Origin of the sequence: Streptomyces sp. NPDC090442 (genome assembly GCF_044769405.1) — a bacterium.
In the GTDB taxonomy this organism is placed as follows: domain Bacteria; phylum Actinomycetota; class Actinomycetes; order Streptomycetales; family Streptomycetaceae; genus Streptomyces.
The window spans coordinates 47,287-104,957 of the sequence record NZ_JBIVXW010000029.1; the positions used below are offsets into that span (position 1 = coordinate 47,287).

Consider the following 57,671-nt stretch of genomic DNA (forward strand, 5'->3'; position numbering starts at 1 on the left):
CAAGAACACCGCGGTGGAGACGGCGTACGCGATCGCCGTCGATCCGTTGGAGCCGCCGCGCAGCGCCGGCCAGTTGACCGCCCTGATCGAGGCGCTGCTCGCCAAGGAGCCGGCCGAGCGGCCCACCGCCGAGGTCGTCGAGCAGGCGCTGCGGGCCGCCGAGGCCGAGGTGGACACGGCGCTGATGGGGTGGCCCACGCTGGCCCTGGGGACGGTGGGCCGCGGCCGGCGTCCCGAGGGCGAGCCCCCCGAGGCACCCACCCGTCCGGTCACGCACACCGGCACCGGCCCCGGCAGTACCCAAAGCCCCACCAGCCCCACCGGGAGCCGTGCGGACACCGGCTCGACCACCGGGAGCGCTGCGGGGGCCAGCGCGACGACCACGACGGGCCAAGGGGCGGAGCCAGTAGTCGAATCCCGCACCGAGGCCGTTCCCCGGTCTGCTTCCGGGGGCCGCCGTCGTGCCGTCGTCTGGGGTGTCGTGGGCGCCCTCGCCGCCATGGCTATCGGGGGCGGCGTGCTGTACACGGCCGGATATCTCGGTCCGTCGAAGAATCAGGAATCGGGAGATGCGCAGGCCACGTCGCCTGCCGCAAAGCCGAAGCCGAGCCCGACCAAACTGCCACCTACTCCGGACGGATATCGCCGGGTCACGGAAAAGGATTTCGGCATTTCCTTTCCGATTCCCGACGACTGGACACGTATCGCCAAGCCGCAGCTCAATGAGGTTGACTACATCGACTCGACTCGGAAAGTCAACCTCAAGATCAGCGTGCTAGGTTTTGCGAGCGCAGACCAGGTCCGGCACTTTGAGCAGGTTGAACAGCAGGTGAAGGAACGCCAGGCGGAGGAAGGCCTTAGCTACTCGCGGCTGCGACTGCAGGACACTATATACCGGGGGCAGCCGGCGGCCATCTGGGAGTATCAGTTTATGGGTTCGGTCAGAATGTACCGCGCTATCGACCTGGGATTTGGGCGTGAGGGTGGCAACGAGTACGCGATTTATTTGTCCGCGCCCGATGCTCTATGGTCGCAGTACGCGCCAGTATTCAATGCGGTGCGCGATGGTTTCAGTTACAAGTAGCGGCAGTCGCCAGAAGGGACTGTCCGGTTGTTTGTGTCTGTCGCCGCGGCAAACCGTTCCCACAAAATTCGTCTCATGCGGCGAGCCTGTGTTAGGAGGAGAGGGGCCCCACGCCGGGGTGCAGAGGCGTTATGCGCAGTAGGCTCCCGGGGCTTATTCCCGGGAGCCTACTGTTCGGCGACGACCGTCGAGGCTGATAAGTCTTCTCAGGGTTGTCGTCCTGCTCAGGCCGGAGCGCCGTGCTCCGCTGAGGTCACCGCCGTCCGTTCTTCGCTGCACCCCTGCCGAGGCCGGGGGGCTGTGGTGCCACGTCGGCTATGGCGCTGATCAGCGCTTCTTACGCTAGTTTGCAGGCATTGCTTGCGTCGCCGTGCTTGACCCCGAGGTCTGTCAGCTGTATTACGCAGTCGCCGAAGCCTATCTCGGTCCCCCCCATGAGACACGCCTGCCTCACTCCCGAGCCGACCGAGTAGCCCTTGTCGGCCAGGTAACCCGTACAATCTCCGGGCCGCGCCGAGGCGGGCGTCGCGAGGGCCACAGGCAGAGCCGCCGCGATCAGGGTCAGAGATGCGGCAGCAGCTGTACGACGCAGTGCTTCGCCTCGGTGCTTCGTGCGAATCTTGTCCTGCATGGAACTTCCCCTCTTGTCATGCATGGAGCTTCCCCAGTTGACTCTTCCCGGCGCGGTTACCTGAGTTCGCACCGGCCATGCGCGCACTCGGCAACGTTGGCTGGATTGGCGCCGGAGTCCGAGAATGCTCACCAGAACACGCCGCATTGACGATACGGATTCATCGTGTTCCAGCCAGGTCTCTCGCGCCTCGCCGACGTGCCAACGCGCCGACAGCGAAGGGAATTTACTATATCAGTGCGTTCTCAGAGACCGCCCGGATCGGCCGGGGCATGATTTCCGCGTTGCGGGCCGCGCACTCCGCCGGTGTGTTGCACCGTGACGTCAAGCCGGGCAACGTGCTGCTCGGCGAGGACGGTCGGGTGGTCCTCACCGACTTCGGCATCGCCGTCGCCACCGGCACCTCCACGCTCACCAAGACCGGCGAACTCGTCGGCTCCATCGACTACCTGGCGCCCGAGCGGGTCAAGGGCGGTACGCCGGGGCCGGCTTCGGACCTGTGGGCGCTGGGGGCGACGCTCTATCAGGCGGTCGAGGGGAAGCCGCCGTTCCGCAAGAACACCGCGGTGGAGACGGCGTACGCGATCGCCGTCGATCCGTTGGAGCCGCCGCGCAGCGCCGGCCAGTTGACCGCCCTGATCGAGGCGCCCACCCGACCTGTGGCGCACGGCGGTCAACGGGGACAGCACCAAGAACGCCAAGTCGGACGTCAAGGCCCGGTACTCCCGCTACAAGCGCCTCCGGCTCCAGGACACCATCTACCAGGGCGACGCGGCCGCCATTTGGGAGTTCACCTTCCAGGGCCGGGCCCGCGAGTACCGCGGCATCGACCTGGGCTTCGGTCGCGAGGGCTCGAAGGAGTACGCGATCTACGTCTCCGCGCCGTCGGCGAACTGGTCCCAGTTCGAGGACGTCTTCTCGAACGTGAAGGACGGATTCCGGAAAGCCACGGCCGCGGGCTGAGCGACCCGCAACGAATCCCCGAGCAAGCTCAGGGACCGGTCAGGGTCGACCCTGATGTCCCCGGCCCGGCCGGCGTGTGACGATCTGAGGCATGACCACAGCGCCACCGCGCGCCGAGACGGGCTACGCCCCGGCGCCGGACCCCGACGAACCACCCATGCGCAAGCTCTACCGCAGCGCAGAGGGGCGGCTGCTCGGCGGTGTCGCGCGCGGACTCGCCGGGCACCTCGGGCTGCCGGTCACCTGGGTGCGGATCGTCTTCGTCGCGCTCTTCATGGCAGACGGCATGGGCGCGCTGCTCTACGCCGCGTTCTGGTTCTTCGTGCCCCTGGGCGTCGGCGGCGTCGAGACCCGGCAGCCCGCGGCGGCGGAGGGGCGGCGGCTGCTGGGCCGCAGGCCCGACAAGGGGCAGCTCCTCGCCCTGATCGCGCTCCTGGCGGGGGCCTCGATCGTGGCCTCCCGTTTCCAGCCGGGCCGGGCCAACGTCTACCTCTGGCCGGTGCTGCTCATCGGGGCAGGCGTCGCCCTGGTCTGGCGCCAGGCGGACAACTCCCGCCGCGCCCAGTGGCTGGAGCTCGGGCGCCGCAAGGGCCTGCTGCCGGTGGCGCGCGGCGCGGCCGGCGTGCTGCTGGTCGGCGTCGGGGTCACCGGCATCGTCGTGCTCCAGGGCTCCGTGCAGAACCTCGGCTCGGTGCTCCAGGCCGCGCTCGCCGTCGTCGTCGGCATCGCCCTGCTGGCCGGCCCCTATCTCGTCCGGATCACCCAGGACCTCTCCGAGGAGCGGCTGATGCGCATCCGGGCCCAGGAGCGCGCCGAGGTCGCCGCCCACGTCCACGACTCCGTCCTGCACACCCTCACCCTGATCCAGCGCAACGCCGACGACCCCCGGGAGGTGGCGAGACTGGCCCGCGCCCAGGAACGCGAGCTGCGTGCCTGGCTCTACAAGCCCGAGGGCCGCGGCAAGGACGAGGACGAGGAGCCGGCGACGCTGGCCGAGGCGGTGCGGGCGGCCGCCGCCGAGGTCGAGGACCACCACGGCGTGCCCATCGAGGTCGTGGTGGTCGGCGACTGCCCGTTGGACGAGGCGCTCGGCGCGCAGATGCAGGCCGCGCGCGAGGCCATGGTCAATGCCGCCAAGTACGGTGGCGAGGGCGGCGCGGTGCAGGTGTTCGCCGAGGTGGAGGGCCGCACGGTCTTCGTCTCGGTGCGCGACCACGGCCCCGGTTTCGACCTGGACGCGGTGCCCGCGGACCGGATGGGGGTACGGGAGTCCATCATCGGCCGTATGGAGCGCAACGGCGGCACCGCCCGGCTGCGTGCCGCCCCCGACGGCGGCACGGTCGTCGAGTTGGAGATGGAGCGCGGCGAGGAGCGCGGGCGCACCGATCGCCGCGCAGGCGCGGAGGGGGAGCCGCAATGAGCGCGACGGCATCCCCGGGCGTTCCCGGGGACGACGGCGTCGACCGGCGGGCCCGCGGCGGCACCGCGGACGGAGCGGGGGATCATGACGGGGCAGCGAGCGAAGGACGGACGGACGAGATGAGCAGCGACGGCGCACAGCAGGGCGAGACCGGCGGCGAGGGCCAGGACCGCACCGTCCGGGTCGTGCTGGTCGACGACCACCGGATGTTCCGGACGGGCGTCCAGGCCGAGATCGGCCGGACCGAGCAGACCGGCGTCGAGGTGGTCGGCGAGGCCGCCGACGTCGACCAGGCGATCACGGTCATCACCGCCACCCGCCCCGAGGTCGTCCTCCTGGACGTGCACCTCCCCGGGGGCGGCGGCGTCGAGGTGCTGCGCCGCTGCGCCGGGCTGATGGCCGACCCCGAGCAGCCGGTGCGGTTCCTGGCGCTCTCGGTCTCCGACGCGGCCGAGGACGTCATCGGGGTCATCCGCGGCGGCGCCCGCGGCTACGTCACCAAGACGATCACCGGCACGGACCTGGTCAACGCGATCTTCCGGGTCGCCGACGGCGACGCGGTCTTCTCGCCTCGCCTGGCCGGCTTCGTGCTGGACGCCTTCGCCTCGACGGACGCCCCGCCGGTGGACGAGGACATGGACCGCCTCACCCAGCGTGAGCGCGAGGTGCTCCGACTCATCGCCCGCGGGTACGCGTACAAGGAGATCGCCAAGCAGTTGTTCATCTCCGTCAAGACGGTTGAGTCACATGTCTCCGCCGTGCTGCGCAAGTTGCAGCTCTCCAACCGTCACGAGCTGACCCGTTGGGCGGCCGCCCGTCGCCTGGTCTGACCTGCGGTTTCGCGAGAGCGTGGGGGCGCGGGGGCGGATGATCGGGATCCGCCCCCGTGACGAGGGGCACGCAGGGGGCGCGTAAAGAAGCGCTCAAGGCGGGCAACCAGGATCGCGCGGTTCACCATCTAAGGGCGCGGAGAGGCTCGCTGCCCGTAGGCGGGGCCGGAACCAAGCCCACGCCCCACGCGCTACCTCCTGGAAACGAGATCCCGATGAGCCTGACGGGTACGCCCTTCTTCCTCTTCTCGATCCTGCTGTTGATCGTCGCCCTCGTGCTGCCGTTCACCGTGTGGGGCCGCGTCGCCGGGCCGCCGCTGGTGCGTGGCCTGGCACGGCTGTTGATGTTGCTGTTCGCCCAGGCCACCGCGATCACGGTGGTCTTCCTGATGGTCAACAACGCCAACAACCTCTACGACAACTGGGGCGACCTGCTCGGCACCGGCAACCACATCGACGCGGCCCGGAACCTCGGGCCGGACGGGCTGGGCGGCAAGAACCTCAAGGACGAGCCCAAGGTGCTCCAGCACTTCCGGCCGGCGGACGACCCGGTGGTGGGCCCCGGCGTCCAGATGACCGACCTCAAGGGCCAGATCTCGGGCGTCAACGGCGAGGTGTACGTCTGGCTGCCGCCGCAGTACAACGACCCCGCCTACAAGGACAAGAAGTTCCCGGTGGTCGAGCTGCTGCCCGGCTACCCCGGGTCCTCCAAGTCCTGGTTCGGGTCGCTGAAGGCCAACGAGCAGCTCGCGCCGCTGATGCAGAGCGGGGCGGTCAAGCCGTTCATCCTGGTGGCGCCGCGGACCAACGTGCTGCCCAACGCCGACACCGGGTGCGTCAACCTCCCCGGCAAGGTCAACGCCGACAGTTGGCTGACCGTCGACGTCCGCCAGATGGTGATCGACAACTTCCGGGCCGGCAACAAGCCGGACTCCTGGGCACTGGCCGGCTACTCGGCGGGCGCGCACTGCGCGACCAAGCTGGCGCTGGCCCACCCGGACCGGTACCGCGCCGCGGTCGGCATGTCCGGTTACAACGACCCGGCCATAGAACGGGATTCGCTCGCCGGCAAGGACCCCAAGCTGCGCGTGGAGACCAACCCGCTGCACATCCTGAAGGCCGCCAACGAGGCCGGGCGGCCGCCGCGTACCGCGCTGTACATCTCCGGCGCGAACGGCGACGGCTACCAGGCCGGCATGGGCCTCAAGCAGCTCGCGAAGCAGCCGACGACGGTCACCGTCCAGCAGATCTCGGCGAGTGCGGGCGGCCACACCGTGCCGGTGTGGAAGCGCCAAGTGCCGGAGATCTTCCGGTGGTTCGGGCTGTACCTCAAGGGCTAGCGCCGACGGCGCGCCGGCGTGGTCCGCCCTAACGGCCGCCGCAGCAGGCGGAGTTCATCGTTCGGGTGAAACTCCGCCGGAGTTGCCGGAACCGGGCACATCGCCGCGCCGCGGTGCGTTGTACGACGTGACAGGGTTCGGCGTGCGAGTGACGTACGGGGGCGGTGCGGATGTGGGGCCGCGGCGGTGACGGGGAGCGGCCAGGAGGGCGACCGCGAGGGCGAGCAGGGCTGGCGTCCGGCGCGCAGCGGCCACGGGAACGACCGGGGGTGCGGCCGGGGGAGCGGTCGTACGGTGACGGGCGGGCCGGTGGTGGGCGTCTGCGCGTGGCCGGGTGGGTGGCCCAACGGGCGGCGATATCCGGGCGGTTGGGCGGCAACGCCGCGAGCGTGCGTGCCAGACGCCGCGACGCCGCGGAGATCCGTCAGAAGCGCCCTAGGCCGGGCGGGTCGCGCCGGCGAAGGGCATCCGGTCGATCGGGGTGATCTGGACGGGCTCGCCCGGGTGCGGGGCGTGGATCATCTCGCCGCCACCGATGTAGAGGCCGACGTGGCTGATGCCGGAGTAGAAGAACACCAGGTCGCCAGGGGCGAGTTGGGGCCAGTCGATGCGGGTGCCGGAGGCGATCTGGGTGTAGGTCGTCCGGGGCAGGGCGACCCCGCCGGCCTTCCAGGCGGCCTGGACCAGCCCCGAGCAGTCGTACGCGGCCGGGCCGGTCGCGCCCCAGGCGTAGGGCTTGCCGAGCGCTCCGTGGGCGAAGGAGACGGCGCGGGCGGCGCGTTCGCCCGGTGCCGGGGTGCGCGGGGCGGCGACGGGTCCGGGTTCCGGGGGGCGTTCCTCGGCGGTGGCGGGGCGGGTGCCGAGCCGGCGGATGCTGCCCAGGCGGCGGGCCCAGCCGGCCACTGCGGTGGCCTGGTGGCCGCCCGTGCGCTCCAGCACCGTGGCGCCGTCCAGGCAGCGCTGTGGGTCCGCGGCGAGCAGCAGCCCTTGGTGGGTGGCGCGGGCCCGGGCCGGCTGTGGTGCGAGCTGCGGTCGCTCGACGGTGGTGTGGTGCGAGGCCATGGCGGCCGTCACTTCCTTCCCTGCGGGACGGGGCGACCGGAGGGGGCGGGCCCGGTCGCGTGCAGGAGGAAGCTAAGCCCGGGGTCACGGTGGCGAACCTCCTTGCCCGGCATTGCCCTTATCCGACCGGTCATGGTGCGGGGATGACCGCCCGGGCGGTCGGGGCGGGTCGGGACCGGCGGGCCCTGACCGAAGCGGGCATCGCGGACGCCCTGCCGGAAAGGACGTGCTATGGGGCGGATACGATCCAGCACTATGGACGTAGTAATCAATGTCTTCGTCGCCCTGCACATCATCGGCATCGCCTCCCTCCTCGGCGGGTTCCTGACCCAGATGAAGGCGATGAGCGCGGGCACCGCCCGCTTCGTGCCGGCCATGCTGCACGGCGCGCTGACGATGCTGGTCACCGGCATCGTGCTGGTCGGCCTGAACCAGATGCAGGGCGCCTCGCTCAACAACATCAAGTTCGGCATCAAGTTGGCCGTCCTGGTGGTGATCCTGGCGCTGGTCTACGTCAAGCGGGACGAGGAGAAGATCGCCAAGCCGCTGTTCGGCGCGGTCGGCGGCCTCACCATGCTCAACATCTTCATCGCGGTGCTCTGGACCTGAGCCCGCCCGGCGCTCCGGCGGCCCCGCCCGGCACGAACCCGGCGGCCCGGCCCCGGCGCCGCAGCGCCCGGCCCGAAACGGCACACCGCGCGGTCGTCCCGCTCCGTACCCCGGAGCCGGCGGATGGCCGCGCGGTGGCGTGTGGGGGGTGGTTCAGTGGGGCGCGGCGCGCGCCCGTGTGCCGGTTAACCGGGCCGGACGCTCCCGTAGATCGGCATGTAGTAGATCGACTCGACCCGGACGTTGGCCCCCGGGTGCGGGGCGTGGATCATCTTGCCGTCGCCGATGTACATCCCGACGTGGCTGATGTCGTTGTAGAAGAACACCAGGTCACCGGGTTGCAGGTTGTCGGTGGAGACCCGGGTGCCGGTCTTGACCTGGTCCCAGGTCGTGCGCGGCAGATCGACCCCGGCCGCCTTCCACGCGGCCTGCGTCAGGCCCGAGCAGTCGTAGGAGTTGGGCCCGGTGGCGCCCCAGACGTAGGGCTTGCCCATCTGGGAGCGGGCGAAGGCGAGTGCCTTCTGGGCCTTGGTGCTGGACGAGCCGCCGTCCGAGGCGCCGCCGCCGGACGAGGTGCCGCCGCCGGTGTTCTGGTCGGAGCCGCCGGGATGCTGCCGCCGCTTCTCGGCCTCCTTGCGGGCCTGCTCCTCGGCCTTGCGCTCGGCCGCGGCCTCCTTCTGGCGCTCCAGTTCGGCCAGCCGCGCCTTCTCCTGCGCGGTCAGCCGGGAGAGCAGTTGCCGCGCCTCGGCCAGCTTGGCCTGGACGTTGCGCTTGGTCTCCTTCAGGGACGTCTGCGCGTGCTGGAGGTCCGTGAGGCTCTGCGTGGCCTCGGCCCGTTGGCGGGTGGCCGCCGCGGCCTGCTCCTGGTAGTCGGTGACCACCTGCTTCTGCCGGCCGGTCAGTTGCTGCATCAGGTGGTTGCGGTCGACGAACTGCTGCGGGTCCTTGGCGAGCATCAGTTGGGCGGTCGGGTTGATCCCGCCGCTCTGGTACTGCGCCGACGCGAACGAACCCAGCCGCCGCCGGGACTCGTTCATCTGCTCCGCGCGCCGGGCCGCCTCGTCGATCAGGCGGTTCACCGTGCGCTGCCCGCTGTCGGCCTTCTCCTTGGCGGCGTTGTACTTCTGGGTGGCGACCTCGGCCTGCTGGTACAGGTCGTCGACCTGCTGCTTGACCTCTTCGACGGTCGGCTGGGGCGCCTTCGGGGCGGCGTTCGCGGTCTGCGAGAGCAGGGTGACCGAGGCCAGTGCGGCCGTGGTCAGCCCGGTGGCCGTACGACGGCCGCCGGGCGTGGCAAGTATGGGGGTGCGCGGCTTGCGATGGGACGCCAAGGCCGGCGACTCCTTCCGTGGACCGCCTACCGGGTTAGCTGTCGGGTTCGGGCGGTCTGCTGACGGAAGGCTTGCCCTACGGCCGGTGCGTCCGCCTGGCGACGGCCGCCCCGGTCGATTCACCCCGGTGTTGCTTGTGGGTCCCCGGCTCCGGATTGCCTTCGCGGCAGGCCGGACTCGGCGGAGGCGGCCCGTGCGGACGCTGTCGTCCGCGGGGACGGCGGGCTGCCTTGAGCGAGACCGTAGCCAACTCGTGTGGCTCCTGTGAAGGCAGGTGTTCGATATGCCCGAAACCTTTTCGTGACCTGAACGCGGAGGGCCCACGAGGCGTCCCCGGCCGCGCAGATGACGCCCCGACCAAGGCGGTACCGGGCAATCCGCCGCTTCGGGACCGGTTGTCAGTGCGGCGGCCTAGACTCGGTGGGCGATGAGCAGCCTCTTTGACGACAGCTTCCTGGCGGACCTCGGCCCCCCGGACGAGGAACCCCCGCCGCCGCCCGAGGACGAGCACGGCCCGGTCCCGGACGAGATGCCCGCCGACCTCTTCGGCGGGAAGTTCGACGCGCCCGCGCCCCGGCAGCCGTACTACCGCGACGGTGCCGCCCGCCCGGCCATCGACCCGGCGGCGCTCCTGGAGGGCCTCAACGACCAGCAGAAGGCCGCCGTGGTGCACAGCGGCAGCCCGCTGCTGATCGTCGCCGGCGCCGGCTCCGGCAAGACCCGGGTGCTCACCCACCGCATCGCCCACCTGCTCGCCGAGCGCCACGTCCACCCCGGCCAGATCCTCGCGATCACCTTCACCAACAAGGCCGCGGGCGAGATGAAGGAGCGCGTCGAGGACCTGGTCGGTCCGCGGGCCAACGCCATGTGGGTCTCCACCTTCCACAGCGCCTGCGTGCGGATACTGCGCCGGGAGTCCAAGCGGCTCGGCTTCACGTCGTCCTTCTCGATCTACGACGCGGCCGACTCCAAGCGCCTGATGGCCCTGGTCTGCCGCGATCTGGACCTGGACCCCAAGCGCTTCCCGCCCAAGTCCTTCAGCGCCAAGATCTCCAACCTCAAGAACGAGCTCATCGACGAGGAGACCTTCGCCGGGACGGCGGCCGACGGGTTCGAGAAGACCCTGGCCCAGGCGTACGCGATGTACCAGGCGCGGCTGCGCGAGGCCAACGCCCTGGACTTCGACGACATCATCATGACGACGGTCCACCTGCTCCAGGCGTTCCCCGACGTCGCCGAGCACTACCGCCGCCGCTTCCGCCACGTCCTCGTCGACGAGTACCAGGACACCAACCACGCCCAGTACACCCTCGTCCGCGAGCTGGTGGGCCCGGGCACGGTCGAGATCCCCGCCGCCGAGCTGTGCGTGGTCGGCGACGCCGACCAGTCCATCTACGCCTTCCGCGGCGCCACGATCCGCAACATCCTCCAGTTCGAGGAGGACTATCCGAACGCCACCACGATCCTGCTGGAGCAGAACTACCGCTCCTCGCAGACGATCCTCTCGGCCGCCAATGCCGTCATCGAGCGCAACGAGAACCGCCGCCCCAAGAACCTCTGGACGGACGCCGGCGCCGGCGCCAAGATCACCGGCTATGTCGCCGACACCGAGCACGACGAGGCCCAGTTCGTCGCCGACGAGATCGACCGGCTCACCGACGCCGGCGACGCCAAGGCCGGCGACGTCGCGATCTTCTACCGCACCAACGCCCAGTCCCGCGTCTTCGAAGAGATCTTCATCCGGGTCGGGCTGCCCTACAAGGTCGTCGGCGGCGTGCGCTTCTACGAGCGCAAGGAGGTCCGCGACATCCTCGCCTACCTCCGGGTGCTCGCCAACCCCGAGGACGCCGTCCCGCTGCGCCGGATCCTCAACGTCCCCAAGCGCGGCATCGGCGACCGCGCCGAGGCGATGATCGAGGCCCTCGCCCAGCGCGAGAAGATCACCTTCCCGCAGGCGCTGCGCCGGGTCGACGAGGCGTACGGCATGGCCGCCCGCTCCGCCAACGCCGTCAAGCGGTTCAACGTCCTGATGGAGGAGTTGCGCACCGTCGTGGAGTCCGGGGCCGGCCCCGCCACGATCCTGGAGGCGGTCCTGGAGCGCACCGGCTACCTCGCCGAACTCCAGTCGTCCACCGACCCCCAGGACGAGACCCGCGTCGAGAACCTCCAGGAACTCGCCTCCGTGGCCCTGGAGTTCGAGCAGGACCACGGCGAGGCCCAAGAGGACGACGAGACCCAGGAGGCCGAGGAGGCGGAGGCCGCCGCTCCCGGCCCCGGGACGCTCGCCGAGTTCCTGGAGCGGGTCGCCCTGGTCGCCGACTCCGACCAGATCCCCGACGCGCCCGCGGAATCCGCCGAAGGCGCGGAGGGCGCCGAGGACCCCGGCGTCATCACGCTGATGACCCTGCACACCGCCAAGGGCCTGGAGTTCCCGGTGGTCTTCCTGACCGGCCTGGAGGACGGCGTCTTCCCGCACATGCGGGCGCTCGGCCAGACCAAGGAGCTGGAGGAGGAGCGCCGGCTCGCCTACGTCGGCATCACCCGCGCCCGCGAGCGGCTCTACGTCACCCGCGCCACGATGCGCAGTGCCTGGGGCCAGCCGTCGTACAACCCGCCCTCGCGCTTCCTGGAGGAGGTCCCGGACACCTTCCTGGACTGGCGGCGCACCGGCTCCGCCACGCCGTCCGCGTCCATGGGCGGCCTGTCGTCGGGCAGTTCCTCGGGCGGGGGACTCGGCGGGGGCGGCATCGGCGCCTCGCTCTCCTCGACGCGCGCCAAGGGGCCGAGCGGCTTCGCCACCCGGCGGACCAAGGACCGCCCGGTGGTCTCGCTGGCCGTCGGCGACCGCGTCACCCACGACAGCTTCGGGCTCGGCACCGTCGTCGGCGTCAAGGGCAGCGGGGACAACGCCGAGGCGACCATCGACTTCGGCGGCGAGAAGCCCAAGCGGCTGCTGCTGCGCTACGCACCGGTGGAGAAGCTCTAGCCGCCGGCGGGTCGGCTGGCCGGGAGACGTGTGAGGGGCCTGCCGCGGTGTGCGGCGGGCCCCTCAAGTGTCCGATGGCTTCCGGCCGTTCAGTTCGGGTTGAGGCCGTGGGTGCGCAGCCACGGGAGCGGGTCGACGGCCGCGCCGCCGGCCGGCCGGACCTCGAAGTGCAGGTGCGGTCCGGTGGAGTTCCCGGAGCTGCCGGAGTAGGCGATGGTGTCGCCGGCCTTGACCGTCCCGGAGCGGACCTTGGTGCTGCTGAGGTGGCAGTACCAGGTCTCGGTGCCGTCCGGCGCGGTCAGGATCGCCATGTTGCCGTAGGCGGAGTTCCACTGGGTGTGCATGGTGCCGTCGGTGGCCGCCATGACGGGGGTGCCGTAGCCGACCGGGAAGTCGATGCCGGTGTGCACCGACATCCAGTTGACCCCGGCCTGGCCGAAGAGCGCGCTCAGCCCGCGCTGGGTGACCGGCAGCACGAACTTGGGGCGCTCCGCCTCCTTGCGGGCCGCCTCCGCCTCCTTGCGCTTGCGCTCCTGCGCCTGCCGCTCCTTGAGGTCCAGCCGCTCCTGGGTGCGGCTGGCCCGCTCGCGGAAGTCCTGGGCGCTGGCGCTGAGTCCGGCGAGCTGGTTGTCCAGCTTCTTGTTGGCCGCGGTGGCCCGCGTCGTGGTGCCGGCGTCCGGCGCGGACCGGGTGGTCGCCTCGTCCTTGGACTCCCCGCCGAACTGGCTGACCGAGGCCGCGGCCGCCGCGCAGACACCCATCGCGGCCACCGAGGGCACCGCGACGGTCAGCAGCGCCGACCGCTTGGCCTGGCGGCGGCGGCCGCGGCCACGGGTCGCCCGACCCTCCGCGGGAGCGCTGCCGCGCCGACCGGTGGCGGGTGCTTCCGGGGACTCCGGTGAATCAGAGGACTCCGCGGCGTCCGGGACGGCGGTGACGGGCATCGCCTGCGTCATTGCCTCGGCGATCGACGCCTCGTCCGGCGCGGGGGCGGTGACGTCGATGTCACCTGCGTCGGCGAACTCCGCGAGCGGCTGGTCCCATACGACGGTGTCGTCGGCGGGCGGGCCGGCCTGGGCCGGGATGCCGGGGGCCTGGTCGTGCGGGTGGGCGTCCAGGTCGGCGTAGTCCGCGGTCGACCAGACCGCGGTGGCCTCGTAGCCGATCGGTTCCTGGACGGCGGTGGCGGCGGCCGCGAACGAGGCGGTGTCGTAGGCCGCGTTGTGGTGGGCGGTGGAGCCGTAGGTGGTGCCGCCGTAGGCGCCGGTGTCGTAGCCGGATTCGGGGTAACTGCCGGTGGGGTAGCCGTCGGTGAGGACGTCGCCGGTGCCGTACGGGGTGGTGCCGTACGCCGTGCCGTCGAAGCCGTTGGTCGGGTAGCCGCCGGTGTCGTAGGAGCCGCCGTGGGCCGTCGCGTCGTGGCCGCCGGGGTACCCGTAGGCGGCGCTGTCGTACCCGGTGGCGTACGCGTCGGTGCCGTAGCCGGTGGCGTCGTAGCCGGCGTGCGGGTACGGGTCGTAGCCGGTGCTGCCGTAGGCGCCGGTGTCGTAGCCGGTTCCGGGGTAACTGCCGGTCGGGTAGGCGCCGGTGAGGTGCCCGGCCGGGTCGTAGGCGCCCGTGTCGTAGGTGCCGGGGTGCGAGCCGAAGAGGGGGTCACCGTCGCCGTATGCCAACTGTGCACCGGAGGCGTCGGAAGCGGGGGCGTGAGGAAGCTGAGCCCCTGACGGGTGACGGTCGTCCACCAACTTCTCTTTCGCCTCGGCTGCAGGAGAATTAGCGGCGACTGTACCCGGCGGTACGCGACGGCCACAATCTTCCCGAAGTTTCGGGCTCGGCGGGACAGGGCATTTGGGCGCCTTCCGACGGCGCACATGCGCGTTCTTGGCGACCCGTTCGACGCTCGTTCGACGCGGCGGCCGGGAAATGACGGGGGCGGGGCGGCCGGGCGTCGACGAGGTGACCGATCACGCCGTTGATCACGTCGTCGATCACGCCACCGGCGTTGCCCGCGACGGCTATTGGACCGGCTGACCGCGCCCGTCATCGAGCCGGGCCATCGGGATCGCGTCGATCAGGCCACCGATATCGCGTCCGAGTCCGGCCGGGCGGCCGCCGAGGCGGCCAGCGCCTCCCTGATCCCGGCCGCCACCGTCGCGTTGACCGGCAGCGCGAGGTGCCCGACGTCGTCGACGTGGACGTTCTCGGCCCGCAGGTCCGGGTGGACGATCCGGGCCGTGGTGGCCGGCACCATCACCTGGTCCGCCTCACTCCAGAACGCCACGCACCGCGTCCGGCAGCGCGGCGCCGGAAGCGCCAACTCCGCTATCACGTCGGAGTCCGGGCGCATCTGCCGGACGATCGGATGCGCCGACATCAGGGGTGCGACCCGGGTGCCGGCGTGCGGGGTGCCGAGCGTGATCAGCGTGCGGACGCGGGCGTCGCCGCCGCGCCGCTGCACGTAATAGCGGGCGATCAGGCCGCCGAGGCTGTGGCCGACGATGTCCACTCGGCGGTGGCCGGTCCGGGCGCAGAACTCCTCGACATGGCGGCCCAACAACTCGGCGGCGCGGCGCAGATCGCAGGTCAGCGGGGAGTAGTTGAGCGCCTCGACGTGGCGCCAGCCGTGGCGGTGCAGGGAGCGGCGCAGCAGGACGAAGACCGAGCGGTTGTCGACGAAGCCGTGGAGCAGCAGGACCGGCGGGTGGGCGCGGCCCTCGGTCGGCAGCCGGGCCGCGGAACCGGTCGCCGACGGTACGGGCAGGGGGCGTTCTTGGGTGATACCGGTCGGATAGAGGATCAAGTGGGCGGCGAGCACCGCCGCGTCCACCAGCGTGGCGCGGAGCGAAGCGGTGGTGGAGAGAACAGTCAGGGCCCCCATGGCCGACCTCCCGAACGGCACGCGGCAGGCGGCGATGACCCCCGAATGCCCTTGTGGGAAGCCGCGCGCGGCGATGGCGAGGCGGTGGGGCCGGGCGTACCGGCCCGACTGCGGCTCCCCGGGCGCCCGACCCGCGCGTGCGTCGCCGGCCGTCCCTGGCGGCGGTGCGACACGCGGAACGCGACGCGTAACGGATGTGTCCCGTGTGTGATTTCCCCCTCGCCGGATGTCACGAAACGGCTGGGTACGGGATGCTGTAGATAACGTTCGTTCACGCTCGTGGCCGCCGGATCGCGGTGGCGCGACCGAATGTCGGCTCGGCGGCACCGCCCTGGCGGTGCCGCGCATGTCTTGGAGGCAGTGATGAGTGTGGCGCGGCAGGACGGGGCGCAGGCGGAGGGCCAGGGCGCGGCGGGCCGGTCGGGGCCGATCCGGGTCGTCGTCGCCAAGCCGGGGCTGGACGGGCACGACCGGGGGGCCAAGGTCATCGCCCGGGCGCTGCGGGACGCCGGTATGGAGGTGATCTACACCGGGCTGCACCAGACGCCGGAGCAGATCGTGGACACCGCCATCCAGGAGGACGCCGATGCGATCGGACTGTCCATCCTCTCCGGTGCGCACAACACCCTCTTCGCGAAGGTGTTGGCCCTGCTGGCGGAGCGGGACGCGGCGGACATCAAGGTCTTCGGCGGCGGCATCATCCCGGAGGCGGACATCGCCCCGCTGAAGGAGCAGGGCGTCGCGGAGATCTTCACGCCGGGCGCGACCACCGCCTCGATCGTGGAGTGGGTCACGGCGAACGTCCGCCCGTTGGCGGTGTGAGCCGGCCGGGACGGGTGGCGCGTACGTGGTGGACGGCCCGTACGCGCCGGATGGTCCGCATGTGTCGCATGGCCCGGGCGACGTGGACGGACTTGGGGGTCCGGACGGCACGGAGGGCGCGAGTGGCCCGGGCGGCCCGGGTGGTGTGAACGTGTCGGGCGGTTTGTGTGCGTCGGGCGCCTCGTACGCATCACGGGGTCCGTGCGCATCGGGTGGTCCGTAGGTCGTGGACGGGCCCGATCGTGGGCGCGGGAACGGGCGTTGGCGGAACGGGACCGGTGCGTTCCGGGGGCGGGGAGGGGGCAGGGCGGACGCGGGGGTCATGACGGCCCTCCGGAGAGTTCGGCGTGCATGGTGGCGCGCAGCCGGAGGGTGCCCACCAACCGCTGGAACGCCTCGGCCCAGTAGCCGCCGGAGCCCGGGGAGGCGCCCTCCGGCTCGTCCGTGAGCGCCGTGAGCACCTCCAGCCGGTCGGCCGCCGCCGGGTCCAGGCAGCGCTCGGCCAGGCCCATCACCCCGCTGAAGCTCCATGGGTAACTGCCCGCGTCCCGGGCGATGTCCAGCGCGTCGACCACCGCCCGACCCAGCGGCTCGCTCCATGGCACCGCGCAGACGCCCAGCATCCGGAAGGCGTCCGCGAGTCCGTGCCCGGCGATGAACTCGGCTACCCACCGGGCCCGTTCGTCCTCAGGGAGCACCGTCAGTAGCTTCGTCAGGTCCCGGGAGGAGCCGGCCGGCGCCAGCTCGGCGGCGGCCTGTCCGGGGTCGCCGGGCGCGCCCAGCAGCGCCCGCGCCCAGCCGGCGTGCCGCTGGCGGACCGCGGCGCGGCACCAGGCGTCGTGCAGCTCCGTCCGCCAGTCGCCGGCGACCGGGAGCGCGACGATCTCCGCCGGGGTGCGGTCGCCGAGGTGGGTGGTCCAGCGGTCCAACGGGGTCGCCTCCACCAACTGCCCGAGCCACCAGGCGCGTTCCCCTCTGCCGGACGGCGGCTGGCGGGTGACGCCGTCCCGCTCCATCCCGGCGTCGCAGCTCCGCGGCGGATCGACGGTCAGGACCTCGGCGCTGCTCGGGGCCTCGGGAGCCGGGCGGGACCGTCGTACGCAGGTCAGGCCGCGCTCGGCCATCCGGGCCGCGAGCGCGGAACCGGGCAGCGCGGAGAGCAGCTCCGCGGCGATCGCGCGGACAGTGCGGCTGCGGTCGGACAACGCCTGTTCCAGGAACGGCTCGTCGGTCGGGGTGAGGGCCTCGCCCAGGGAGTCGAGGAACATCAGGCGGTCCTCGGCGCGCTCGGTCGCCCAGGTGGTGGCGAGCAGCTGACGGCCGGCCTCCGGGTCGCGGCGGCGCACCGCGGTCAGCAGTGCCACCCGCTCCGCGAACAACCCCTCCTCCCACAGCCGTTGGACCGCCTCCGGGGTGTCCGTCCCCGGCAGGGACAGTGCGCCGCCGATGCCGCGGAGCGCGAACCGCCAGGCGTCGTTGAGGCGCGCCAGCCACAGGCCGCGGGGGCCCGCCAGGGCGAGCGCGGCGGGCCGCAGGTCCATACGGGCCCGGGCGGCGTCCAACAGGGCGGGCAACAGCGCCTCCGGGGCGCGGTAGCCGTGCTCGCCCGCGGCGGCCAACCACTGGGGCAGCAGCTCGGTGAGGTCGGGGGTCGTGCCGCGCCGGCCTCCGGAGCCGGGGCCCCGGTCGGCGAGCAGGAACGCCAACCGGCGGCGCGCGGCCGGCGGCAGTGGCGGGCGCGGGTCGACGGGCGCCGGGGCGAGTCGTTCGCCGGCCGGAGCGGGGCGCAGTGCGGCGCGCCGCCGCACGGTGCTCAGCGCCGCCGCGTCCAACAGCGCGGCCGCGGCGCTCTGTCCGGCCCGTACGACCACCGGCGGGGTGCGCCGCTCGGTCCCCAGCAGCGCGGCACTGACCAGGTCGGGCCACGGGGCGGGGAGGGGAGCGGGGGGGTGGAGGTGGGGGCGCGTTGGGGGAGAGGGGCGTGGTGGGCATGTGGTGCCTCCCGAGGGGGAGTTGGGTTGCCTGAGAGCCGGGAAAGGGGAAGCGGGGGTGCGAAGTGGGGAGTTGGGACAGGGAGTCGCCGGGCGGGTCGGTCAGACCGGCAGCGGTACCGGGGTCGGGTCCCACGCCGTCAGGGGCAGGAAGCCGCGGTGGCCGCATTCGCCGAAGACCGTGAGCGGCGCTCCGCCCGATATGGACACCAGTGACCACAGGGCCGGGTGGCCCAGACCGCGTGGGTCCAGTGGTAGGGCGGACTCGCCGTCGGCATCGGCCAGTTGCCAGCCGTCGCCGTCCCCGGCCGGTAGCGGGACGACGTCGGCGAGCACCACCGGCCAGGCGGCCAGCCAGGGGTCGGCGCGCAGTGCGTGCCCGTACGCGGCGAGGGCGGCGTCGACGCCGCAGCCGGACGGGGCCGGGCCCGGGACCGCGGGGGCGTGCCGCTCGCCGAGGGCGGCGCGCAGCGGGCGGGCGCCCGGGTAGTAGGCCAGATCGGCGTCGAGCAGCAGGCCGGGCGGCAGGGTCACGTCCAGGGGGCGGTGCGGGCCGCCGAAGGAGAGGTGCAGCGCCATCCGGCCGGTCCGCTCGCCGCGGAGGAAGATGCGTCGACTGGTCAACGGACCTTCGCGGGCGTCCTGTTGGGCCAGGACGAGCCAGCGGTCCCGGACCGTCACCGCATCCGGGGCGGCGAGTACGTCCGCGGCGTCCGTGGTCAGCCCGACGCGGGACCGGACCGTCGCCGCGAGCGGGGCCGGCAGCCGCCCCATGCCCAGGAAGCCCTGGTCGAGGAGGTGCAGCAGGGCGCACTCCTCCAGGAGGCGGGACGGCCAGTCCGGTCCCGATGCCGGGAGGGCGCCCAACTCCCGGACGCGGGCCGCGAGCCCGGGAGCCTGGGCGTCGACCATCCGGGCGGCGGTCTCGTCCCAGGAGTCGCGTCCGCTGACCGTGCCGTCCTCGTGTGCGGCGCTCCCGCCGCCGCGACCGGCCGTCGTGAGGCCGGAGTGCAGCAGATCCTCCAGCCGTCGCTCCAACTCGGTGGCCCCGGCGGCGATTCGCTGCCGGCGGCGCTCCGCCCGCTGCCGGGCCGCCTCCGGATCCGCGGGCGTACGGCACGGGGCGCCGGCCTCCGTGGTGCCCGCGGCCGCGCCCACGCCCGCATGCGTCCTCGTGCTCGTGCTCGTCTGCGACCATCGGCCTGGCGTCGCGAGCCGTTCGGCCGCCGTGCGCGAAGCCTCGTCAGGCGTCAGTGGCGCGAGCACCTGTTCCGTCGTCCAGCGTTCCCCGTGCGCACTCATCTCCGACCCCCAGTGGATGTTTCGTCGATCGCCGTCGACCTTCTGCGACCTCCTGCGGATGTGCTGTCCTCGACGCTACGACCGACCACTGACAACGCCCGCCGGACACCCTGAACTCCGCAGGTCAGAAAGGGTTTTGGGGTCGTTGTCAGTGGTCGGGTGCAGGCTTGGAACCGCAAGCGGTCGGCGGGGTCGGTGCGGGTGCCGATCGCGCATCGTGCGACGAGGGGGAGAGATGACCGAGAACGAGATCACGACGGCAGGCGATGCGGCGCGCGAGGCGCGTGAGGCGGTGGGTGCGGGTCGGGGTGAGGCGGGGGAAGCGGTGTGGCCGGCGTCCGTGGGGGAAGTGCTGCGGCCGCACGCCAAAGTCGCCTTCGCCGAGGAGTTGTCGGCGCTCGCGGCGGTCGACGACCGGCCCCGGCCGGAGCGTTGGCGGCTCTCGCCGTGGGCGGTCGCGACGTATCTGCTCGGCGGCACGCTCGCCGACGGCAGGGTCATCACCCCCAAGTATGTCGGCCCGCGACGGATCATCGAGGTCGCGGTCGCCACCCTCGCCACCGACCGCGCCCTGCTGCTCCTCGGCGTGCCCGGCACGGCAAAGACCTGGGTGTCGGAGCATCTGGCGGCGGCGGTCAGCGGCGACTCCACCTTGCTGGTGCAGGGCACCGCCGGCACCCCCGAGGAGGCCGTCCGCTACGGCTGGAACTACGCCCACCTGCTCGCCCACGGGCCCAGCCGGGACGCCCTGGTGCCCAGCCCCGTCATGCGGGCGATGACGCAGGGGATGACCGCGCGCGTCGAGGAGCTGACCCGGATCCCCGCCGACGTCCAGGACACCCTCATCACCATCCTGTCGGAGAAGACCCTGCCGATACCGGAGTTGGGACAGGAGGTGCAGGCCGTCCACGGCTTCAACCTGATCGCCACTGCCAACGACCGCGACCGCGGGGTCAACGACCTCTCCAGCGCGCTGCGCCGCCGCTTCAACACCGTCGTCCTGCCGCTGCCCGCCACCGCGGACGACGAGGTGGACATCGTCGCGCGACGGGTCGAGCAGATCGGCCGCTCGCTCCGCCTCCCGCCCGCACCCGAGGGGATGGACGAGATCCGGCGGGTGGTGACGGTCTTCCGCGAGCTGCGCGAAGGCGTCTCGGCCGACGGCCGCACCAAGATCAAGTCCCCGTCCGGGACGCTCTCCACGGCCGAGGCCATCTCGGTCGTCACCAACGGACTGGCGCTGGCCGCCCACTTCGGGGACGGCGTGCTGCGCCCCGGGGACATGGCGGCCGGCCTCCTCGGCGCGGTGGTCCGCGATCCGGCCGCGGACCGCGTCGTCTGGCAGGAGTACCTGGAGACCGTGGTGCGCGAGCGCGACGGCTGGAAGGACTTCTACCGCGCCTGCCGGGAGGTGAGCGCATGACCAGCGGGAGCGGGACGGGGCGTGGGCGGGCATCCGGGGGCGGGGACGAACCGGTGGTGCTCGGGGTGCGGCACCACGGGCCCGGTTCGGCGCGGGCGGTGCGCGCCGCGCTGGAACAGTGCGCGCCCCGCGCGGTGTTGATCGAGGGGCCTCCGGAGGCGGACGACCTGGTGCCGTTCGCCGCCCGAGCGGAGATGCGGCCGCCGGTCGCGCTGCTCGCGCACGCCGTGGACGACCCGGGGCGGGCGGCGTTCTGGCCGCTGGCCGCCTTCTCCCCGGAGTGGGTGGCGTTGCAGTGGGCCCTGGAGCGTGAGGTTCCGGTGCGCTTCGTCGATCTTCCGGCGGTGCATGCCCTGGCCCTGGCGGACGAGGAAGAGGGAGGCGAGGAGGGGGAGGCGGGTTCCCCGGGCGGCTCGGGTGGCGCGACGGCCGAGGGGTTGCGGTTGGACCCCCTCCGGGTGCTCGCCGAGGTCGCCGGGCACGACGATCCCGAGCGCTGGTGGGAGGACGTGGTCGAGCACCGCGGGGCGGACGGGCCGGGGGCGGACGCGTTGGCTCCGTTCGCCGCGCTCGCCGAGGCCATGGCGGAGCTGCGCGCCGCCTACGGCGATGGCGGGCACCGTCGCGATCTGGTGCGGGAGGCCCAGATGCGGCTCCGACTGCGGGCCGCCCGGCGGGAGTTCGGCGACCCCGTAGCCGTGGTGTGCGGGGCCTGGCACGTGCCCGCACTGGCCCCGCGGCCGCGCTCGGGCGATCGACGGACACGCCCCACGGTGGCCGCCGACCGGCAGCTCCTCAAGGGCCTGCCGAAGGTGAGGACGGCGGTGACCTGGGTCCCCTGGACCCACCGCCGGCTGGCCCGACGCAGCGGCTACGGCGCCGGGATCGCCTCCCCCGGTTGGTACGGGCATCTCTTCGACGCCCCCGACCACCCCGTGGAGCGCTGGCTGACCAGGGTCGCCCGGCTGCTGCGCGAGGAGGACCACGCCGTCTCGTCGGCCCACGTCATCGAGGCGGTGCGGCTCGCCGAAGGGCTCGCGGCGATGCGCGGCCGCCCGCTGGCCGGGCTCGCCGAACTGGACGACGCGGTCCGGGCCGTGATGGGCAACGGTTCCGACGCACCCTCCGCGCTGATCCATGACCGGCTGGTGGTCGGCGACGTACTGGGCCAGGTGCCCGAGGACGCCCCGGCGGTGCCGCTCCAGCGGGACCTCGACCGCTGCCGGCGCATCCTGCGGCTCAAACCCGAGCCGGCGGAACGGGAGTTGGACCTCGACCTCCGCAAGGAGACCGACGCCGGCCGCAGCAGGCTGCTGCACCGCCTGCGGCTGCTCGGCGTCCCCTGGGGCGAGCCCACCCGCTCCCGGGGTAGCACCGGCACCTTCCGGGAGACCTGGCGGCTGCGCTGGGAGCCGGAGTTGTCGGTGCGGGTCGCGGAGGCCGGCGTATGGGGCACCACGGTGCTCGCCGCCGCCACCGCCAAGGCCGCCGCGGACGCCCCGCAGGCCGCCGCCCTCGCCGAGGTCACCGCGCTCGCCGAGCGCTGCCTGCTCGCCGAACTACCCGATGCGCTCGCGGTGGTGATGCGGGCGCTGGCCGACCGCGCGGCCCTCGACGCGGACGTCGGCCATCTCGCCCAGGCCCTGCCCGCCCTGGTCCGGTCGGTGCGCTACGGGGACGTCCGGGGCACCGACGCGGCAGCGCTCCGCGGGGTGGCACTGGGGCTGGCCGAGCGGATCTTCGTCGGCCTGCCACCGGCCTGCTCGGGCCTGGACGTGGACGGCGCGGACGAGATGCGCGGCCACCTGGACGCCACCCACCGGGCCGTCGGCCTCCTCGGACAGCGGGAGGAGCCGCCGGAGACGGCGGGCATGGCGGAGACGGCAGACCCGGCGGATACGGGGGAGACCACGCCGGTAGGGGGAGTCGCGGGGAGGGGGCGAGCGGGAGCGCCCTCGACCCCGTCGTCCGGTGTGGCCCAGGAGACGGCGCCCCTACGGGAGCGCTGGGCCGCCGTGCTCCGGTTGCTCGCCGAGCGGGACGGCATCCCCGGGCTGCTCCGCGGGCGGGCCACCCGGCTCCTGTTGGACGACGGACGGTTGGCCGCCGACGGTGCGGATCGGCTGATGGCGCTCTCCCTCTCGCCCGGCGCCCCGCCCGCCGATGCCGCGGGATGGATCGAGGGCTTCGTCGGCGGCCCGGACGGGGGCCTGCTGCTGGTGCACGACGTACGGCTGTTGGCGCTGGTCGACGGCTGGCTGACGGGCGTGCCGGACAGCGCGTTCCGCCATGTACTGCCGCTGTTGCGGCGCACGTTCGCGGAGTACGACACCGGGGTCCGGCGCAGCCTCGGCGAGCTGGTCCGGCGTGGTCCGTCCGACGGCCCCCGCCACCCGGCGGCCGGCCCGGAAGACGCGGCGGCGCCCGGCTTCGGCCCCGGCCTGGACCGCGACCGCGCCGCCGCCGTCCTCCCGACCCTCCGACTCCTGCTGTCCCTACCCCAACGCGGGGCGGCAGACGAGGACATGGCGGAGAGCGGGGCCGCAGCGGCAGCCGCAGTCACGGCTGAGGGGCGTGGCGGCACGGACACCGACGACTGCGGAGACACCGGCGGATGCACGAGCGCACGGTGACCACACATCCCAACAGCCTGACGGGGGCGGAAAGATGACCATCGAGACGAACCGGGAGCCGGACCGACAGCCGGACCGGAAGGCGGGTCAGGAGGCCGAGCGGCTGCGTCGCTGGCGGCTGGTGTTGGGCGGCGCCGGCGCGGACGGCACCGGTTGCGTGCCGCGCGGCGCGGACGCCGCGAGGGACGGGGCGTTGGAGGCGCTCTACGGGCAGCGTCCGCAACCGCGGTCGGGCCGCGGGGCGCGCGACGGCGGCGGTACGCGGGCGGCCGGCCTCGGTGCGTCGGCGCCCCAAGTGGCCCGCTGGCTGGGCGACATCCGGCGGTACTTCCCGTCCGCCGTGGTGCAGATGATGCAGCGGGACGCCATCGACCGCCTGGGGCTGGCCACCCTGCTGTTGGAGCCGGAGATGCTGGAGGCCGTCGAGGCCGACGTCCACCTGGTCGGCACCCTGCTCTCGCTGAACAAGGTGATGCCCGAGGCCACCAAGGAGACGGCACGAGCTGTCGTCCGCAAGGTCGTTGGGCAACTGGAGGAGCGACTGGCCGCCCGCACCAGGGCCACGCTCGGCGGGGCCCTGGACCGCGCCGCGCGGACCGCCCGCCCCCGGCACCGCGCCATCGACTGGGACCGCACCATCCGGGCCAACCTCCAGCACTACCTCCCGGAACACCGCACCGTCGTCCCCGAGCGGCTGATCGGATACGGGCGCGCCGCCCGGTCGGTGCGGAAGGAGGTGGTGCTCTGCGTCGACCAGTCCGGTTCGATGGCGGCGTCGGTGGTGTTCGCGTCGGTGTTCGGGGCGGTGCTGGCCTCGATGCGGGCGGTCGACACCCGGCTCGTCGTCTTCGACACCGCCGTGGTGGACCTGACGGACCATCTGGACGACCCGGTCGAGGTGCTGTTCGGGACCCAACTCGGCGGCGGTACGGACATCAACCGGGCGCTGGCGTACTGCCAGTCGCGGATCCGACGCCCCGCCGACACCGTCGTCGTCCTCATCAGCGACCTCTACGAGGGCGGCATCCGCGACGAGATGCTCAGGCGGGTCGCCGCGATGAGGGCGTCCGGCGTGGAGTTCGTGACCCTGCTCGCGCTCTCCGACGAGGGCACGCCCGCCTACGACCGGGAGCACGCGGCGGCCCTGGCGGCCATGGGGGCACCGGCGTTCGCCTGTACGCCGGACCACTTCCCGGAGGTGATGGCGGCAGCGCTGGAGAAAAGGCCGTTGCCCATACCGGACATGGCGGAGCAACGGTGACAGGACGGCGACAGGAAGTCCGGGGGGACTTGCGTGGCACCTGGCGGGTCATGCAAGGATCAGGGCATCGCTCGATCACCCGTGACGGGTGCGACACCGAGGCATCGCGCGCGGCTGTCCCCGTCCACTTGGGAAGGTCCCCTCCTTGTCCGCTGTGTTCGCCTTGCCTGCCGCCGTGCGCCCGCCGCGCACCGTGGTCGTGCGGCGCGCACTGCTGGCGGGGCTCTTCCTGATCGGCTTCGTCCTCCTCGGCGTCGCCTTCGGCACCGGCGCGCACGCCGCCGACCGGACGCCCGCTGACCGCCATCCGGCCGCGCCGGCCCTGACCGGTGCCCAGGCCCCGGGCGGCGCCGACGCGCCGCTGCAGACCGGCCGACTGCCGCAGTCCGGGGCCGCGTTGGCGCGGCAGGGGGCCGCCGAGGGCACCGGGCTCACCGGGCGTGCGGACACCGCGGCGACGACGGTCGTGGGCGCGGTGCGCCCCGCCGAGCGGGCCGCCGCACCCGTCACCGGCCGGATCGCCGGCCCGGTGGACGCCGGCGTCACCGGCGTGGTCAGAGAGATCGGCGGGATCGGCCGCGCGGTCGGCGAGACGCTGCCCGTCCAACTGCCCGTCGGCACCCAGCCGGGGCGACCCGGCGACGGCGGCACGCCCGCGCACGGCGGGGCGCCCGGTGGCACCCCGGCCGGTCCGGGCACCGCGGCCACCGGCGACGGCCCGGCCACGCCGCACCTGATCCGGACCGCGCACTGCGACGCCGCATCGCACCACCCGGCCGCCGCCCCGCCCCGCCCCGCCGTCGCTGTGCAGCGGGACGCCGGCCACCACGGCCCGCAGGGCCCGGTCGCCCCGCCCGCGCACAATGCGGGCGGCGGCCACGGCCCCCGTAGCGGAGACCAGCACGCCGCCGCTCCGGCGGACTCCCCGCGCTTCGGGCTGCTGCCCGGTGGCGTCCGTGCGGCCGACGGCGCTCCGACGCGCCACCGGGCCGACGAAATCCTCGAATTCCCCGGCTAGGGCAGACCGCTTCCGCGTCTGAAAAGACCTGCCGCGCGGGGGCGGCACAGGTCTGCCCGCTGAACTTCCACGAATTCGAAGGACATCGCCACCATGCGTTCCACCATCCGCCGTTCCGTCGCCGTCGCCGCCACCGCCACCGGCCTGTGGGCCCTGGGCTCCGTCGCCGCCAACGCCGCCGAACTGCCCGCCACCTTGGACCTGCCCGCCGTCGGCACGGTCACCGGTGCCGCCGAGCACCTGCCCACCGGCGCGGTCACCGGCACCGTTCAGAAGGCCGTCGGCACGGCCCAGAAGGCGGCCGGCACCGCCACCGAGGCCGCGGGCGGCGTGGCCGGCAAGGCGACCGGCGTCCTCGGCGGCGGCGTCTCTGCCAACGAACTGCCCACCGCCCAACTCCCCACCGGCCAGCTCCCTGTCGGGCAACTCCCGCAGGCCGGCGGCCTGGTGGACGACGTGCAGCGCCTCGTCGGCGGTGCCGGCCTGTCCGGCCCGCACACCGGTGACGTGCAGAAGGCCGTCGACACCAAGCAGGCCACCAAGGCCGTGAGGCAGGTCGCCAAGGTTGCCGACAAGGCCGACCTGGGCCGCGCCGGCGAGCTGGTCAACGGCGGGCTGCCCACCCTGCCGAAGCTGCCCGCCGTCCCGGGCGTCCCCGCTGCCAAGCTGCCGGGCGGTGTGCTTGGCGTGCCGGCGCTGCCCAAGGTCCCCGGTCTGCCCAAGGCCCCGGGGTCGGCCGACAACCTGCTGGCCGGTCTCGCCGGTGCGGGACTGCGTCCCGAGCAGCTCACCAAGCAGGCCCAGGGCGGCCTGGCCACCGTGCGGCCGGTCGTCGACCGCGCCACCGGCGACGCGCTGCCGCCGGTCGCCGGTCGGGCCGTCGGCAAGGTCCTGCCGGTCGCCCAGGGAACGGTCGGCAACGTCGGCGCGCTCGCCGGTGACGTCGCGGGCCAGGCCACGCCGTTCGTGACCCTCGTCGGCGGCCGCGTCCAGGTGTTCGTGCAGAACGCGCGGGGCGAGGCGCTGCCGTTCGCGCAGGGCGTCGCCGGGCAGGCCGCCGTGCTTGCTCAGGGCGTGGGCAGCGACGCGGTGCCGTTCGCGCAGGGCACCGTCTCCGTCGTGGTGAGGGACGGCAAGGCCACCGTGGCCGACGCCGTCGCCGGCGCCAAGGGCCTGACCCCGGCCGTGCCCGCCAACCTGGCCGACCTGACCAACGCCGCCAACGTCCCGGCGGCGCCCGCCCTTCCGGTGCGGGGTCTGTGAACCGTCCGGCTGACAGCGCGGTGCGCACCCGTTGGCCGGCCGCGGCGGCGGCCGGTCAACGGGGCGCCCGGGAAGCCGGATGAGGCGGACGGGGTGATGTGGGGATCGCCCCGACCCGCCCGCTGAAAACGCCGGGTGGTCCTCTGTGGGGGAGGGCCACCCGGCTTTGCGCGTGGGCGAGTTGGGGTGGTGGAGATGGGGGTGGGCGCGGGTCCCGGACGGGGAACGGAATCCCTAGGTGGGGAGGGGAACGGATTCCCTAGGGGACGCGTGGGCCCCCTGCGGAGCCACAACGCGGCTGGGCGGGGCGGGTATTCCCGATCCCCGACGGAGCCGGCGCGGCAGCCGTCGCCGGACGGTCGTTTGCCATCAGACGGACGGACGGACGGACAGACAGACGGACAGGCGGGCGGGCAGGCGGGCAGGCGGGCAGGCAGACGGGCAGCCGCCGTCGGGCCGGCACTCGCCGTCAGGCCAGGCGTGGGGCCGCTGGTCCGCACCCGGGAGTGCGTGGAGATCCGGCATCCGCCAGCAAGCAGGCAGGAGATCCGGCACCCGCCAGCAAGCAGGCACCGGCCACCAGCCCGGCACCGGTCACCAGCCCGGCATCGGCCACCGGCAGGCAGTCGACATCGGGCGGGCAGCCGCCGTCGCCCGGTTACCGCCACGGTCGGCACCTGCCATCGGCCGTCACCGGCCCACCGGCCACCGGATACCGCCCGCCGGTCACGCGTCCGTCGTTCAGCAGTCATCCGGCCTCAACCAGGCGGGCGGGACCGGGCGTTCGGTACCCGGAGGCGGTCCCAGGTGACGCGGCCGGGGACGCCGTCGGCGTCCTTGCCGTGGAAGCCCAGTTTGCGTTGCCAGGAGGCGTAGGACTTGCGGTGGGCCTCGTTCCAGTCCGGGGCCGGGCCGTGGCGGTAGTGGTCGCAGCCCTCGGCGATCAGTCGCTCGGCCATCGCCGCGATCACCGGGCCGCCGGACCCGGAGCGGAAGAACTCGCCGCCGGGGAAGGGCTCGTAGGGCGGGTGTTGGGGCATCGGCGGGACCGCCGACGGGCCACCCCCGCCACCAGCTCCGTCACCAACTCCGCTACCTGTCCCACCAGTCACACCTGCCCCATCGGCTCCGTCAGCCCCGGTCGGGGCCGCCGAACCCTTCGGAGCCGCCGGCCCTTCCGAAGGCTCCGCCCCTTTCGAAGGCGCCGGTCCCTCCGGGGCCTTCGCAAGGCGGGACCTGATGCGTGCGCGGAGGGCGTCCATGGTGAAGCCGTGGGGGTCGATCTTGCCCGGTTGCCATTCCAGGTGGCCGATCACCGAGCGCTCGCCCCAGCCGTGTGCCCGGCAGAGGGCGGCCGCGGCCTTCTCGACGGCCAGTAACTGGGCCTCGGGCCACGGGTCCTGGCCGTCGCCGAGGTTGATGCACTCGAAGCCGTAGAAGTGCCGGTTGCCGTCGGTGTCGGCGAGGTGGTCCTTGGGGAGTTCCTCCTCTTCGATGACGGCCTGGAGGACGAAGCGGTCACCGAGGCCGGCGTGGTTGGCGCGGCCGTTGCCGACGAGGTGGACCTCGCCGGCCTTGTCGATCACGCCGTGGCAGAGCGGCCCCGGCAGGTCGGGGCGGCCGTCGTAACAGAGGTTCACCGAGGCGTCGGTGCCCTCGGTGGCGGTGTGGTGGATCACCACCCCGTTCACCGGGCCCCAGGCGCCCTTGGTGTTCCGGTTGTGCCGGCGCCAGTCGCCGACCTCGTTCAGGACCAGGCCCTCCGCGCGCAGGGCGGCGAGCAGTTGGCTGCCGGTCAGCGGGGTGGCCATCAGTCCACCACCCCCGTCTCGTCGACCTGCGCCTCGGCCTCCGCGGTGGTCTGCGAGCGGGGGCGGGCGGGGCCGGAGCCGCCGTCCGGGCCGGTGGACAGCGTGCCCAGGCCGCGTCCGCCGCCCCCGCCGCCCGCACCGTCGTCCGTGCCGGGAGCGCCGCTGCCGCCGAAGCCGTCCCCGAGGTCTCCGGAGTCCCCGTAGCCCCCGGTGTCCGGGGACGCGGGTGCGTCCGTCGTGGCCGGTGCCGCGTCGCCGGTCGCCGGGATGGCGGCGGCCAACGGGCGGAACGCCAACCGCAGGTCGGGCACGGCCTGTTCGCCGTGCACCCAGGCCAGCGGCGCGTAGTGGACGGCGATGCCGGCGGGGTGCTGGAGCAGCGGGCGGCGCGCCGGGTCGGTGGGCCATTCGACGCCGCCGGTGGCGGTGCGGGCCGGGACCAGCCAGAAGTCGCCGGTGCGGTAGGTGCCGCCGGCCTCGAAGTACACCTCCAGGCCGTCCTCCAGCGGCAGCCAGCCGCCCTCCTCGACCGGCAGCGCGCCGTGCCGGAGCCGGCCGGGCCGGTCGCCGCGGCGGACCGTGCGCTGACCGGACTCCCGAGGGCCGGACGTCCCGCGGCCGGGCTCCTGGTGGTCCCAACGGCGCAGGAACGGATGGAGCTCGGGCCGCCGGCCCACGCCCGGCGCCGGCTCGTCGGAGAGCCGCACCCGACGGCCGGGCAGGTCGACCTCCTCCACCCGCAGCAGCGGCGCCGCCTCGCCCCGGCTGCTGTAGGCGGTGTCGACGAACTCGACCCGGTCGCCCACGTGGAGGGAGAGCTTGTCGTCGCCGCCCAGGGAGGCCAACTCCACCCAGGTGCCATCGAGTTCGTCGACCGGGAAGGTGGGGGAGCCGTTCTCGCGGGACCACTTGAAGGTGGCGTCCTCGGCGGCGCCGCCCTCGTGGACCTCGATGCGGTAGAGCTGGTTCTCCGGGCCGCGGTAGCGGGCTTCCGGGGCGACCAGGCAGGGGTCGTCGTCGCCGTGGTCGGGGCGTTCGCTGCGGGCCGCCAGCCGGCAGGCCGGGGTGGCGGCCTTGCGCGCCCAGCGGTCGAAGGCGGTGCGGATGTCGTCGGCCGGCGGGTTGTCGCCGTCCAGCTCCAACTCGGCCGCGGGCAGCGGCAGTACCTGCCACACCACCTTGGTGCGGGCCGCGGTGTCCGGCAGCGCGGCGCCCAACGCCACCTCGCGCAGCGCCGGGTCCTCGGCGGCGGTGACCAGCCGCTCCCACACCTTGAGGTAGACCAGGTAGGGGAACTGGGAGGGCAGCCGGTCGCCGGGGCGTTCGGGGTCGCGGAAGCCGTCGGGCTGGTTCCAGTACGTCCAGGTCTCGTCGGCGGCGGGGTCGGCCGGGGCGTCCGTCGGGGCGGGCTCGCCCTCCTGGTGGGCGGCGGTCGGCACCGGGGTGCCGGGCCGGGGGCGGGTGGCGTCGCAGAGGATGCCGTCCACGTAGTAGCGGCCGCCGCCGATGACCAGGTCGTCCAACTCGTGCGGGCCGCCCCGGAGATCGACCTTGAAGCCGGTGGCGCCGCGCGGGCCGCCGTGCGGGCCGATCAGGTCGGCGGCCAGGGTGCGCGCCTGGAAGAGCTGGATCGCGGTCTGCTCGTTGGCGTCGGCGTCCAACTGGACCCGGCCCTGCTGCGCCACCACCGCGGAGTAGTGGCGCTCCGGCCGGTGGGTGATGCGGGAGAGGTCAGCGTGCATGGAAGGGGTCCCCCTCGGACGGAAGCTCGGACGGTCGGTGGTGGGCGGTGGCGGTCAGGCTGCGGGCGGTGGGCCGGAGTTCGGCCGGTGCGCGGAGTGGACGGGGGTTCATGTGACGAACACGATCCCCGCGTCGGTGCCGGCCGGGGTGTACTCGGCGAGCCGGGCCCGCAGGCTGTCCGTGCGCTGCGGGAGGTAGAGGTCGTGGTACGCGCCGAGTTCCGCGCCGTCCTCCGCGCCGCGGCGGATCTCCTCGGCGCAGCCGGCCGCCAACTGCCCGTACCACGGCGTGCCGTAGCGCTCGCTGCGCAAGAGCGGGCGGACCCGGGCGGCTTCCGCGGGGCCGACCAGGTCCGGCTGGCAGCGGTAGCGGCGGGGGGTCCGCGAGCCCGGTGGAACGTAGCTGAAGCGGACGCAGCCCACCTGGCGCCGGGCCGCGCGCACCAGGCCGGTGAAGAGGCTGTTCTCGGCGATCCGCACCGCGTGGACGTGCACCTCGCCCAGGACCGTGGTCCGGTGCGCGGACAACTCCGCGTGCGCATGGCGGCAGTCCGGGGCGGACAGCGCCGCGCGGTCGGTGCCGGTGGCGTCCAGGATGCTGTCGCGCAGATGGATCGGGAGCGGGTCGGTGCCGACCTCGTCGCCGAGCACCTCGATGGTGCCGAGGATGGTCCGGTCGATCTCCACGCAGGCCGTGGTGCGGTCCAGGACCAGGCTCGGCTCCTCCGGGGAGGCGGGGTGGCACTCCGGCTCCAGCGACCAGCCGGGCACCAGCGTGCAGTGCCGCAGCACCAACGACCCCAGCGGGCCCGTGACGTTCAGGCCGCGGCCGGTGACCAGCAGCCCGTCCAGCTCTATCCGCGGCCGCTCGCCGGGCGCGCACTCCGCCTCCACGGCGCGGATGTTGAGGGCGTCCGGCCGGTTGCTGTACCAGTCCAGCAGCCGGATCACCGGGCGGGTGCCCTCGGCGGCGCGCACCTGGAGCCGGTCGCCCGGCTCCAGGTCGAAGTCCAACTGCTCCTGGTAGGCGCCGCTGTGGACGATCTCGATGATCCCGTCGGGGCCGCCCCGGCCGGTGCGCCGGTCGTGCCGCCAGGCGGCGTAGGCGTCCATGATCCGCCGGAACGGGGCGTCGGGTCCGACCCGGTAGACGGTCGCGTCCGGCGGGGTGATCCGCCCGTGGTCGCCCGTGGTCCCCAACTCGACGCGCTGGCGGAGGTATTCCCCACCGCCGAGGTCGTCCCCGAACCCGTAGTGGTAGTCCACCCAGACGCCCTGCCGCGGCGCCGAGCGGGCCCCGAACGCGATCCGCCCCAGCTCCGGGTCGACGGCGACCTGCCCGCGCCGGGGCCGGTAGCGCCAGGCGCTCAGGTCGGCGACGACGATGTCGGCGAGCGGGACGGGGTGGTCCGCGTCATCCGTCCGGAGCACGAAGCTCTTGCCGGGGCCGTAGTAGTCGGCGAGCCGGTCGTGCAACTGCCGGCGGGTGATCAGTGCCGGGACGTTGTCCAGCGCGGCGATGTGGGTCGCCGACGGCTCCGGCTCCGGGCGGGTCACCAGCGGGGTGTCGTTGCCCAGGATGGCGAAGGTGTAGAGGTTGCGGGCCCGGTCGAGGCAGTACGCCGGCGCCCTCGTCACCGCGTACGGCTTCAGCCGCCAGACGAACAGGCCGACCCCGGACGGGGAGTAACCGCCCTGCGTGCGCGCCGAGTTGGCGCGGCGGACGTCCACGGTGCGCGGGACGGTGCCGAACGGGCCGCCGGCCAGGTCCAGCGCCGCGCCGTCCCGGACGTCCACCAGCCGGCCCCGCCCGCGCCGCCGCGCGTCGGCCTCCTCGGTCGTCGAGCCGTAGAGCCGCACCGGCTGCTGGTGCGCGACCAGCCGGGAGAACGTCACCGCCCGCGCCGGCCAGCCCGCCACCCCCTCGGACAGCTCCTCCAGCAGCGCAAGGGTGCCCTTGCGCCGCCGGTTGCCGACCGTGGCGGCGACATCGCGGCGCGGCGCCAGCGCCTGCGCCAGCCGCTGCCGCGAGGAGTCCGGCAGCCCGCCGTCCCGCAGCCCGGTGGCCAGCACCCGCTCGTACCCGGGCAGCGGGCGGTAGCCCACCAGATCGCCGAGGTAGGGCAGCACCCACTCCGCCGCGGTCTCCACGAACCAGTCGTCGTACTGCTGGGCCACCCCGTCCCGGACCCGGTCCACCTGCTCGGCGATCACCGCCAGCAGGGCCCGCAGCGGCTCGCCCTGCTCGGTGTCGCGCAGCCGGTGCCACTGCGGGAGCAGCTCCGCGAGCCCGTCCGGCTCCCTGTTGGTGGTCATCGGGTCTCCTCCGTCAGGATCAGCGTGTCCGCGACCCGCGGGTCGAACAGCGCGAGTTGGGCCGGTCGGACGCCGCGGAAGACGCAGAGCGCGCGGCCCTTGGGCAGCGGGCGGGTGTCGGTGAGGTCGGGGTTGAGGCGCAGCAGCTCCGCCAGCGGGATGCCGTACCGGGCGGCGACCGCGGTCAGCGTCTCCCCGCCGTCCGCCGTCACCTCGTGGATCCGCTCGTCGAAGCGGGCGAGCCGGGCCGGCACCGACGCCTGCGGCGGACCCGACAACGCGCCGGCCAGCGCGGCCAGTTCGTCCGTGGTGACGGACGCCGGAACGCCGGTGAAGGCGGCCACGTCCACATAGTCCACCCCGGGTACCGACTGGGCGGCGGCCAGCACCTCCGACAGCCGGGCCGGCTGCCCCAGCTCCCGGCCGTCGTAACCGAGCCGGGCCGACAGCGCGCGCCGCACCCGGGGTTCGACCAGCGGCCAGGAGTAGTCCGGCAACACCGTGACCTTCGCCGCGCACAGCAGCAGCACCGGCTCCCGGACGTCCACCCGCACCGGAAGCCGGCCGTCGCCGTACTCCGCCAGCGAGGCCCGCAGCGCGTGCAGCACCTCCGCGTCCGGTCCGAGCGGGACGTCGTCCACGCCGGCCACCGTCACGTGCAGCACCTGCCGCCGACCGTCGAACACCTCGCGGGCCGCGGCCCGCCCGATGCCCGCCCGGGAGCGCGCGAAGTCCTCGTAGTCCACCAGCGACACCAGCCGGTCCAGGGCCGAGACCGCCAGCGGGACGGTGCGCCGGGTCAGCGCCGGGCCGTCGGCGTCCGCGCCGCCAGTGGCCGGCTGCGGGTTGGTGACGCCGGTGACGCCCAGCGGGCGGGTGACGGCCTGGGTGATCCGGTCCGCCGCGACGTTGGCGGCCCGGCCGGTGCCGAAGCGGTACCGGGCCCGGACGTTGTCGTGACCGCTCGGCAGCCGGGCGCCGTGCACCCCGTCCCCGAACGTCACCGTCGTCCGCCCGCCCCCGCCCTCGGCGCCGCCCGAACGGGAGCCGTCCCCGCCCGTGGTGCCGGTGACGTACACCCGCTCATGGGGGCCGCGCCCGGCCAGGCTGTCCACCGGGTGCCAGCGCAGCCCGTCCACCCGGATCTCCAACTCGGGCACCGCGCCCAGGGGGTTGTCGGCCGGACGCCAGGTCAACGGGGACTGCCACAGCGCGAAGGTCTGGTTGGCGCGCGCCGCGTCCCCGCTGCCGATCGCCTCGTCGCGGCTCTCGCCGTGCGAGGCCGGGACCACGTTGCCCTGCACCCGGACCGACTCCCGCCGGTAGCGGTGCGCCAGGTTCCGGGTCAGGGTGAGCGTGGTGTGCACCCGGTCGCCGGGCAGCTCCGGGTCCAGGCTCTGCGTCACCTCCGCGATCACCGCCAGTTCGGTGCCCCGCAGCCCGGATACGCCCGGGATGTCGGTCCGCTCGCCCGAGACGACGAGCCGACGCCCCGGTCGCAACCCCTCGTGGAGCGCGGCCAGTTCGAGCCGGTCGCCGTGCACGTCCTCGCCCACCGGCTCGTCCGCCTGGGTCAGCTCCTGGCCCGCGGCGTGCACGGTGGTGTCCCGGATCGCGTCCAGCGTCACGTCGTGCTCGTCCAGCCACGGGTCGGCCAGCGTCAGCAGGGTGCCCCGGCCGGTGATCCCGTACTGGGCGTGCACCGCGGTGCGGACGGCGGTGACCCGGGTGGTGACGAACGCCAGCTTCTTGTCGCCGGGGATCCCGTCCGGGCCGTCCGCGCCCTTGCGGGGCCGCTCGATGGCGACCCAACTGCCCACGGTGATCGCGTCGTAGACCGCGTCCAGCGCCAGCGCGTGCCGGTCGGCCGGCTTCGGGACCGTCGCGATCGCGATCTCCACGCCCGGCGGCTCCCCGCCGGCCGCCACCCGCACCCGCACCTCGTACGTGCCGTCGGTGACCTGCCGGTGCTCGCCGGGCGCCAACTGCCAGGACTGGACCGACCCGTTGCCCACCGAGACGTGGATCCTGCCGTCCTCCGCCGGGCGGGAGACGAACAGCGTGCGCTCCGGCAGCCCGGGCAGCAGCCGGGCGGTCACCCCCGCCTCGGGGGCGTCCGCCGCGTGCCGGCCCAGCCAGCTCAGCTCGTGCTCGGGGCCGGTACGGGTGGACAACTCGACCCGGCCACGGCCCAGTTCGAAGCGGGTGTCGGCCGGCAGGTTCTCCGCCCGCTGCACCGAGTTCCCCGTCTCGACGTGCTGGAACTCGGCCCGCACCGGGGTCTTCCCGGCGGTGTCGAAGACCACCCGCACCGTGGTCAGCGCCGCCCCGGTCAGCGGCCAGTCCGCGGTCCTGATGACCCGGCCCCGGTCGTCCTGGACGGGCTTGAGCGGGGCCGTCGCGCCGAACGGGGCGGCGGTGACCCGCATCGCCATCAGGGCGCGCAGCAGTGGCTGGTCACCGGGCTGGCCGGCGCCGGCCGCCCGCGGTGCCGCGGCCCGTCGCCACGCCGGGTAGAGGCCGTCGGCGACCCGCGGGTCCAGCGCGGAGAGCAGCCGTGCCCCCAGGTCCGCGCCGGCGCCGAAGGCCCGCCCGGGGTCCGCGGCGACCTCCCCGGCCGCGGACGGCGGGCGCACCACCCGGGTGCGCAGCGCCGGCAGCACGGAGGCGAGGGCGGCCAGGGCCGGCGGCACCGGGGGAGGGGCGGTCGGGTGCCCCTCGGCGGGGTGCTGTTCGCCGTCCCCGGCACCCGGCGCCTCCGGCAGCTCACCGCCCAACTGGCGGGCCCGAAGGGCCAGTTCACCCACGACCGCCTGGAGCTCCTCGAACCACGCGACGACCTCCGGATACCCGGCCGCCACCGCCTGCGCCTCCGCCAGCCGCTCGTGCGGCCCGGCCAGCCGCGCGGCGAGCGCCTCCGGGGTGGTGATTCCGTCCAGGTCCTTCCGCAGCGGCGCCAGCACCTGCGCGTCGAAGTCGGCGACGAAGCGGCTGACCGGGCGCGGGTTGGGCGCCTGCGGCGTGGCCGGCGGCGGGTAGTCCGGGTCGTCCGGGTCCGTGGTCAGGGGAGGTTCGGTGATCCAGGCCCGCAGCTCGGTGATCAGCTCCGGCAGCGACGCCGGTGCCGCCTGCGGCAGCCCCACCCGGGTCACGTCCTCGGTGCGGTCCGGCCGCACCGAGGCCGCCGCCAGCAGCACCCGCCGCACCCCGAAGTCGAACAGCAGCCGGTCCCCGACGGTCAGCCCGGTGGCCGTCCCCGCGACCAGCAACTCCGGCCGGGACGCCAGGTCGTCGGCGGTCAGCAGCGCGGGCCGCCGCTGCCGCACCGCCAGCTCGTTCCACGCCCAGCGCGCCGTCAGGTCCTCGTCGGTCTCGAAGGTCTGCGGCTCCTCGTCGGACCCCGCCGGCACGCTGTGGCTGCGCGCCCCCCGCGGGACGACCACCGGCAGGTCCCCGGCCCGCGGGTCGCGGTCCAGAGTGTAGGCGAGGTGGGTGTCGGCGGCCACCCCGGGCCGCGGCCGGTGCCCCACCAGCCGGCCCAGCAGCGCCAGCGAACGGTGCTCGTTGGCGGTCCGCAGATACCCCTCGTCGGCGATCCGCTCGCTGTGGAACGTCAGCAGGTCACCGAGGACCGCCCAGGCGTCCAACAGCCCGACGGACGGGTCGTCGGGGGTGCGGACGGTCAGTCCGCGCAGCGCCGGATACGCCGGCGACGCCAGCCGGTCCAGCATCGCGGCCAGGAACGAACCATGGTCCCCCACCCGGTAGTTGAGGGCGGTGCGGCCCGGCGGGTTGTAGAGCGCGGGATCGGCCCGCCGCTCGTCGTGCCCGCCGCCGTCGCACCCGCACCGGCAGCCGGTGCCCGCCGTCTCGCGCTCCGTCATCGCCCACCCCCGAGCTCGATGACCAGCCGGCCGTTCTCGGGCCGGTCCGGGTCGTTGTCACAGCGGGCGATCTCCAGCGGCCCCAGCCGCAACACCCCCGCCTCCCGTTCCCCGCGGTCCTCGTGGAACATCCGGCGCAGCCGGTCCACCACCACGCTCCGTACGCCCGGCACCGCCGCGGCCACCGCCACCAGCCGGCTCAGCCGGACCGGCTCCCCGAACGTCAGCGCGTCCGGATGGAAGAAGCCCAGCCGCCCGCCGGGCAGCGCCCGGCCGCCCAGCACCCGGTACAACTCCGCCAGGATCTGCCCGTGTTGGTGCCCGGGCTCGGCACACACCGTCAGCGCGACGTCCAGCGGCGCCCACCGCGCCGGCTGCACCACCAGGTCGTGCCCGATCCTGCGGTAGCCCTCCAGCGCGTACCCGATCCCGTCCAGGAACGCCGGGGTCGGCTCCTCCGTCCCGTAGGCGTCGATCGCCACCCGCGCCTCCTGGAGGGCGCCGGTCCAACGGATCTGAGCCGCCGCCCGCTGGACGCCGGGCAGTTCGGCCGCCAGCACCGCGTAGTCCTCCGCGGTCACCGCCCGCAGCCGGGTCCGCTTCAGGTCCAGCGGCGCCAACTGGCGTACCTGCTCCAGTGGTTCGGGCGCGGTGCCGCCCACCGCGGGCAGCGGATTGCGGACCCCGACGACCGGCAGGGTCTCCGCGGCATCGGACTCCTCCGGGGCGCGCCGCAGCACCAGGTGGCCGATCGCCTCCGCGCCGACGTTGCCGGCCGGGCCGCCGCCGATCCGGTAGTGGACGGCGAGCCGGGCGCCGGGCGTCGGCCGGGCCCCGTACCGCCCGTCGCCGAACCGCAGCGCCAGCCGCCCGTCGTCACCCAACTCCCCTACGAGGTGCCGGTCGCGGGGGCCGCTGCGCAGCAGATCGCGGCGCGGGAGCCACCGGGGACCGCGCGCCTCGCCTTCGCAGGCGAGCTCCTTCAGGCGGATCGCCGGCAGGGCCTCGCGCGGGTCCTGGTGGACCGCGGCGGCCGGGCCGTGCAGCACCGGCTCGTCCGGATCCAGCCCGTCGGCGTACCCGGCGCCCCAGGTGTGCGTGATCTCCCAGGCGGTCCGCGCGTCCAGCACCGTCCCGGCCCGCGCCCGCGCGGTCAGCACCGTGAGCCGGCGCAGCTTGCCGTCCAGCAGCCGCGGGCTGCGGTGCAGCAACTCCCGCAGCGCCCGCACCGGATGCCGGACCAGCTCCAGCTCCTCCAGCAGCCGCAGCCCGAACAGCACGGTCAGCTCGGCGACCTCCGCCTCGTCCAACCCGTCCCGGTCCCGGGCGCTGCGCCACAGCTCCACCAGTCGCGCCCGCACCCGCTCCGGGACCGCCGCCAGGTGCTCCGCCTGCCCGGCCGCGATGTGCCGCGGCTGCGGGAACGGCACCGCCTGGACGACCGGCGCGCGCCCCAGCACCGGCCGGAAGCGCGGCGCGATCCCCGGATACACCGACTGCGCCAGCAGCGTCCGCACCGCCGCGGCCTGCGCGTACGCCGTCCCGGGCGTCACGTGTTCCGCCCGCAGCCCGGCCGACGCGAGCCCGATACCGGCCCGCTCGGCGGCCTCCTCGCCCACCGCGGTGACCACCCGCCGCACGTCGTCGGGCGTCAACTCCCGCCCGTCCTCGGCCCGTTCGATGAGGTCGCCGAGCAGCCGCGCGACCTCGTTGCCGCCGTGCCCGCCGTCCCGGCAGCCGAAGGCCGGCGGGTCGCAGGACGGGAGGACGGCGGGGACGGGCGGCACGGTGACGGTCTCGTACCCGTCCCCGTCTCCGTCCAGGGTCTGGCCGTGGTCCACCAGCAGCACGTTTCCGCGCGCCACGCTGACGTCCTCGACGGGCGCGCAGTCGCGGCCGCCGGGGGTGGACAGCCGCAGCGGGAACGTCAGCGCGTCCTCCGGGCCCCAGGTGACCTCCACCACGGGCCGCCCCAGCAGGTGATCGACGGCCGGGGTGACCGACCGCAGCCGCACCACCTGCCGGTGCGTCGGGTCCTGATCGCCGGGCGTACCGGTCCGCGGGCCCTTCACCTCCTCGAAGAGCAGCAGGTCCCCGGGGGCGAGCGCCAACTGCCGCCGCCCGCCGCCCTCGTCGACCCAGTCGTCGGCGAGGGTGGCGCGGGTCGCGCCCTTCGGCAGCCCGCACACCTCCCCGCCCCACGTCCACAGGTGGACGGTGTTGTGCTGCGGCAGCAGCGTCAGCGGCGCGTCCCGCACCACCGGTTCGAAGACCTCCAGCGAGCCGCGCTCGGCCAGCACCGCCAACTCCCGGTCGTCGAGCACCGTCCCGAGCTCCGGCCGGTCCCGCGGGCCGTAGGCGCGGTAGTCGACGGCGGCGAAGCGGAACGAGCCCGGCGGCAGCGTCAGCGGCTCCACCGCCTCCAGTGCCACGAACGCCCGCGCCGTGCACCCGTCGTGCATCGGGTAGTCGATCAGCCGCACGTGCCGGCGCACCGACACCCGGCTCCGCGCGGTGTCCAGATACGCCTCGGTCGCCACCGCGTCCTGCTGGTAGCTGATCTGGTCCGCGGTGTACGCGAGCAGCTCGGCCAGCGTCGTCCCGAGGTCGGCCGGGTTGCGCTCCACCCACTCCGGGGTGGTCAGCCGCAGCCGGTCCAGGACGACCTGCCGGAGGGTGGCGTAGTCCCGGGCGGTGTAGTCGATGACGGGGGCGGAGGCGGGGGAGCGGAGCGCCTCCGGTGGGCCACCGGGGACGGAGACGACGCCTCCGTCCCCGTCCACGCAGTCGAACGGCGTCGGGCAGTTGGGCCGGAACGAGAACTCCGCGGAGAAGTACCGCTGGTCGAAGCCGGGGAACGGCGCGCTGCCCGGCCGCCCGTACGGGTCGGTCTCCACCACCGACAGCCGGTACGTCGAGAAGTCGCCGGCCCGGTCCAGCAGCACCACCAGCCGGTCGTCGAGCTCGGGGTCCTCCTCCCGCTCGACCGTGATCTCCAACGCCTCGATGCCGGTGATCCGGCGCCCGCCGTCGATCCGGACGTTCTCCGGGCGCAGCCCGTGCGGCGCCTTGCCGAGGAAGGTGACGGTCAGCGTCCGCCCGTCCTCGGAGACCTCCACCTCGTCGACGCCGTTGCGCCGCTCCTGGCGTATCCGCTCCCGCCGGCTCACCCCGGCCGCCCGCGTGCCGCCGCTCATCACGCCACCCCCCGTCCCTCGAAGACCTCATCGCGACGGCTGGCGGTGGCGCGCACCACGTACTGGAGGTACACCCGCACCACGTTCTCCTCGCTCACCACGTCCAGCGACGCCACCTCGATCAGCTCGCCCAGCCAGCGCTGGAGCGCCGCCTGCACGGACAGCTCGACGGCCGAGGCCAACTCCGGGCTGTTCGGCGTGAAGACCAGGTCCAGCAGCCCGCACCCGAAGTCCGGCCGCATCACCCGCTCGCCGGGGCTGGTGAACAGCAACTGCTCGATCAGGTCCCGGACATGCGCGTCATGGCGGGCGTGCGCGGTCCGCCCCCGCCGGTCCACCCGGTACGGGAAGGCCAGGTCCGTGCGGTGCACCCGCCCCGCTGCCGCCCTCATCGGCTCGTCACCCCCTCGGAACCGCCCCACCGGCCCCCGCCGACGGACGCCACCACCGGCGGGCCCTGCGGCACCAGCCCGGCGCTGAAACACATCGCCGCCGACGAATCCAGCAGCACCGGCGCGCCGTCGACGCACACCTGACCGCCACCGCCACCGCCACCGCCGCCGTCCGCGGTCCACCGCACGCTGGCGCAGGGCTGCGGCCGCCCCGCCACGACGTGCGTGCACCCGCTGACGGTGAACAGCGCCGCGGCGGTGGTCACCGCCGCACCGTCGATCCGCACCGCGCCCGCGCCGTCACCGCCGGCCGGGACCGGCACCACCAGCCCCCCGTGCGGACATCCCATGACCACTCCGCCATGGAGGACGTTTCCGCTCGCCATCTGCCCTGCCTCCCCCGCTCCCGTCAGTGCTTCTTCGGCACGGTCAACCGACCGTCGTTCACGTCGACTTGCTCCCCGGTCAGCGAGACCGACGCCCCGTGTCCGTTGTTGAGGTGGACACCCGTGGCATCGATCCGCACATAGGCGCCGCCCGGCGCCTCCAGCAAAATCCCCTCGGTGGGCACGTCCGACAGCACGATCTTGTGTTTCCCCGGCGTCTGGATCACCACCGGACGCGAAATCGCCGGGTCCCGTTGCGCGTCCTCCGGCAGTTCCTCCCGCCGCCCGTACCAACACCCCACCCACACCGGGAAACTGGGATCCCCCTGCTCGAACTCCACCCACACCCCGGCCCCGACCGACGGCACGACCACCTGGCCGGCCCGCTCGCCCGAGAACGGGAAACACGGCAGCGCCCAGGTGGACACCTCGTCGCCCAACACGTCCGGGACCTGGACCCTCAACCGCCCGATTCCCATCGGGTCGTCATTGGCCGCCACCCGGCCCCGGAATTTGCCGAGGAAGCGGTTGTTCGGTGCACCGGCCATGCGCGACTTCTCTCCTTGACGGCGGTTACGGCGGTTACGGCGGTTACGGCGGTTACGGCGGTTACGGCGGTTGCGCGGATACCGCGATTGCGGCGATCGCCGAGACTGCGGCGACCGCGTGCGGGTGAGGTGCTGCGGGTGGGGCCCTGCGAGGAGGGGCTAGGGCCGGACGGTGCCGCGGCGGGCGATCAGTCCCTCCCTCGACAGTGTGAAATTCTGGAGGTAGGAGCCGATCCGCAGATTGTGCGTCACGCTCTTCACGTAGTAGTCCCCGTCGTAGGTGACCCCGGCGCCGCGCACCCCCACCAACTCCCGCGGCCGCAACACATACCCGTGCCGCGTCACGTCCAGCGAACCGGACCCCGAGATGGCGTCCGCACTGGTGGCGGCCCGACCCAACGCCTCGGCCCTCGCCAGCCCCTCGTCCATCTTCGCCGTCCCGCTGAGCGTCTTCCGCTTGAGCGCCGGCGACCCACGCAATCCCAACGGCGGCCGCAACGGGCTGATGTCGGGCGGCGCGAGCAGGGGTGCCCGCCGCGTCACGGGGTCCTGCACCCGCGCCTGCGGCTCTTCCCTGGCCGTCCCGTCATACGCGAACGTGAGCTGGTCAACCGTCGAATTCGCATCCATGTTCACGTTCAGGGCGTGCTGCCGCTGCCCGAGCCGCTGCTCCGGCCCCCAGAACGCCGTCGAACGCCCCGGCACCGGCCCCGGCTCCAGATAGAACGTGTAACCGTTGGCCCGCGCAAGGTCGTTCACATACTGCAGATCCGTCCCGGTCTGGTAGTCGACCCGCACCTGTTCCCGCGGCGGCTGCGGAATCTGCTCGCGAATGATCCGGGTATCGATCCCGTAGTCCGCGTACTTGGACAGGATCCGCTCAACCCGCTGCGAGGGCGCCAGATTTGGATAGCGATCCGTCCGCTCCTCCAGATCCATCAACAGCGACAGATCCTCTCCGGTGAGGGTCAGCGTGCTCTGCCCGGGATGGTTGCTGCTGCCCACCTCGTGCCGCACGATCACCCCGTCCAGCAACACCACCGGCGTGCCCTTGAGGGAAACGGTGACGATGACCCTGGTCTTCGGATCGAAGAACCCCTCCGGCAACAACCGCTCGACGATCGCGCCCTTCTTCGTCAAGTCGAACGCCAGTTGAAACCCGCTCCGCTCACCCGCCGTACTGGTGATCTGCGCCGACAACAGCGCCTCCATCACCTCCTGAGGCACCAACCGCGCCAACTTCGGTCCCATGTACAGCGATACGTGAAGGGGCCCCCGCCCGACCGGCTCGTCCCCCTCAGCCATGCCGCACCCCCGCCCCGCCGGCCCCCTGGGCGAACCCGCCCGGCAGCGGCACCGCTATCTCCACCCCGGGCTCCTCCGTCAACTCCCGCGGCTCCAACACCGGATTGGCGTCCGCGATCCGCCACCACTGCCCCGGATCACCGAAATACCGCTGCCCGAGCTGATCGAGCCGCTCCCCACCGCTGACGACATGCGGCACGAGCTCGTCCGCGTCCTGCTCCAACGGAGGCAACAACCGCCGCTTCGCATACCGCACTTCGGTCCCCTCGGACATCACGTGCACCCCGATGCCGATCCCCGCATACCGACTGCTCCGCGGATACGGATGCGCCCCCGGCACCTCGTCCAACGCGCTCTCATACGGCTCGATACCCATGCCTCAGATCCCCCTCCCCAGCCCCAACTGCGCCAACGACCCGCCCCGCGCCCGCCGCGCCAACTGCTCCTTCTGCGCCAGGTGCGCGAGATAGAGCGCCGCCCCGGGGTGCCCGGCCGGCAGGTCGCTCACCGTCAACACCTTCAACCCGATGCTCAGCGAAGCCCGTATCGGACAGAGATTCACGTCAAACGCCGACTCATTGACCGACAACTCCGTCAACCGCACCGGCATGACCCGCTTGCTGCCCCACGTGAACAACGTCAACGGCGTCTCGATCGGGCTGATCTCGATGGTGCCCTTCTTCGTCAACTTCGACGCCGCCAAGAGCTGCGCGGTGGTCGGCTGCACCAACATCTCCAGCACCGCCAACTCCGGATGGATCCCCTCCGGCGCCGCCACATCGAGCTGGTCGGTGGCGTCGATCTCCGCCGTGAACTTCCACGTCTCCTGCGCGGGCCCCTTCAGCCGCAACGCCTCATTCCGATCCCCACCACCACTTCCGCCCCCGCCGCTGTCCCCTTCACCCCCGGCCGCCTGCGGCGCCACCTGCCGCTCCAACGTGTCCGGATTGAACTGCAACACGATGATGCGCTGCGGCACCCCCACCTGAGAATCAACCACAACGATCCCGGACCGAATGGGCTTGCGGATGTCTGCGTAGCGGGTCATGACTCAGGGACTCCAATCCGGTCGAATGCCTGCAAGGCGGTACTGGCGACCTTCTTCAAGAAATCGTCGGAATCGGTCAGGGAAGCCTGCCGAAGCGGTTCGCGAAACACAGACCACTCGGCGTAGGCCATCCCCCAGAGCGCTCCTTCGCGTACGGCTCCATGCTCGGCGAAGGCGCCAGCCTGCAAGCGGCTGACGAAGCGGTCGTCCGGCTCGATCGGGGCGCCGAGGCCAAGACGGGCGAGTGCGCTTCCCTGTTCGGCAGGGTTGCCCGACCCGTCATGCGAGGCGAGCAGGTCGTCGAACTTCATCACCAGGGGATGCGCGACGAAAACCGCGACACTGCCCTCTACCTCGGCAGCTCCCAGAGAGCTGGCAGCCATGACGAACGACGTGCCGATCGCGGTCTTTTCGGTATAGGAAACAATCAACCCGGGCCTGACCTCCCATTTCATGAGCAGGGGTTCTCCAGGGATCTCGTTCTCTGCTCGGTCGAGCGTATTTCGCCACCCTGCAGAGTAGGCGATTCCTCTCATCTCTCGCGTGGCGCGTGGAGCCCGAAAAACGAATCGACGTGATCGAAATCCACCCGGGCGTTCTACGGTGTTCGGTGTGCTCATTGCATCAGCCTCCGGTCTGGATGCCACCAGTCGAATTCGCGCTGAAGGCGTTCAATGATCCGCTTTTTGAGGAGCGCCTCTGTCTTCTCGACGTCGCCGTGTGAGGGCGTGTCTATGGCTCCTTGGGTATTGAACCAGCTTTGCAGCAAGGAGACTTCACGGTTGGCTAGCTGCTCGGCGTTTTGTAGTTTCTCAAGCTTTTGCATGGCGTTGTAAGATACGCCTTCTCGTTTGCGGAATTTAGCCTTCTCCGCGGTGAGGTTCTTTGTAGCTTGGTTCTTCCTTCTGGTCGCCTCTGTGAGTCTTTGCTCGATGGTCTTGCTGCGCTCGGGGTCATTTGATTTCTTCGCCTTGCTGAGTTCATTCCTCTGGCGGTACTCGTTTGTTGTCGCTCGTGTCTTCTCCTCTTCTGCGTCCCGGATGAGTTTGGAGCGGCGTTGCCAGTGAGGGTTCTCTCGAAGGTACCCCGCGTAGAGGGCTGGATCTGGGTTGGTGCGCTGGATGAGTTGGATTTGCTTGGCGATCGCGGAGTTCAGAGATCCGGGTGAGTCAAGGTGGCGATGCCAGGTTGTCGCCGCGCCTGAGGAGCCTCCGGGAAGCATCGTCTGCCTCATGAACGCCCGCACCATCGCCCGGGCCTGATCCCGCCTCCGCGGCATGTTGGGTATCTGGCCGTAGAAGTCCTGATGGAGAACGGAAAGTACCCCTGTGCCAGGGTTCCTGGTTGGCTCGGTGTTGTGGGCAAGATGCCCCAGGAACACCATTTCGAGATTATCTGCGCCGAAGTCGTTTGACCGGCTCCTCTGGATTCCCGCAAGGGTCTGTGCGCTTGGGCCAATTCGTCCGTCGTGCATCAGCCGGTCAAGTGATGCCTCGTAGGTTCCATCTTCGCCGGTGCTCTTACCTCCCGTCCTCTTCTCGACGAACAGATTGGCGGCCCTGGCTCCGAGTTTCTTCGAGGAGATCTCGCCGCCACCAGCCCCCTCGTAGTTGATGATGTTGTGCTGTCCGGGCTGTCCGAGTTCCTGTTCCATCTGTAGACCCGCGGTCATCATGTCGAGGTCAGGGGGCACGCTGTGGCTTGTATTTTTCCCACCGGCCTGTTGGCTGACTCCAGACGCTTGCGACGTCAGCATCTGACGTCGCTGTTGCACGATGTCCTCTTCAACCTGCCGCAGGAACTGGAGGATGGGCTCAGAATCCAGCGTCGCGCCATTGATAACCAACTGCTCCGGGTTGAGTTTGGCGACATCCTGGAATGTGCTCTGCCCCTGGACGCTGAGAGCGGTGAGTCGGTACCACAGTCGCATCCCTGCGAGAGCAGTGGTGTGTACTCTTCGTCCGGCCCCTCGGGTGAGTAGGGCTTTTACCTTCGGCCGGATACGGGCCACGATCTTCGCCAGCCGCGCGTCCTTCGAATCCTTCTTTTTCTCGTCCTCCTTCTTCTTGTCTTTCTTTTCGTCCTTTTCCTTGCCGGGCTTCTTGTCGTTGGGCTTGTCGTGGTGCGGCTTGTGGGGCCCCTTCTCGTCCGGGTGGTGCTTGGGGTTCTTCGGGTCGTGTTCGGGGTGTTTTTCGTTGGGCGTGTGGGGGCGGTTGGGTTCCTTGTCGTCCTTGGGCTTGGGCTTTGAAGTGGGGGGTTCCTCGGGCTTGTTGGGGTCGTGGGGGTCTTGCTTGGGTTTGGTGCCGGGCCTGTCGTCCTCCTTGGGTTTGGTGTGGGGGGTTTCGTCGTCCTTGGGCTTGGGGCTCGGCTTTTCGTTGTCCCTGGGCTGGGTGGGGGTGTCTTCCTTGGGCTTGGGTTTGGGCTTCGGTTCGGGCTTGGGCTTGGCGGGTGGGGTGGGGCGGGTGTCGGGCTTTTCGTTGGGGGACTTGGGGTTGCCGTTCTTGTCGTGGGGGGTGGGAGTGGTGGGCTTCTTGGGGTCTTCGTTGGGGGACCTGGGCTTGTGGGGGGTTGGCTTTTCCGGGGCCTCGGTGGGCTTGTGGGTGGGGTCGGCTGTGGTGGGGCGGTCGCCGGGCTTGGTGACGTTTGGGCGCTCGGCAGGTTTCGGGTCGTGGGGCTCGTTGGTCCTCGGGCGGGTTGCCGGGGCACCGGGTGTGCGGGGGGCGGGTTCCCTGGACGGTTCGTGGGAGCGGGGGGCGCGGCCGCCGGAGCCCTCGCCGGCGGCGCCCCTCGGGCGGTCGCGGCCCCCGCGTCCGAAGACGCCCTTGCCCAGGCGGGCCGCTACGCCCTTGAGGCGTTGGCCGACCTTGGCGACGTATTTGCCAATGCCGTTCAGGAGCCACTGGTAGAGGACTTCGAGGAGCGCCACCACACCGGAGGCCACGGCCTTGGCGAAGAGGATGCCGGCGCCGCCCGTGCGGACCGCCTTCAGCCAGGCGAGGACCATGGACAGCGCCCGCAGGATCGCGCTCAGCGCGCCCCAGGCCGTACGGATGGCGTCGATCACGCCCATCACCCAGCCCGCGCCCGGGATCAGCTTGGCCACGACCTTGGTCATGACCAGTTCGCCGATGATGAGGGGGAGTTGGGGGAGGACGGCGTTCCAGGTCTCCTGGACGATGTCGTCGAGTTTGAAGCCGCCGTTGAGGAGCTTTTCGAGGATGGCCTTGGGGACGCCGAGGATCTCCTGGATCTTGTCCTTGAACCACTGTTTGACGGCGGCCGAGATCTCGGCGAAGAGGTGGTTCTTGGCGCCGTCCACGGCGGAGTTCTTGGCGCCGCTGAGCCAACCGCCCGGGTCGGAGAGGAAGTCGACCGCGATCAGCATCCATTCGCCGAGCGCGCTGAGCAGCTTCGAGGCGAAGTCCAGGACCGCCTTGATGGCCGCCTTGACCTGCTTGACGGCCTCTTCGAGGACCTGCTTGAGGATGTTGAGGATGCCGCTGAGGAGTTTGCCGATGGCATCGAGAAGGTCGTTGAGCGCCTTCTTCAACATCGCCGAGAGCTTGTTGACCAGGGCGATAGCGGCCGAGATGAGATCGGCGACCAACTTGCGGATGCGTAGCGCGAGTTCGATGACCGCGCGGACCATGGCCTTCGCGAACTCGATGAGATCGTTGATCAGGGTCTTGATGGCGTCCGCGATGTACTGGCGCGCCTCGTTGATCCAGCGCTCGACCGTCTCCTTGAAGTGCTTGATGAAACCGACGACGGCCTCGCGGGCCCGTTTGATGATGTCGACGATCGCGTTCTTGATCTCGATGACTTTTTGCTTGATCCAGTCGAACGCCTTGCTGAGCCAGTTGCCCGACTCGTTGACGCTGTCGTCGCGCTTCTTGTTCGCGTCGTTCTCGGCCTGGGTGTTCTTGTCCTGGATCTTCTTGTCGCCGTCGTCCTTCTCCTTGGTGGAGTCCTTGTCGGTCTTCTCCTCCTTGTCCTTGACGTCCTTGCGGACCTTGTCGTGCCGGTCGGACTTCTTGTCGCCGAGCTTCTTGAGCTCCTGGTCCTGCTCCTTGCGCCAGTCGGCGCGGTGGTCGGTGACCTCGGACATCGCCTTCTGGCGCTCGTCCGCCTGGCTCTTGGTGTTGCCCTGGATCTCGGCGTCGACCTGCTTCTTGTGCTTCTCCTGGGAGTCGCGGAAGTCCTGGTCCTTCTGCTGCCGGCCCTTGGACATGTTCTTCTGGCCGTCGCCGAACGCGGCCTGGAACTGCGGGCCCCGATCGTGCTCCGCCACCTCGGAGGCCGCCTCGGGCGGCACCGCCCCGGTGTTCGCCGCGCCCGGCTGGGCGGCGCCCCCGCCGCCCTGCGGGCCGGGCACCTTGGCGGCCATCCGCTCCTTGGGCGCGTTCGGGTAGACCTGGTTCTCGCCCATCGGCCGGCCCGCGTCGTCCCGGCCCGTGGCGACGGTGGACTGCCCCTTGGAGTCGACGGCGCCGCTCTGCTCGTCGGCCTTCGCGCCGGCGGCGCCCTGCATCTGCACGCCCGGCGCGTTGCCCGCCTGGGCCTTCTTGAGTGCCTCGTCCTTCGTCGGCAGCCCGGCGAACTTGGCGGCCAACTCCTGCTTGTCCACCTTGAAGCCGAGCTTCTCCGCCACCCACCCGATGCCGAAGCCCAGGGCCATCTTGAACGTCTGCCAGCCGCCCGGCTCCTCGGCCTTCTCCGCCTCGATCTGCCCCTCGGGCTCCTTGGCGCCGGTGACCTCGGCCTTGTCCGCCTCGGGCGCCTCGCTCTGCTGTGCCGGGCTCTGGTCGTACTGGGCCGGGGCGTCGGCCTTCGGCCTCCCCTGGAGGGTCTGCGGCGCGCCCGCCGGTCGCTGCATCGAGGGTGGCGCCGCGGCCAGTGCCTTGTGCTCGTCACCGACCGTGCGGTCCACCGCACCGCCTACTCCGCCCATCGCCTCAAATGCCTTGTGGGGCTTGAGCTTCGACGCGGTCGCCAGGCCGGCCTCGGGCGAGACGTTCGAGAGGTTCGGCGTCGGCCCGGAGTCCTTCGTGGCCTTCTTGACGGGCACGGCCGCGCTGCCGCCGCCCCCTCCGCCGCCGCCCGCGCCCTTGGGGGCCGGCGCCGGCCGGGCGGCCACGGCGGGGGACGCCTGCCCGGCCTTGGGGCTCGCGGCCTGGGGACCCTCGGCGTCGGCGCTGGCCGTCTTGGAGTTCGCCGCCGCGGGGCTCTCCACCTTGGCGGCCGGCTCCGCACCGCCCTTCCCGCCGCTCGGAGAACCCTGCTCCGCCGGCTTCTCCGTACGGGACGCCGCGCCCCCGCCGCCCGCGGGTTCGCGCTGCGCCCCGGCCGTCGCGTCGGCGCTCGCCCCGCCGGAGGTGTCCGCGTTGGACCCGCCGGAGACATGGCTGTCCCGCCCCGGCGCGGACGACCGGGCGCCGCCCGACGGCTCGTTGGTGCCCGTGGGTGCCGCGGCGGACGCGCCCGCCGGCGGTGCGGACGTGCCCGACGGTGACGCCTCCGCCTTCTTCCGCTCCCCGCCACCGGCGGACGGGGACGGTGTCGCCCCGCCCTCCGCGGACTTGGCGCCCGCCGCCTGCGGGGAGCCCTGCTCCTGCCCGGCCCCCGACCGGTCGCCCGCGGCCGGCGTGCCCTGCTCCTCCTTGGCCGCCTGCTCCTTGGCCTGGCCGCCGCCCTCCGGCCCGCCCGGCGCCTGCTCCACGGACACCTGCGCGGCAACGGGACCGGCCTTCGGATCGGCGCCCTGCTGCGGATCCTTCGACGCGGTGCCCGGAGTCGTCCGGGCCCCGGCGGCCCGCTCCGGCGCGAGCGTCTCCCCGCCGGTCCCCGCCCCGTCCGGGCGGTCGGCCCCGGCGGACGGCTCCGCCCCGGCCGGCGCCTCGTCGACGTCCTCCTCGGGTCCGGCCTCCGCCGCCGCGTCCTCGGCGTCCTCCGCGTCCCGCTCCGCCTGCACCTTGTCGGCCCTGGTCACCGGCGGGGCCGGGAACGACGGGGCGGCCGGGGTGGCGGACGAGGACGGGTCCAGCTTGTCCGCGGTCGGGACGGCCGCCACGTCGAGGTCCTGGGCGGGCAGGAAGTCGTCCGGGTGCAGCGTGATGTCCCAGGCGCTCGGCTCGCCGCCGCCCACGTCCACCTCGGACTCGCTGCCCGCCCCGAACGGATCCTCGTCGACCTTCTCCGGCGGCCCTTCGAGATCCTGGGTGCGCACGCCGTCCAACGTGCTCACGGTGCCCGGCTGTTGGGCATCGCGCTGCGCGGCCGACGGGGTGCCCGAGGGCTTCTCCTGTCCCCGCCTGTCCGCCGGGTTCAGCTGCTTCCCCGCCACCTGCGCGTCGACCGCGCCCGGGCGGTTCTTGGCCGCGGACTCCTCCTTGCTGGCCACCGGGGTGCCGGCGCTCTCGGTGGCCTCCTTGCCGTCGGCCCCGGCGCCCTTCTGCCCGCCCTTGTCGCCGGCCTGTTGGCCGCTGTCGCGGGTGCCGGCGGGCGACCCGTCGCCGGCGGAGGCCCCTTTGTCGGACGTCCCGTCGGCGGAGGAACCCGGGTTGGCGGACGACCGGCCGCCGCCGGTCGCTCCGTCGGCGGAGGACTTCGCGTCGGCGGACGCGGACCCCGGCGCCTGTGATGTCGACGAAGGCCCGGGCGCGCCGCCCTGCTGCTCGGGCTGCCCGCCCCGCCCCGCGTTCCCGTCCGCCGCCACGGGCCCGCCCGGCTCCGCCCCGCCCTGCGGAGTGGTCCCGTCCGCCCGGTCCCCGCCGTTTTGCGGGGTGCTCCCCGCCGCGCCCGCCGGCTGGTGCCCGTCCTTCTCCGGCCCCGGCGCCAGCCCCGGCTTCTGCGCCCGCTCCCGTTGCTCCGCAGCCTCCCGCTGCCTGTGCTCGCGGGCGGACCGCAGCTCCTCGGCGGGGTCGGTCTCGATTGCCGGCGCATCGAGCGAACTGGGCTCCAGGTCCTCGTCGTGCTCGATCTCCTCGACGAGGTCGAGCAGCCGCTCGCGCTCCGTGCTGAGCATCCGGCGCTCCAGCCGGTCCACCACCGCGTCCTGCAACTCGGCCGGGAGCGCGGCGAGTTGCATCCGGGCGCGCTTGGACCGATCCTCCGGATCCCCCCGCAGCGACCGCAGTACCCCGCCGGTCAGTCGGTCCACCAGGGTTGCCGGGTCGAGGAGTTCCCGGCGGCGGCGGTCGGCGTCGACGGTGGCGTAGCGGAGCCAGCCCGGTGTGGCGCGGCCCGGTTCGACCTCCGGCGCCGTCGCGTCCTCGCGCACGGTGCCGAGCATGGCGGCCCGGACGGATTCCTGGGCCGCGGACTCCGCCTCGCGCTCGATGGTCTCCTGGGGGAGGCTGACCGCGCCCAGGTCGCGGCCGGCCCGCAGGGCGCCCAGGCCGTCCGGGTTCTGCACGGTGTGCAACAGCTCGTGGGCGAGCAGGCGTTGGCCGTCGGCGGTGCCCGGCCGGTAGGCGCCCTCGCCGAAGAAGATGTCCTGGCCGACGGCGAAGGCGTCGGCGCCCATCAGCTCGGCGAGCCGCCCGGCGTCCCGCCCGGAGTGTAGGCGGACCCGGCCGAAGTCGTGCCCGAGCTGCTCCTCCAACTCCCTTCGGACGCCCGGGTCGAGGGGGTGGCCGGCGCCGCTGACGATGTTCTTCGGCTCGGGCGCCGCGGACCTGGCGGACCGCTCCCTGCGCCGGCGGCGCCGCTCCTCGCGCGCCGACCGGGCGTCCTGCGAAGCGGACCGGGACGCGCCGCTCATCGCGCCGCCCCCCGTCCCGCCAGGCCCGCGTGCACCGCGCGGGCCAGCGCCTCGCCCAGCCGTACCGGGTGGGTGGTGGCCGGCAGCGGCGGCAGACCGCCGAGGGCGTCCAGCGCCCGGCCGTCGTCGTCCGCCGCCAGCGGGACGCCGCGCTCCCGTAGGAGCCGGGTCAACTCGGCCCGGAACGCGGCCGATACCCGCTCCGGATCGACGGTGCGGGCGTCGAAGCCGTCGAGGACCAGCTCCCCGATGTCGATCCGGAAGGTGTCGGTGGGGGAGGGGGGCTCCGACGGCGCCAGTGGCCGCGACGGCCGTGGTGACTGCGGGGCGGCGGATCCCCGCGCCCCGTCGCGACCGTCCCCGGCGCCGGCGCCGGCCTCGTGGTTCACACCCATCCGTGGACCTCCGACGGTGTCAGGGAGCGTTCCAGCTTCAGGTACTCGGTGCGGGCCGCGGCCAGCATGTGCCGCATCTGGAGGTGGTCGCCCTCCTCGGCGGCGAGGAAGGCGCCGGAGAGGGCGATGTTGCGGATCGAGCCGCCGGCGACGGTGAGTTGGGCCAGCAGCGCCGGGTCGATGCCCTTCGTCGGCGCCCGGGCGGGCAGCGCCCGGCGCCAGATCTCGGCCCGTTCGCGCTCGGTGGGGAAGGGGAAGTCGACGACGAAGCGGATGCGGCGCAGGAAGGCCGAGTCCAGGGCCTTCTTCATGTTGGTGGTCAGCACGGCCAGGCCGCGGTACGCCTCCATGCGCATCAGCAGATAGCTGACCTCCAGGTTGGCGTAGCGGTCGTGGCTGTCCTTGACCTCGCTGCGCTTGCCGAACAGCGCGTCGGCCTCGTCGAAGAGCAGCAGCGCCCCGCCGCGCTCGGCGGCGTCGAAGACCCGGCTGAGGTTCTTCTCGGTCTCGCCGATGTACTTGCTGACGACCTGGGAGAGGTCGATCAGGAAGAGGTCCAGGCCCAGTTCCTTGGCCATCACCTCGGCGGCCAGCGTCTTGCCGGTGCCGGAACCGCCCGCGAAGAGCGCGGTCACGCCGAGGCCGCTGCGCAGCGCCCCCGCGAAGCCCCAGTCGTGGTAGACGGTCGCGCGCTGCCGCACATGCGCGACGACCTCCTGGAGGATGCGCAACTGGCGGTCGGCGAGGACCAGATCGTCCCAGCCGGCCCGCGGTTCGATGCGGCGGCCCAGCTCGTCCAGGCCCATCCGCGCCTCGGCGAGCCCGGCCCGCCAGGCGAGTTCGGCGGCGCCCGGCCCGTCGGGGGCCGGCAGGTCGCGACGGACGGAGGCGGCGGCCGAGCGGACGATGTGCGGAGGGAGCTGGAACTGGGCGACCAGGGCGGCGAGATGACGGTCCGTGATCTCGGGGACGTCGGCGAACGCGGCGCCCCACAGCCCCAGTTGCTCCTCGTCGGAGAGGTGGGGGACGGTGACGCGCTGGCCGCGCGGATGGCCGGTCCGCCGCGGGTCCTGGCCCGAGACGACCAGCGGGACGGCGGCTCCGGCGATGAACGCGTCCGCGGCGGCGTGCTGTTCGCGGTCCAGCTCGCCGACCTCGATCAGGAGCGCGGCCGGCAGCAGGATCGCCTCCCGCTGCCAGAGCCGGGCCAGGAGGTCCCGCTCGGCGGGGGCGGTCGGGACGTCCTCGGCGGACATCGCGTACAGGCCGAGGCCGCTGCGGCGGGCCGCGGTCGCCGCGATGTCGGCGCGGGTGCGCAGATCGCCGCCGACCAGCTCGACGCGTAACGGGGCGTCGGGCCCGGGGCCCGCCCACCCGGCCGCCACCCGGTCGGCGGCCCGCTCGTACGCGGGCGGCAGGGTCTCCGGCGCCGCGGTGCGCCGCAGTTGGCCGTGCAGCCGGGCGTCCAGGTACGGCGCGCCGGCGAGGAAGTGCAGGACGCGTTCGTCCAGGCGCAGCCGGCTGGTGGTCAGCCGCGTCTCGTCCGCCAGCTCGATCAGCCGCCAGCGGCGCAACGGGGCGACCGGGGTGAGGGCGCTCCAGTGGGGCGCGTCGAGCGCCGCCAGGGCGAGCGAGAACGTGGGGTGCGGGCGGGCCGGGTCGCCGCAGGCGGCGGCGCAGCGGGCGCCGGTGGTCGGGTCCACCTCGGCGGCCGCGGCGAGCAGGACGACCTCCCGCTCGAAGGGGGTGAGCCCGAAGCAGTCGGCGAGGGTGTCGAGGGCGCGGAGGGAGGGGGCGTCGTGGTGGCCCGCGCGCTCGCTCCCCCTCCCGCCGGCTTCGACCGGTCCGTCGCCCGGGGCGCGGGCGGCATGCGCGTCCAGGCGCGCCAACACCGCCCGGACGGCGGCCGCCAGCGCCGCGCCCTCCGCCTCGGGGCCCGACGCCTCCGGAGCCCGCCCGCCGTCTGCCATGTCCTTCTCCGCCCCCGTCCCCCGCACCGCGCCTCAGCCCTCGCCGTCGTCGCCGCGCGACGGATCGTCGGCGCGGCGCGGACCGTCCGCTCCCGCCGCCCGGTCGCGGGTCGCCTTACGGGCCCGCGGCCGCGAACGCGCTCCCGAACTCCCCTCCACGGCAGTGGACTTACGGGGTGCCGGCTTCTTCGCCGCCTTCTTCGCGACCGGCTTCGCCGCGCCCGGGGTCGAGGCGCCCGGGGTCGCGTCCGCCGTCGGCGCCTCCGCCGGCCCCGTCTCCGGCTCGTCCAACGGGACCTCCGGCGGTACCTCCGGCACCACCCGCACCTCCGGCCTGCGCACCGGCCGGGCCGGCACCGGCCTCTGGTGGCCGTCCAGCAGCACCAGCGACGCCTGGTAGGCCACCGACAGTGCGTAGGGGGTGTTGTTGAGCATTCCCCAGAGCTTGGAGGTCTCGTCCACGTCCATCTGGGTCGGCGTGAAGCGGACCTTCTGCAGCGACTCGGCGAGGTCGCTGCCCGCCAGGTACGGGCGTTGGGTCGCCTCCTCGATCAACTCCCGTGGCAGTACCGGGATTTCGTGCAGCGTCCGCACCACGCTGCCGATCAGCCGCTGGCCGACCAGCTCCTGCTCCTCGCCGTACGCGCTGATCAGGAAGTGCAGGTCGATCGCGGCGGCGGGGCGCTTGAGCAGGGTGCCGTCGGAGGCCCGGGTGACCAGGTCGCAGTTGCGCATCGAGGGGTTGTGGGTGACCTGGTAGAGGAAGACGGTGAGGGTCGGGTCGGTCGGGGGATCGGCCGGCGGCTTGCGGGTCTCCACCGAGACGGCCATGTCGATCTCGGGGTGCAGGTTGTGCTCGATCAGCAGCGCAAGGGCCTGGGTGACCGTCGCGAGGGCGAGTGCGTTGCTCATGTGGACCGTCCCCCTGAAGTCCGTTGCTGGGATGCCAGATAGTCACCGAGGCTCAGCGCGGGCGCGCGCCGCTCGGGGCGGGCCGGGCGGCCGCCCGCCGCGGGACGTTCGGCGCCGGCGGCGCGGACCTCCAGCCGGCCGATCTGCACGTGCACCACCCGCTCGGCGGGACCGCGCGCCGCGCGCCGCCCGGCCGGGGCCTGGCCGCGGGGCGGCACGGGGCGGCGGGGCGCCGGCACGGCGTCGGTGCGCGGGCGGAGCGCGCCGGTGAGTGCGCCGGCGTCGCTCGGGACGCGCGCGGGGTCCCCGGTCCGGCCCGCCGCGGTGTCCTCCGGACCGGCCGCGCCCGCCCGCCCCCGCGCCCGCCCGCCCTCGCCGGCGGCCCGGGCCCCGGGCGCGACCGCCGCCGCGGGACGCAGCAGGGGCGCGGGACCGGGGCGGGCGGCGGCGGGCCCGCGGTCGGCCTCCGGCGCCGCCTCGGTGCGGAGCACCGTCTCCCGCTCGGCCCGGGTACGGATCTCCGTCCGCCGCTCGGCGCGCGGGAGTTGACCGGCGTACGGGGCCGGGGCGGGCCATCCGGCCGCCCGCGGGAACGAGGGCCCGTCGTCGGCCGGTTCGCCGTCGGCCGGGCCGGGCAGCGCCGTCACCCGCTCGAACGGGCCGGGCAGCCGCGGCCGGACGAGCGTCGGCCGGCCCGGCCCGGCGGCCACCGGCGGGCCGAACGGATCGTCCGGCGGCGCCGGTGCCGCGGGGGCGTACCGGGCCAGCAGCCGGCCGAGGTAGTCGCCGGACGCGGCGGGCGGCGGCTCGGGCATCTCAGGCATCCGCGCACAGCTCCAGGTAGTAGCGGCGCCGCAGCGGGCTGAGCGCCAGGATCTCGGGCTCGCTCCAGCCGTAGGCCGAGGCGAGCAGGTGGACGTCGAGGAGCAGGTCCCGGGCCCAGGCGTCCAGCTCGGTCCACAGGTACCCGGCGATGTCCAGTTCCGCCGGGGTGGTCGCACCGCACTCCGGGCAGGCGATGCGGAACGTCAACTCCGCGCCGGCGTCGGCCGCTTCGGCGGCCTCGGCGAAGCGCTTGAGCACCGGATCGGGCAGGTGGGCGAGCTCCTCGGCGGTGGCCTCCCGGCCGGCCCGGTGGGCGGCGAGGGCGCAGCGGGCCGCGAGCAGCCGCCGGGCGTGGGTGTCGTCCGACGGCCGGGCGGCGGCCACGGCCGCGAGGTCGCCGGGGGCGGGCAGCCGGAACCGCACCACCCAGGCACCCTCCGCCACCCGCAGCCCGCCCTCGGGCGGCCGCGGGCGGGCGGCCGCCAACTCCCCGGCGTCCAGCTCGAACTCCATCGCCGCACCGCACCCCGTCGCCGCGCAGTCGAGCGTGACCTCCAGCCGGTCGCCGAACAGCGCCCGGCGCAGCGCGAAGAGGTCGGCCGCCCGCTCCCCGAGCGGTGCCGACAGCAGGGCGTCGGGTGGCTCGCCGGGGCGGGCCGCCCGGTGCAGCAACAGGGCCCGGCCGGCCGCCCGTTCGGCCAGCCCGGCCTCCCAGGTGGCCAGCAGTTCCGCCGGCCCGGTGACCGCCATCGGCTACCTCGCCACCACCTCGTCGCCGCTCAGGCCGGGTGGGTGAACGAGGGCTCCTGCGGTTCGGGGACCTCGTAGTCGCGTTCCCAGCCCTCGCATTCGAGCTTCAGGCTCTGGATGGCCACCGCGTTGGCGTTGGCGTCCAGCTCGCCCAGGACCTGGTACTCGCTCGGCCAGGACCGGTAGATCTTGTGCGAGACGGCGACCTGGCCGGCCTCGTTGAGGACCTGGATGACGAGGTCCTTGCGGAAGTCGGCGAGCGACACCTCCGAGCCGAGGCCGGCGCCGACCTGCCAGACCTTGTTGGCCCAGCGGTCGAACTCCGGGTCGTGGGTGACCCCGCGCTCCAGGGTGATGCCCTCGAACTCCGAGCGCCCCGGGGACTTCCGCGGCGAGCTGGGGTCGCCGCCGTTGCGGTGCTTGACGACCTCGGTGGTGCGCTTGAGCGGACTGATCTTGCTGACCCCCGCGACCGTACGACCGTCCCACAGGACCAGGAACTTGAAGTTCTTGTACGGGTCGAAGCGATGGGCGTTGATCTTGAACTCAGCCATCGGATTCCTTCACGTCGGATTCCTGCACGTCGTTCCTGCGCGTCGGCGTCGTGGCGCGGACCGGCTGCCGACACCGTCCGCCCGCCGCGCCCCGGCGCCCGCGTCGTAGGGCTAGAGGTCGAACTGCCCGGCCAGCTGCTGGATCGTGACGATCACGAACTCGGCCGGTTTGACGGGCGCGATGCCGACCACGACGTTCACGATCCCGTTCTCGACGTCCGCCTCGGTCGTGGTGTCCTTGTCGCACTTGACGAAGTACGCCTGCCGCGGGGTGCCGCCCTTGAAGGCGCCCTTCTCGAAGAGGGAGTGCAGGAACGCCGACGCGTTGAGCCGGATCTGCTGCCAGAGCTGCTCGTTGTTGGGCTCGAAGACCACCCACTGCAGACCGCGCAGCAGGCTCTCCTCCACGTGCAGCGCCAGCCGCCGCACCGGGACGTACTTCCACTCGCTGTCCAGCGCGTCCGAGCCGGTGAGCGTGCGGGCGCCCCAGACCAGCGGGCCGGCCATCGGGAAGGTCCGCAGGCAGTTGATGCCGAGCGGGTTGAGCAGCCCGTTCTCGCGGTCGGTGAGCTTGACGGTCAGCCCGTGCACGCCGGCCAGCCGCGCCCCGGTGCCCGCCGGCGCCTTCCACACCCCGCGCTCGCCGTCGGTGCGGGCGATCACGCCGGCCAGGGCGCCGGACGGCGGGAAGGAGCGCAGCCGGCCGGTGAGCGGGTCGGTCAGTCGGAGGTGCGGGAAGTACAGGGCGGAGTGGTCGTCGCGGACCGCGTCGAAGGCGCCGATCCCGGCCCGGGCGGCGTCCACCCCGGCCCAGGTCGCGGGCGCGTCCACCAGCAGGAACATCCGCCGCTCCCGACACAGCCGTTGGGCCGCCGAGAGCACCGTGGTCATGTCGTCGACGGACGCGTACGACGCCAGCTCCGGCAGCGCCAGCAGATTCACGTCCGGGAGGTCGCGCAGCGCCTGGAGACCGCTCTTGCGGGCCTCGCTGCCGATGAGGTCGCGCGGCCCGGGCGGGTCGCCGTCC

Annotated in this window: 39 protein-coding genes, 1 pseudogene and 1 riboswitch (1 of these 41 running past the window's edge); of the genes and pseudogenes, 14 read left to right on the forward strand and 26 right to left on the reverse strand. The window is 73.3% G+C overall.

The window, feature by feature from the left end:
* The 5 genes and pseudogenes from ACIQU6_RS21235 to ACIQU6_RS21255 form a co-directional block, all read left to right on the forward strand.
* A pseudogene (locus tag ACIQU6_RS21235) lies at window positions 1-1,084 on the forward strand (serine/threonine protein kinase); the annotation flags it as partial.
* Window positions 1,085-1,987: 903 nt separating this feature from the next.
* Window positions 1,988-2,758, forward strand: a complete 771-nt coding sequence (locus tag ACIQU6_RS21240; protein WP_403483204.1) for a protein kinase — start codon at window positions 1,988-1,990, stop codon at window positions 2,756-2,758.
* An 11-nt stretch (window positions 2,759-2,769) separates the two neighbouring features.
* Window positions 2,770-4,098, forward strand: a complete 1,329-nt coding sequence (locus tag ACIQU6_RS21245) for a PspC domain-containing protein (protein WP_403483205.1) — start codon at window positions 2,770-2,772, stop codon at window positions 4,096-4,098.
* Window positions 4,099-4,217: 119 nt separating this feature from the next.
* Complete coding sequence (locus tag ACIQU6_RS21250; protein ID WP_403483256.1) at window positions 4,218-4,928, forward strand: LuxR C-terminal-related transcriptional regulator; 711 nt, start codon at window positions 4,218-4,220, stop codon at window positions 4,926-4,928.
* A 215-nt stretch (window positions 4,929-5,143) separates the two neighbouring features.
* On the forward strand, window positions 5,144-6,268 hold the full coding sequence (locus ACIQU6_RS21255) for an alpha/beta hydrolase (protein WP_403483206.1): 1,125 nt from the start codon (window positions 5,144-5,146) through the stop codon (window positions 6,266-6,268).
* Between the two features lie 435 nt (window positions 6,269-6,703).
* On the opposite strand, the gene ACIQU6_RS21260 is transcribed toward ACIQU6_RS21255, so the two are convergent.
* Window positions 6,704-7,330 carry a C40 family peptidase gene (locus ACIQU6_RS21260; protein WP_403483207.1) on the reverse strand — a complete coding sequence of 209 codons (627 nt, stop codon included), beginning with the start codon at window positions 7,328-7,330 and terminating at the stop codon, window positions 6,704-6,706.
* Window positions 7,331-7,585: 255 nt separating this feature from the next.
* On the opposite strand from ACIQU6_RS21260, the gene ACIQU6_RS21265 reads away from it, so the two are divergent.
* Window positions 7,586-7,939: a hypothetical protein gene (locus ACIQU6_RS21265; protein ID WP_274913838.1), complete on the forward strand. Its 354-nt coding sequence runs from the start codon at window positions 7,586-7,588 to the stop codon at window positions 7,937-7,939.
* 185 nt (window positions 7,940-8,124) lie between these two features.
* On the opposite strand, the gene ACIQU6_RS21270 is transcribed toward ACIQU6_RS21265, so the two are convergent.
* Window positions 8,125-9,270, reverse strand: coding sequence for an NlpC/P60 family protein (locus ACIQU6_RS21270; protein ID WP_403483208.1), 1,146 nt, complete (start codon window positions 9,268-9,270; stop codon window positions 8,125-8,127).
* 7 nt (window positions 9,271-9,277) lie between these two features.
* Window positions 9,278-9,463: riboswitch (cyclic di-AMP (ydaO/yuaA leader) on the reverse strand.
* A 234-nt stretch (window positions 9,464-9,697) separates the two neighbouring features.
* Between ACIQU6_RS21270 and pcrA the strand changes: the two genes are divergently transcribed.
* The gene (gene pcrA / locus ACIQU6_RS21275) at window positions 9,698-12,256 is read left to right on the forward strand and encodes a DNA helicase PcrA (RefSeq protein WP_403483209.1); all 2,559 of its coding nucleotides are present in this window, start codon (window positions 9,698-9,700) and stop codon (window positions 12,254-12,256) included.
* Between the two features lie 89 nt (window positions 12,257-12,345).
* Here the strand turns inward: pcrA and ACIQU6_RS21280 are convergent, their stop codons facing one another.
* On the reverse strand, window positions 12,346-13,998 hold the full coding sequence (locus ACIQU6_RS21280) for a peptidoglycan DD-metalloendopeptidase family protein (RefSeq protein WP_403483210.1): 1,653 nt from the start codon (window positions 13,996-13,998) through the stop codon (window positions 12,346-12,348).
* Between the two features lie 139 nt (window positions 13,999-14,137).
* Here ACIQU6_RS21280 and ACIQU6_RS21285 point away from each other — a divergent pair, with 139 nt between their 5' ends.
* Entirely contained in the window at window positions 14,138-14,287 is a 150-nt protein-coding gene (locus ACIQU6_RS21285) for a hypothetical protein (protein ID WP_403483211.1), read from the forward strand.
* Window positions 14,288-14,327: 40 nt separating this feature from the next.
* Here the strand turns inward: ACIQU6_RS21285 and ACIQU6_RS21290 are convergent, their stop codons facing one another.
* Window positions 14,328-15,134 (reverse strand): esterase/lipase family protein, encoded by an 807-nt coding sequence (locus ACIQU6_RS21290; protein ID WP_403483212.1) that lies wholly within the window; start codon window positions 15,132-15,134, stop codon window positions 14,328-14,330.
* Between the two features lie 363 nt (window positions 15,135-15,497).
* Between ACIQU6_RS21290 and ACIQU6_RS21295 the strand changes: the two genes are divergently transcribed.
* Window positions 15,498-15,956, forward strand: a complete 459-nt coding sequence (locus tag ACIQU6_RS21295; RefSeq protein ID WP_274913831.1) for a cobalamin B12-binding domain-containing protein — start codon at window positions 15,498-15,500, stop codon at window positions 15,954-15,956.
* A 320-nt stretch (window positions 15,957-16,276) separates the two neighbouring features.
* Here the strand turns inward: ACIQU6_RS21295 and ACIQU6_RS21300 are convergent, their stop codons facing one another.
* Both ACIQU6_RS21300 and ACIQU6_RS21305 read right to left on the reverse strand, forming a co-directional pair.
* Entirely contained in the window at window positions 16,277-17,827 is a 1,551-nt protein-coding gene (locus ACIQU6_RS21300) for a DUF5691 domain-containing protein (RefSeq protein WP_403483213.1), read from the reverse strand.
* A gap of 222 nt (window positions 17,828-18,049) precedes the next feature.
* Window positions 18,050-19,249 carry a hypothetical protein gene (locus tag ACIQU6_RS21305; protein WP_403483214.1) on the reverse strand — a complete coding sequence of 400 codons (1,200 nt, stop codon included), beginning with the start codon at window positions 19,247-19,249 and terminating at the stop codon, window positions 18,050-18,052.
* A 235-nt stretch (window positions 19,250-19,484) separates the two neighbouring features.
* Here ACIQU6_RS21305 and ACIQU6_RS21310 point away from each other — a divergent pair, with 235 nt between their 5' ends.
* The 5 genes from ACIQU6_RS21310 to ACIQU6_RS21330 all read left to right on the forward strand — a co-directional run bounded on the left by ACIQU6_RS21310 (window position 19,485) and on the right by ACIQU6_RS21330 (window position 26,847).
* Window positions 19,485-20,672 carry an AAA family ATPase gene (locus ACIQU6_RS21310; RefSeq protein WP_403483215.1) on the forward strand — a complete coding sequence of 396 codons (1,188 nt, stop codon included), beginning with the start codon at window positions 19,485-19,487 and terminating at the stop codon, window positions 20,670-20,672.
* The gene (locus ACIQU6_RS21315; protein ID WP_403483216.1) at window positions 20,669-23,305 is read left to right on the forward strand and encodes a DUF5682 family protein; all 2,637 of its coding nucleotides are present in this window, start codon (window positions 20,669-20,671) and stop codon (window positions 23,303-23,305) included. The genes ACIQU6_RS21310 and ACIQU6_RS21315 overlap by 4 nt, the downstream gene beginning before the upstream one ends.
* 34 nt (window positions 23,306-23,339) lie before the next feature.
* A complete protein-coding gene (locus ACIQU6_RS21320; RefSeq protein ID WP_403483217.1) occupies window positions 23,340-24,566 on the forward strand; it encodes a VWA domain-containing protein in 1,227 nt (408 codons plus the stop codon).
* A 145-nt stretch (window positions 24,567-24,711) separates the two neighbouring features.
* Entirely contained in the window at window positions 24,712-25,584 is an 873-nt protein-coding gene (locus tag ACIQU6_RS21325; RefSeq protein ID WP_403483218.1) for a hypothetical protein, read from the forward strand.
* A 93-nt stretch (window positions 25,585-25,677) separates the two neighbouring features.
* Window positions 25,678-26,847 carry a hypothetical protein gene (locus ACIQU6_RS21330; protein ID WP_403483219.1) on the forward strand — a complete coding sequence of 390 codons (1,170 nt, stop codon included), beginning with the start codon at window positions 25,678-25,680 and terminating at the stop codon, window positions 26,845-26,847.
* 758 nt (window positions 26,848-27,605) lie between these two features.
* On the opposite strand, the gene ACIQU6_RS21335 is transcribed toward ACIQU6_RS21330, so the two are convergent.
* From ACIQU6_RS21335 to ACIQU6_RS21430, 20 genes are all read right to left on the reverse strand, one after another.
* Window positions 27,606-28,658 (reverse strand): peptidoglycan-binding protein, encoded by a 1,053-nt coding sequence (locus tag ACIQU6_RS21335; RefSeq protein ID WP_403483220.1) that lies wholly within the window; start codon window positions 28,656-28,658, stop codon window positions 27,606-27,608.
* Window positions 28,658-30,400: a DUF6519 domain-containing protein gene (locus tag ACIQU6_RS21340; RefSeq protein ID WP_403483221.1), complete on the reverse strand. Its 1,743-nt coding sequence runs from the start codon at window positions 30,398-30,400 to the stop codon at window positions 28,658-28,660. The genes ACIQU6_RS21335 and ACIQU6_RS21340 overlap by 1 nt, the downstream gene beginning before the upstream one ends.
* Before the next feature lie 108 nt (window positions 30,401-30,508).
* On the reverse strand, window positions 30,509-32,716 hold the full coding sequence (locus ACIQU6_RS21345) for a hypothetical protein (RefSeq protein WP_403483222.1): 2,208 nt from the start codon (window positions 32,714-32,716) through the stop codon (window positions 30,509-30,511).
* Window positions 32,713-36,600, reverse strand: coding sequence for a putative baseplate assembly protein (locus tag ACIQU6_RS21350; RefSeq protein ID WP_403483223.1), 3,888 nt, complete (start codon window positions 36,598-36,600; stop codon window positions 32,713-32,715). The genes ACIQU6_RS21345 and ACIQU6_RS21350 overlap by 4 nt, the downstream gene beginning before the upstream one ends.
* Complete coding sequence (locus tag ACIQU6_RS21355) at window positions 36,597-39,797, reverse strand: putative baseplate assembly protein (protein ID WP_403483224.1); 3,201 nt, start codon at window positions 39,795-39,797, stop codon at window positions 36,597-36,599. Before ACIQU6_RS21355 ends, ACIQU6_RS21350 begins: the two co-directional genes overlap by 4 nt.
* Window positions 39,797-40,189: a GPW/gp25 family protein gene (locus tag ACIQU6_RS21360; RefSeq protein WP_403483225.1), complete on the reverse strand. Its 393-nt coding sequence runs from the start codon at window positions 40,187-40,189 to the stop codon at window positions 39,797-39,799. Before ACIQU6_RS21360 ends, ACIQU6_RS21355 begins: the two co-directional genes overlap by 1 nt.
* Window positions 40,186-40,539: a hypothetical protein gene (locus tag ACIQU6_RS21365; RefSeq protein WP_403483226.1), complete on the reverse strand. Its 354-nt coding sequence runs from the start codon at window positions 40,537-40,539 to the stop codon at window positions 40,186-40,188. Before ACIQU6_RS21365 ends, ACIQU6_RS21360 begins: the two co-directional genes overlap by 4 nt.
* 59 nt (window positions 40,540-40,598) lie before the next feature.
* The gene (locus tag ACIQU6_RS21370) at window positions 40,599-41,123 is read right to left on the reverse strand and encodes a phage baseplate assembly protein V (RefSeq protein ID WP_403483227.1); all 525 of its coding nucleotides are present in this window, start codon (window positions 41,121-41,123) and stop codon (window positions 40,599-40,601) included.
* Between the two features lie 159 nt (window positions 41,124-41,282).
* On the reverse strand, window positions 41,283-42,428 hold the full coding sequence (locus ACIQU6_RS21375; protein ID WP_403483228.1) for a hypothetical protein: 1,146 nt from the start codon (window positions 42,426-42,428) through the stop codon (window positions 41,283-41,285).
* Window positions 42,421-42,804 (reverse strand): hypothetical protein, encoded by a 384-nt coding sequence (locus ACIQU6_RS21380; RefSeq protein WP_403483229.1) that lies wholly within the window; start codon window positions 42,802-42,804, stop codon window positions 42,421-42,423. The genes ACIQU6_RS21375 and ACIQU6_RS21380 overlap by 8 nt, the downstream gene beginning before the upstream one ends.
* Before the next feature lie 3 nt (window positions 42,805-42,807).
* Window positions 42,808-43,476: a hypothetical protein gene (locus ACIQU6_RS21385; RefSeq protein WP_403483230.1), complete on the reverse strand. Its 669-nt coding sequence runs from the start codon at window positions 43,474-43,476 to the stop codon at window positions 42,808-42,810.
* Window positions 43,473-43,931 (reverse strand): hypothetical protein, encoded by a 459-nt coding sequence (locus ACIQU6_RS21390; RefSeq protein ID WP_403483231.1) that lies wholly within the window; start codon window positions 43,929-43,931, stop codon window positions 43,473-43,475. Before ACIQU6_RS21390 ends, ACIQU6_RS21385 begins: the two co-directional genes overlap by 4 nt.
* 161 nt (window positions 43,932-44,092) lie before the next feature.
* Window positions 44,093-51,238, reverse strand: coding sequence for a DUF4157 domain-containing protein (locus ACIQU6_RS21395; protein ID WP_403483232.1), 7,146 nt, complete (start codon window positions 51,236-51,238; stop codon window positions 44,093-44,095).
* A complete protein-coding gene (locus tag ACIQU6_RS21400) occupies window positions 51,235-51,633 on the reverse strand; it encodes a hypothetical protein (RefSeq protein ID WP_403483233.1) in 399 nt (132 codons plus the stop codon). Before ACIQU6_RS21400 ends, ACIQU6_RS21395 begins: the two co-directional genes overlap by 4 nt.
* Window positions 51,624-53,603, reverse strand: coding sequence for an ATP-binding protein (locus ACIQU6_RS21405; RefSeq protein WP_403483234.1), 1,980 nt, complete (start codon window positions 53,601-53,603; stop codon window positions 51,624-51,626). Before ACIQU6_RS21405 ends, ACIQU6_RS21400 begins: the two co-directional genes overlap by 10 nt.
* A gap of 33 nt (window positions 53,604-53,636) precedes the next feature.
* Entirely contained in the window at window positions 53,637-54,515 is an 879-nt protein-coding gene (locus ACIQU6_RS21410) for a DUF4255 domain-containing protein (protein ID WP_403483235.1), read from the reverse strand.
* On the reverse strand, window positions 54,512-55,339 hold the full coding sequence (locus ACIQU6_RS21415; RefSeq protein ID WP_403483236.1) for a hypothetical protein: 828 nt from the start codon (window positions 55,337-55,339) through the stop codon (window positions 54,512-54,514). Before ACIQU6_RS21415 ends, ACIQU6_RS21410 begins: the two co-directional genes overlap by 4 nt.
* On the reverse strand, window positions 55,332-56,090 hold the full coding sequence (locus ACIQU6_RS21420; protein WP_403483237.1) for a hypothetical protein: 759 nt from the start codon (window positions 56,088-56,090) through the stop codon (window positions 55,332-55,334). Before ACIQU6_RS21420 ends, ACIQU6_RS21415 begins: the two co-directional genes overlap by 8 nt.
* A 29-nt stretch (window positions 56,091-56,119) precedes the next feature.
* On the reverse strand, window positions 56,120-56,644 hold the full coding sequence (locus ACIQU6_RS21425; RefSeq protein WP_403483238.1) for a phage tail protein: 525 nt from the start codon (window positions 56,642-56,644) through the stop codon (window positions 56,120-56,122).
* A 111-nt stretch (window positions 56,645-56,755) separates the two neighbouring features.
* Window positions 56,756-57,671, reverse strand: partial view of a phage tail sheath family protein gene (locus tag ACIQU6_RS21430; RefSeq protein WP_403483239.1) — the final stretch only. Its footprint extends 932 nt past the window's final position; only the last 916 of its 1,848 coding nucleotides appear in the window; its start codon lies off the right edge, out of view; its stop codon occupies window positions 56,756-56,758.

What these genes read in the sequence shown, in the direction of transcription:
- ACIQU6_RS21240 (WP_403483204.1), top strand. Translation starts at nt 1,988, where the DNA reads ATGATTTCCGCGTTGCGGGCCGCGCACTCCGCCGGTGTGTTGCACCGT.
- ACIQU6_RS21245 (WP_403483205.1), top strand. Translation starts at nt 2,770, where the DNA reads ATGACCACAGCGCCACCGCGCGCCGAGACGGGCTACGCCCCGGCGCCG.
- ACIQU6_RS21250 (WP_403483256.1), top strand. Translation starts at nt 4,218, where the DNA reads ATGAGCAGCGACGGCGCACAGCAGGGCGAGACCGGCGGCGAGGGCCAG.
- ACIQU6_RS21255 (WP_403483206.1), top strand. Translation starts at nt 5,144, where the DNA reads ATGAGCCTGACGGGTACGCCCTTCTTCCTCTTCTCGATCCTGCTGTTG.
- ACIQU6_RS21260 (WP_403483207.1), bottom strand. Translation starts at nt 7,330, where the DNA reads ATGGCCTCGCACCACACCACCGTCGAGCGACCGCAGCTCGCACCACAG.
- ACIQU6_RS21265 (WP_274913838.1), top strand. Translation starts at nt 7,586, where the DNA reads ATGGACGTAGTAATCAATGTCTTCGTCGCCCTGCACATCATCGGCATC.
- pcrA (WP_403483209.1), top strand. Translation starts at nt 9,698, where the DNA reads ATGAGCAGCCTCTTTGACGACAGCTTCCTGGCGGACCTCGGCCCCCCG.
- ACIQU6_RS21290 (WP_403483212.1), bottom strand. Translation starts at nt 15,134, where the DNA reads ATGGGGGCCCTGACTGTTCTCTCCACCACCGCTTCGCTCCGCGCCACG.
- ACIQU6_RS21295 (WP_274913831.1), top strand. Translation starts at nt 15,498, where the DNA reads ATGAGTGTGGCGCGGCAGGACGGGGCGCAGGCGGAGGGCCAGGGCGCG.
- ACIQU6_RS21305 (WP_403483214.1), bottom strand. Translation starts at nt 19,249, where the DNA reads ATGAGTGCGCACGGGGAACGCTGGACGACGGAACAGGTGCTCGCGCCA.
- ACIQU6_RS21310 (WP_403483215.1), top strand. Translation starts at nt 19,485, where the DNA reads ATGACCGAGAACGAGATCACGACGGCAGGCGATGCGGCGCGCGAGGCG.
- ACIQU6_RS21315 (WP_403483216.1), top strand. Translation starts at nt 20,669, where the DNA reads ATGACCAGCGGGAGCGGGACGGGGCGTGGGCGGGCATCCGGGGGCGGG.
- ACIQU6_RS21320 (WP_403483217.1), top strand. Translation starts at nt 23,340, where the DNA reads ATGACCATCGAGACGAACCGGGAGCCGGACCGACAGCCGGACCGGAAG.
- ACIQU6_RS21330 (WP_403483219.1), top strand. Translation starts at nt 25,678, where the DNA reads ATGCGTTCCACCATCCGCCGTTCCGTCGCCGTCGCCGCCACCGCCACC.
- ACIQU6_RS21335 (WP_403483220.1), bottom strand. Translation starts at nt 28,658, where the DNA reads ATGGCCACCCCGCTGACCGGCAGCCAACTGCTCGCCGCCCTGCGCGCG.
- ACIQU6_RS21340 (WP_403483221.1), bottom strand. Translation starts at nt 30,400, where the DNA reads ATGCACGCTGACCTCTCCCGCATCACCCACCGGCCGGAGCGCCACTAC.
- ACIQU6_RS21345 (WP_403483222.1), bottom strand. Translation starts at nt 32,716, where the DNA reads ATGACCACCAACAGGGAGCCGGACGGGCTCGCGGAGCTGCTCCCGCAG.
- ACIQU6_RS21350 (WP_403483223.1), bottom strand. Translation starts at nt 36,600, where the DNA reads ATGACGGAGCGCGAGACGGCGGGCACCGGCTGCCGGTGCGGGTGCGAC.
- ACIQU6_RS21355 (WP_403483224.1), bottom strand. Translation starts at nt 39,797, where the DNA reads ATGAGCGGCGGCACGCGGGCGGCCGGGGTGAGCCGGCGGGAGCGGATA.
- ACIQU6_RS21360 (WP_403483225.1), bottom strand. Translation starts at nt 40,189, where the DNA reads ATGAGGGCGGCAGCGGGGCGGGTGCACCGCACGGACCTGGCCTTCCCG.
- ACIQU6_RS21365 (WP_403483226.1), bottom strand. Translation starts at nt 40,539, where the DNA reads ATGGGATGTCCGCACGGGGGGCTGGTGGTGCCGGTCCCGGCCGGCGGT.
- ACIQU6_RS21370 (WP_403483227.1), bottom strand. Translation starts at nt 41,123, where the DNA reads ATGGCCGGTGCACCGAACAACCGCTTCCTCGGCAAATTCCGGGGCCGG.
- ACIQU6_RS21375 (WP_403483228.1), bottom strand. Translation starts at nt 42,428, where the DNA reads ATGGCTGAGGGGGACGAGCCGGTCGGGCGGGGGCCCCTTCACGTATCG.
- ACIQU6_RS21380 (WP_403483229.1), bottom strand. Translation starts at nt 42,804, where the DNA reads ATGGGTATCGAGCCGTATGAGAGCGCGTTGGACGAGGTGCCGGGGGCG.
- ACIQU6_RS21385 (WP_403483230.1), bottom strand. Translation starts at nt 43,476, where the DNA reads ATGACCCGCTACGCAGACATCCGCAAGCCCATTCGGTCCGGGATCGTT.
- ACIQU6_RS21390 (WP_403483231.1), bottom strand. Translation starts at nt 43,931, where the DNA reads ATGAAATGGGAGGTCAGGCCCGGGTTGATTGTTTCCTATACCGAAAAG.
- ACIQU6_RS21395 (WP_403483232.1), bottom strand. Translation starts at nt 51,238, where the DNA reads ATGAGCGGCGCGTCCCGGTCCGCTTCGCAGGACGCCCGGTCGGCGCGC.
- ACIQU6_RS21400 (WP_403483233.1), bottom strand. Translation starts at nt 51,633, where the DNA reads ATGGGTGTGAACCACGAGGCCGGCGCCGGCGCCGGGGACGGTCGCGAC.
- ACIQU6_RS21405 (WP_403483234.1), bottom strand. Translation starts at nt 53,603, where the DNA reads ATGGCAGACGGCGGGCGGGCTCCGGAGGCGTCGGGCCCCGAGGCGGAG.
- ACIQU6_RS21410 (WP_403483235.1), bottom strand. Translation starts at nt 54,515, where the DNA reads ATGAGCAACGCACTCGCCCTCGCGACGGTCACCCAGGCCCTTGCGCTG.
- ACIQU6_RS21415 (WP_403483236.1), bottom strand. Translation starts at nt 55,339, where the DNA reads ATGCCTGAGATGCCCGAGCCGCCGCCCGCCGCGTCCGGCGACTACCTC.
- ACIQU6_RS21420 (WP_403483237.1), bottom strand. Translation starts at nt 56,090, where the DNA reads ATGGCGGTCACCGGGCCGGCGGAACTGCTGGCCACCTGGGAGGCCGGG.
- ACIQU6_RS21425 (WP_403483238.1), bottom strand. Translation starts at nt 56,644, where the DNA reads ATGGCTGAGTTCAAGATCAACGCCCATCGCTTCGACCCGTACAAGAAC.